This window comes from Actinomycetospora succinea, assembly GCF_004363095.1.
Taxonomy (GTDB): domain Bacteria; phylum Actinomycetota; class Actinomycetes; order Mycobacteriales; family Pseudonocardiaceae; genus Actinomycetospora; species Actinomycetospora succinea.
The window spans coordinates 620,305-676,513 of the sequence record NZ_SNYO01000002.1 but is presented as its reverse complement, the minus strand read 5'-3'; the positions used below and the strand labels follow the sequence as shown (position 1 = coordinate 676,513).

At 74.6% G+C, this 56,209-nt stretch carries 53 protein-coding genes (2 of these 53 running past the window's edge); 32 read left to right on the top strand and 21 right to left on the bottom strand.

Features of this window, described 5'->3' with window-relative positions; genetic code table 11:
- The 3 genes in view from pcaG to EV188_RS09585 are tightly spaced (at most 48 nt apart) and all read left to right on the top strand, a layout consistent with a single transcriptional unit that may run on beyond the window.
- Positions 1-438: the 3' portion of a protocatechuate 3,4-dioxygenase subunit alpha gene (pcaG, locus tag EV188_RS09595; protein WP_133825991.1), read on the top strand. 168 nt of this gene lie to the left of the window's left edge; the window shows 438 of its 606 coding nt (coding positions 169-606); its start codon lies beyond the left edge, outside the window; it ends in the stop codon at positions 436-438.
- Positions 435-1,634, top strand: coding sequence for a 4-hydroxybenzoate 3-monooxygenase (locus EV188_RS09590; RefSeq protein WP_133825990.1), 1,200 nt, complete (start codon positions 435-437; stop codon positions 1,632-1,634). The genes pcaG and EV188_RS09590 overlap by 4 nt, the downstream gene beginning before the upstream one ends.
- A 48-nt stretch (positions 1,635-1,682) precedes the next feature.
- Positions 1,683-3,062 carry a glycosyltransferase gene (locus tag EV188_RS09585; protein ID WP_133825989.1) on the top strand — a complete coding sequence of 460 codons (1,380 nt, stop codon included), beginning with the start codon at positions 1,683-1,685 and terminating at the stop codon, positions 3,060-3,062.
- Between the two features lie 57 nt (positions 3,063-3,119).
- On the opposite strand, the gene EV188_RS09580 is transcribed toward EV188_RS09585, so the two are convergent.
- On the bottom strand, positions 3,120-3,608 hold the full coding sequence (locus EV188_RS09580; RefSeq protein ID WP_133825988.1) for an Lrp/AsnC family transcriptional regulator: 489 nt from the start codon (positions 3,606-3,608) through the stop codon (positions 3,120-3,122).
- Between the two features lie 80 nt (positions 3,609-3,688).
- On the opposite strand from EV188_RS09580, the gene EV188_RS09575 reads away from it, so the two are divergent.
- Complete coding sequence (locus EV188_RS09575; protein ID WP_133825987.1) at positions 3,689-4,729, top strand: EamA family transporter; 1,041 nt, start codon at positions 3,689-3,691, stop codon at positions 4,727-4,729.
- A 303-nt stretch (positions 4,730-5,032) separates the two neighbouring features.
- Here the strand turns inward: EV188_RS09575 and EV188_RS09570 are convergent, their stop codons facing one another.
- Both EV188_RS09570 and EV188_RS09560 read right to left on the bottom strand, forming a co-directional pair.
- Positions 5,033-6,391 (bottom strand): sensor histidine kinase, encoded by a 1,359-nt coding sequence (locus tag EV188_RS09570; RefSeq protein ID WP_166659801.1) that lies wholly within the window; start codon positions 6,389-6,391, stop codon positions 5,033-5,035.
- The gene (locus EV188_RS09560) at positions 6,388-7,050 is read right to left on the bottom strand and encodes a response regulator transcription factor (protein ID WP_133826343.1); all 663 of its coding nucleotides are present in this window, start codon (positions 7,048-7,050) and stop codon (positions 6,388-6,390) included. Before EV188_RS09560 ends, EV188_RS09570 begins: the two co-directional genes overlap by 4 nt.
- A 534-nt stretch (positions 7,051-7,584) precedes the next feature.
- Between EV188_RS09560 and EV188_RS09555 the strand changes: the two genes are divergently transcribed.
- The 3 genes from EV188_RS09555 to EV188_RS09545 are packed head-to-tail and all read left to right on the top strand — an operon-like array spanning position 7,585 to position 10,441.
- Positions 7,585-8,631, top strand: a complete 1,047-nt coding sequence (locus tag EV188_RS09555; RefSeq protein ID WP_133825986.1) for a LolA family protein — start codon at positions 7,585-7,587, stop codon at positions 8,629-8,631.
- Entirely contained in the window at positions 8,628-9,590 is a 963-nt protein-coding gene (locus EV188_RS09550; protein ID WP_133825985.1) for an ABC transporter ATP-binding protein, read from the top strand. The genes EV188_RS09555 and EV188_RS09550 overlap by 4 nt, the downstream gene beginning before the upstream one ends.
- A complete protein-coding gene (locus EV188_RS09545; protein ID WP_133825984.1) occupies positions 9,587-10,441 on the top strand; it encodes an ABC transporter permease subunit in 855 nt (284 codons plus the stop codon). Before EV188_RS09550 ends, EV188_RS09545 begins: the two co-directional genes overlap by 4 nt.
- Position 10,442: 1 nt before the next feature.
- Here EV188_RS09545 and EV188_RS09540 read toward each other — a convergent pair whose 3' ends face one another.
- Positions 10,443-11,273 carry an NAD(P)H-binding protein gene (locus tag EV188_RS09540; protein ID WP_133825983.1) on the bottom strand — a complete coding sequence of 277 codons (831 nt, stop codon included), beginning with the start codon at positions 11,271-11,273 and terminating at the stop codon, positions 10,443-10,445.
- Positions 11,274-11,351: 78 nt separating this feature from the next.
- Here EV188_RS09540 and EV188_RS09535 point away from each other — a divergent pair, with 78 nt between their 5' ends.
- Positions 11,352-12,044, top strand: a complete 693-nt coding sequence (locus tag EV188_RS09535) for a TetR/AcrR family transcriptional regulator (protein ID WP_133825982.1) — start codon at positions 11,352-11,354, stop codon at positions 12,042-12,044.
- Between the two features lie 38 nt (positions 12,045-12,082).
- Positions 12,083-13,510 carry an acyl-CoA synthetase gene (locus tag EV188_RS09530; protein WP_133825981.1) on the top strand — a complete coding sequence of 476 codons (1,428 nt, stop codon included), beginning with the start codon at positions 12,083-12,085 and terminating at the stop codon, positions 13,508-13,510.
- 40 nt (positions 13,511-13,550) lie between these two features.
- Here EV188_RS09530 and EV188_RS09525 read toward each other — a convergent pair whose 3' ends face one another.
- Entirely contained in the window at positions 13,551-14,186 is a 636-nt protein-coding gene (locus tag EV188_RS09525; protein ID WP_133825980.1) for an SAM-dependent methyltransferase, read from the bottom strand.
- Positions 14,183-15,148: an NAD(P)/FAD-dependent oxidoreductase gene (locus EV188_RS09520; protein WP_133825979.1), complete on the bottom strand. Its 966-nt coding sequence runs from the start codon at positions 15,146-15,148 to the stop codon at positions 14,183-14,185. The genes EV188_RS09525 and EV188_RS09520 overlap by 4 nt, the downstream gene beginning before the upstream one ends.
- Before the next feature lie 49 nt (positions 15,149-15,197).
- Between EV188_RS09520 and EV188_RS09515 the strand changes: the two genes are divergently transcribed.
- The 3 genes from EV188_RS09515 (at position 15,198) to scpA (ending at position 19,985) form a co-directional block, all read left to right on the top strand.
- A complete protein-coding gene (locus EV188_RS09515; protein ID WP_133825978.1) occupies positions 15,198-15,773 on the top strand; it encodes a helix-turn-helix domain-containing protein in 576 nt (191 codons plus the stop codon).
- A gap of 133 nt (positions 15,774-15,906) precedes the next feature.
- Positions 15,907-17,781 carry a methylmalonyl-CoA mutase family protein gene (locus tag EV188_RS09510; protein WP_133825977.1) on the top strand — a complete coding sequence of 625 codons (1,875 nt, stop codon included), beginning with the start codon at positions 15,907-15,909 and terminating at the stop codon, positions 17,779-17,781.
- On the top strand, positions 17,778-19,985 hold the full coding sequence (scpA, locus tag EV188_RS09505) for a methylmalonyl-CoA mutase (RefSeq protein ID WP_133825976.1): 2,208 nt from the start codon (positions 17,778-17,780) through the stop codon (positions 19,983-19,985). The genes EV188_RS09510 and scpA overlap by 4 nt, the downstream gene beginning before the upstream one ends.
- 11 nt (positions 19,986-19,996) lie before the next feature.
- Here the strand turns inward: scpA and EV188_RS09500 are convergent, their stop codons facing one another.
- Positions 19,997-21,304, bottom strand: a complete 1,308-nt coding sequence (locus EV188_RS09500; RefSeq protein ID WP_133825975.1) for a Fic family protein — start codon at positions 21,302-21,304, stop codon at positions 19,997-19,999.
- A gap of 161 nt (positions 21,305-21,465) precedes the next feature.
- Between EV188_RS09500 and EV188_RS09495 the strand changes: the two genes are divergently transcribed.
- The 5 genes from EV188_RS09495 to EV188_RS09475 all read left to right on the top strand — a co-directional run bounded on the left by EV188_RS09495 (position 21,466) and on the right by EV188_RS09475 (position 24,281).
- Positions 21,466-21,621, top strand: coding sequence for a type II toxin-antitoxin system Phd/YefM family antitoxin (locus EV188_RS09495; RefSeq protein ID WP_208114085.1), 156 nt, complete (start codon positions 21,466-21,468; stop codon positions 21,619-21,621).
- A 142-nt stretch (positions 21,622-21,763) separates the two neighbouring features.
- Positions 21,764-22,747, top strand: coding sequence for a methylmalonyl Co-A mutase-associated GTPase MeaB (meaB, locus tag EV188_RS09490; RefSeq protein ID WP_133825973.1), 984 nt, complete (start codon positions 21,764-21,766; stop codon positions 22,745-22,747).
- A 25-nt stretch (positions 22,748-22,772) separates the two neighbouring features.
- Positions 22,773-23,402: an SRPBCC family protein gene (locus EV188_RS09485; protein WP_133825972.1), complete on the top strand. Its 630-nt coding sequence runs from the start codon at positions 22,773-22,775 to the stop codon at positions 23,400-23,402.
- A gap of 17 nt (positions 23,403-23,419) precedes the next feature.
- The gene (locus EV188_RS09480; protein WP_133825971.1) at positions 23,420-23,791 is read left to right on the top strand and encodes a hypothetical protein; all 372 of its coding nucleotides are present in this window, start codon (positions 23,420-23,422) and stop codon (positions 23,789-23,791) included.
- Between the two features lie 124 nt (positions 23,792-23,915).
- Complete coding sequence (locus tag EV188_RS09475; RefSeq protein ID WP_133825970.1) at positions 23,916-24,281, top strand: hypothetical protein; 366 nt, start codon at positions 23,916-23,918, stop codon at positions 24,279-24,281.
- A gap of 4 nt (positions 24,282-24,285) precedes the next feature.
- Here the strand turns inward: EV188_RS09475 and EV188_RS09470 are convergent, their stop codons facing one another.
- From EV188_RS09470 to EV188_RS09445, 6 genes are all read right to left on the bottom strand, one after another.
- Complete coding sequence (locus EV188_RS09470; RefSeq protein WP_133825969.1) at positions 24,286-24,924, bottom strand: NAD(P)-dependent oxidoreductase; 639 nt, start codon at positions 24,922-24,924, stop codon at positions 24,286-24,288.
- A gap of 65 nt (positions 24,925-24,989) precedes the next feature.
- Positions 24,990-25,775: an enoyl-CoA hydratase/isomerase family protein gene (locus EV188_RS09465; protein WP_133825968.1), complete on the bottom strand. Its 786-nt coding sequence runs from the start codon at positions 25,773-25,775 to the stop codon at positions 24,990-24,992.
- A 1-nt stretch (position 25,776) separates the two neighbouring features.
- Entirely contained in the window at positions 25,777-26,832 is a 1,056-nt protein-coding gene (locus tag EV188_RS09460) for an acyl-CoA dehydrogenase family protein (protein WP_133825967.1), read from the bottom strand.
- On the bottom strand, positions 26,829-27,974 hold the full coding sequence (locus EV188_RS09455; protein WP_133825966.1) for an acyl-CoA dehydrogenase family protein: 1,146 nt from the start codon (positions 27,972-27,974) through the stop codon (positions 26,829-26,831). The genes EV188_RS09460 and EV188_RS09455 overlap by 4 nt, the downstream gene beginning before the upstream one ends.
- A complete protein-coding gene (locus EV188_RS09450; RefSeq protein WP_133825965.1) occupies positions 27,971-28,708 on the bottom strand; it encodes an enoyl-CoA hydratase-related protein in 738 nt (245 codons plus the stop codon). Before EV188_RS09450 ends, EV188_RS09455 begins: the two co-directional genes overlap by 4 nt.
- Positions 28,709-30,793 carry an acetate--CoA ligase family protein gene (locus EV188_RS09445; RefSeq protein ID WP_133825964.1) on the bottom strand — a complete coding sequence of 695 codons (2,085 nt, stop codon included), beginning with the start codon at positions 30,791-30,793 and terminating at the stop codon, positions 28,709-28,711.
- A 111-nt stretch (positions 30,794-30,904) separates the two neighbouring features.
- Between EV188_RS09445 and EV188_RS09440 the strand changes: the two genes are divergently transcribed.
- The 8 genes from EV188_RS09440 (at position 30,905) to EV188_RS09400 (ending at position 38,031) form a co-directional block, all read left to right on the top strand.
- The gene (locus EV188_RS09440; RefSeq protein WP_208114084.1) at positions 30,905-31,579 is read left to right on the top strand and encodes a GntR family transcriptional regulator; all 675 of its coding nucleotides are present in this window, start codon (positions 30,905-30,907) and stop codon (positions 31,577-31,579) included.
- A gap of 104 nt (positions 31,580-31,683) precedes the next feature.
- Positions 31,684-33,000 (top strand): MFS transporter, encoded by a 1,317-nt coding sequence (locus EV188_RS09435; RefSeq protein WP_133825963.1) that lies wholly within the window; start codon positions 31,684-31,686, stop codon positions 32,998-33,000.
- Positions 33,001-33,008: 8 nt separating this feature from the next.
- Entirely contained in the window at positions 33,009-33,326 is a 318-nt protein-coding gene (locus tag EV188_RS09430; RefSeq protein WP_133825962.1) for a UGSC family (seleno)protein, read from the top strand.
- Between the two features lie 9 nt (positions 33,327-33,335).
- The gene (locus EV188_RS09425; RefSeq protein WP_166659800.1) at positions 33,336-34,718 is read left to right on the top strand and encodes a hypothetical protein; all 1,383 of its coding nucleotides are present in this window, start codon (positions 33,336-33,338) and stop codon (positions 34,716-34,718) included.
- Between the two features lie 28 nt (positions 34,719-34,746).
- On the top strand, positions 34,747-35,574 hold the full coding sequence (locus EV188_RS09420; protein WP_133825960.1) for an NAD(P)/FAD-dependent oxidoreductase: 828 nt from the start codon (positions 34,747-34,749) through the stop codon (positions 35,572-35,574).
- Positions 35,574-36,104: a UGSC family (seleno)protein gene (locus tag EV188_RS33195; protein ID WP_424922918.1), complete on the top strand. Its 531-nt coding sequence runs from the start codon at positions 35,574-35,576 to the stop codon at positions 36,102-36,104. The genes EV188_RS09420 and EV188_RS33195 overlap by 1 nt, the downstream gene beginning before the upstream one ends.
- Positions 36,101-37,114 carry a hypothetical protein gene (locus tag EV188_RS09405; protein ID WP_208114083.1) on the top strand — a complete coding sequence of 338 codons (1,014 nt, stop codon included), beginning with the start codon at positions 36,101-36,103 and terminating at the stop codon, positions 37,112-37,114. Before EV188_RS33195 ends, EV188_RS09405 begins: the two co-directional genes overlap by 4 nt.
- Positions 37,111-38,031 (top strand): hypothetical protein, encoded by a 921-nt coding sequence (locus EV188_RS09400; protein ID WP_133825957.1) that lies wholly within the window; start codon positions 37,111-37,113, stop codon positions 38,029-38,031. Before EV188_RS09405 ends, EV188_RS09400 begins: the two co-directional genes overlap by 4 nt.
- A gap of 98 nt (positions 38,032-38,129) precedes the next feature.
- Here EV188_RS09400 and EV188_RS09395 read toward each other — a convergent pair whose 3' ends face one another.
- Entirely contained in the window at positions 38,130-39,677 is a 1,548-nt protein-coding gene (locus EV188_RS09395; RefSeq protein WP_133825956.1) for an alkaline phosphatase D family protein, read from the bottom strand.
- Between the two features lie 196 nt (positions 39,678-39,873).
- Between EV188_RS09395 and EV188_RS09390 the strand changes: the two genes are divergently transcribed.
- Genes EV188_RS09390 through EV188_RS09380 form a run of 3 tightly spaced genes read left to right on the top strand, consistent with a single transcriptional unit; the run spans position 39,874 to position 42,820 of the window.
- Positions 39,874-40,608 carry a response regulator transcription factor gene (locus tag EV188_RS09390; RefSeq protein WP_279536711.1) on the top strand — a complete coding sequence of 245 codons (735 nt, stop codon included), beginning with the start codon at positions 39,874-39,876 and terminating at the stop codon, positions 40,606-40,608.
- Complete coding sequence (locus tag EV188_RS09385) at positions 40,605-42,086, top strand: sensor histidine kinase (protein WP_133825955.1); 1,482 nt, start codon at positions 40,605-40,607, stop codon at positions 42,084-42,086. Before EV188_RS09390 ends, EV188_RS09385 begins: the two co-directional genes overlap by 4 nt.
- Complete coding sequence (locus EV188_RS09380; RefSeq protein ID WP_243741575.1) at positions 42,083-42,820, top strand: DUF1707 SHOCT-like domain-containing protein; 738 nt, start codon at positions 42,083-42,085, stop codon at positions 42,818-42,820. The genes EV188_RS09385 and EV188_RS09380 overlap by 4 nt, the downstream gene beginning before the upstream one ends.
- 3 nt (positions 42,821-42,823) lie before the next feature.
- On the opposite strand, the gene EV188_RS09375 is transcribed toward EV188_RS09380, so the two are convergent.
- Positions 42,824-43,288, bottom strand: coding sequence for a hypothetical protein (locus EV188_RS09375; protein ID WP_133825954.1), 465 nt, complete (start codon positions 43,286-43,288; stop codon positions 42,824-42,826).
- Between the two features lie 211 nt (positions 43,289-43,499).
- Between EV188_RS09375 and EV188_RS09370 the strand changes: the two genes are divergently transcribed.
- A complete protein-coding gene (locus EV188_RS09370) occupies positions 43,500-44,735 on the top strand; it encodes a hypothetical protein (RefSeq protein WP_133825953.1) in 1,236 nt (411 codons plus the stop codon).
- A gap of 147 nt (positions 44,736-44,882) precedes the next feature.
- On the opposite strand, the gene EV188_RS09365 is transcribed toward EV188_RS09370, so the two are convergent.
- Both EV188_RS09365 and EV188_RS09360 read right to left on the bottom strand, forming a co-directional pair.
- Positions 44,883-45,218, bottom strand: a complete 336-nt coding sequence (locus EV188_RS09365) for a DUF1918 domain-containing protein (RefSeq protein ID WP_133825952.1) — start codon at positions 45,216-45,218, stop codon at positions 44,883-44,885.
- Positions 45,219-45,391: 173 nt separating this feature from the next.
- Positions 45,392-47,944 carry an ATP-dependent Clp protease ATP-binding subunit gene (locus EV188_RS09360; RefSeq protein WP_133825951.1) on the bottom strand — a complete coding sequence of 851 codons (2,553 nt, stop codon included), beginning with the start codon at positions 47,942-47,944 and terminating at the stop codon, positions 45,392-45,394.
- Between the two features lie 199 nt (positions 47,945-48,143).
- On the opposite strand from EV188_RS09360, the gene EV188_RS09355 reads away from it, so the two are divergent.
- Positions 48,144-49,160 carry an NADP-dependent oxidoreductase gene (locus tag EV188_RS09355; RefSeq protein WP_133826338.1) on the top strand — a complete coding sequence of 339 codons (1,017 nt, stop codon included), beginning with the start codon at positions 48,144-48,146 and terminating at the stop codon, positions 49,158-49,160.
- Positions 49,161-49,206: 46 nt separating this feature from the next.
- On the opposite strand, the gene EV188_RS09350 is transcribed toward EV188_RS09355, so the two are convergent.
- Positions 49,207-51,219: a PhoX family protein gene (locus EV188_RS09350; RefSeq protein WP_133825950.1), complete on the bottom strand. Its 2,013-nt coding sequence runs from the start codon at positions 51,217-51,219 to the stop codon at positions 49,207-49,209.
- Positions 51,220-51,381: 162 nt separating this feature from the next.
- Here EV188_RS09350 and EV188_RS09345 point away from each other — a divergent pair, with 162 nt between their 5' ends.
- Complete coding sequence (locus EV188_RS09345; protein WP_133825949.1) at positions 51,382-52,563, top strand: zinc-dependent alcohol dehydrogenase; 1,182 nt, start codon at positions 51,382-51,384, stop codon at positions 52,561-52,563.
- A 28-nt stretch (positions 52,564-52,591) separates the two neighbouring features.
- Positions 52,592-53,395: an MBL fold metallo-hydrolase gene (locus tag EV188_RS09340; protein ID WP_133825948.1), complete on the top strand. Its 804-nt coding sequence runs from the start codon at positions 52,592-52,594 to the stop codon at positions 53,393-53,395.
- Positions 53,396-53,527: 132 nt separating this feature from the next.
- Here EV188_RS09340 and EV188_RS09335 read toward each other — a convergent pair whose 3' ends face one another.
- The 3 genes in view from EV188_RS09335 to EV188_RS09325 are tightly spaced (at most 5 nt apart) and all read right to left on the bottom strand, a layout consistent with a single transcriptional unit that may run on beyond the window.
- Positions 53,528-54,418, bottom strand: coding sequence for a MaoC/PaaZ C-terminal domain-containing protein (locus EV188_RS09335; RefSeq protein WP_133825947.1), 891 nt, complete (start codon positions 54,416-54,418; stop codon positions 53,528-53,530).
- Positions 54,418-55,791 carry a 3-oxoacyl-ACP reductase gene (locus tag EV188_RS09330; RefSeq protein ID WP_133825946.1) on the bottom strand — a complete coding sequence of 458 codons (1,374 nt, stop codon included), beginning with the start codon at positions 55,789-55,791 and terminating at the stop codon, positions 54,418-54,420. The genes EV188_RS09335 and EV188_RS09330 overlap by 1 nt, the downstream gene beginning before the upstream one ends.
- Positions 55,792-55,796: 5 nt before the next feature.
- On the bottom strand, positions 55,797-56,209 hold the end of the coding sequence (locus EV188_RS09325) for an acetyl-CoA C-acetyltransferase (RefSeq protein ID WP_133825945.1). It continues 904 nt past the right edge of the window; 413 of the gene's 1,317 nt are visible here — the last part of the coding sequence; its start codon lies off the right edge, out of view — the gene reads right to left on this strand; its stop codon occupies positions 55,797-55,799.

The following is a 56,209-nucleotide window of genomic DNA, read 5'->3' as shown; positions in this document are numbered from 1 at the left end:
TGGCAGGCCGGTCCGGACGGGCGTCTGCCGACCCGGCCCGGGTCGTTGCACCGCGACGGGCGCAGCTTCACCGGGTTCGCCCGCGTCCCGACCGACCGGGCCGGCGACTACCACCTGCGCACGCTGCGTCCGGCCGCGCCGACCGGCTCGCCGCACGCCCCGCACCTCGCGGTCACCGTGTTCGCCCGCGGCCTGCTGCACCACCTGTTCACCCGCGTCTACTTCCCGAACCACGTCGACGCGAACGCCGCCGACCCGCTGCTGGCGTCGCTGGACGAGGACCGCCGGGCCACGCTGATCGCGGTGCCCGACGGCGGCCCGACCGGCCCCGGCTACCGCTTCGACGTGCGCATGCAGGGCGCCGGCGAGACGGTCTTCCTCGACCTGTCGACGTACGCCACCGGCGAGCCGCCGGCCACCACCGAGACGCCGGCATGAGCGCTCCGGCGCCCGAGCGCACCCAGGTCGCGATCGTCGGGGGCGGGCCGGCCGGGCTGATGCTGGCGCACCTGCTGCGCCTGCGCGGGGTCGACTCCGTGGTGCTCGAGTCCCGGCCCCGCGACCGCGTCGAGACCCGCCAGCGCGCCGGCATCCTCGAGCACGGCACCGTCGAGGCCCTGCGCGAGGTCGGCGCCGACGCGCGGATGGACGAGCTCGGCATGCCCCACGACGGCTTCGAGCTGCGCTTCGCCGGCCGCGGCGTCCGCGTCGACATGCAGGAGCTCACCGGCGAGCGCGTCATGATCTGGGCGCAGACCGAGGTCACGAAGGACCTCATCGCGCTCCGGTTGGAGCAGGGCGAGCCGCTGGTGTTCGACGCCGAGGTGCTGACGGTCTCCGACGTCGAGACGGACAGCCCGTCGGTGCGCTACCGCCACGGCGGCGCCGAGCACGTGCTGCACGCCGACGTCGTCGTCGGCGCCGACGGGTCGTACGGGCCGTCGCGTCGCGCGATCCCCGAGCACCTGCTGCGCCGCTTCGAGCGCGTCTACCCCTACTCGTGGCTGGGGATCCTCGCCGACGTCGCGCCCTCGTCCCACGAGCTGATCTACGCGCGCGGCCGCACCGGGTTCGCGCTGGCCTCGATGCGCTCGCCGTCGGTGACCCGCGCCTACATCCAGGTGCCGAACGGGACCGACCCGCAGAGCTGGGCCGACGAGGCGATCTGGGACGAGCTCTCGGACCGTTTCGCGCTCGACGACCGGTCGTTCAGGCTGGCGCGCGGGCCGATCACCGACAAGTCCGTGACGCCGATGCGCAGCATGGTCACCGAGCCGATGCGCCACGGGCGGCTCTTCCTCGCCGGCGACGCCGCGCACATCGTGCCGCCGACCGGCGCGAAGGGCCTCAACCTCGCCGTCGCCGACGTGCGCGTGCTGGCCGAGGCGCTGGCCGAGTGGTTCGCGACCAAGGACGAGCGCCTCATCGACGCCTACTCGCCGTCGGTGCTGCGCCGCGTCTGGAGGGCCTCGCACTTCTCCTGGACGATGACCACGATGCTGCACGTCGACCCCGACGGCGACCCGTTCGACGAGCAGCTCGCCCTGTCCCACCTGCACCACATCGAGACCTCGGAGTCGGCGCGCCGCGCGCTGGCGGAGAACTACCGGGGCCTCGCGCTCGGCGCCGTGTAGCGGCCCTAGGCTGCGGCTCCCGACGATCTCCAGACCCGGGGGTACCGCATGGGCGACCGGCTGATCTTCCAGCTGGGCACCAACAACTGGCAGCGCGACGGGGAGTTCGCCCCCGGCTCGGGGATCCTCCACGAGGCGCACCACCGCGCCTACAACGAGCTGCCCGGCGTGCGCTGCTACTCGATGTATCCCTCGCGGGTCCAGCGCACCCGCCCGGGCGAGGACGACGTGCGTGTGTTCGCCCTCGACCACGACATCCCGATCTGCGAGTCGATCTCCCCGGTCAGCAGCTACCGGTGGCACGCGATGCCTCCCGAGGAGGTCGCCGCCTACCGGGCGCGCCTGACCGCCGAGGTCACCGCGTTCATCGACGACGTCGAGGCCGCGACGGGCGACGAGTTCGGCCTCGCCATCGCCCACCACGCCTTCATGAACGCGGTGGTGATGCGCGACGTCATCCGCGCGCGCGTCCAGGCCGGCCGGCCGCGCATCCCGCTCGTGGACTTCGCGCACGGCACCGAGCTCAAGATGTACGTCCACGAGCAGCGCGGGGAGAACCCGGCCGAGTTCCCGTGGCGGTTCCTGCCGTTCATGCAGGAAGAGAAGATCTTCGACTGGTCGGCGGGCCCGGAGCACGGCGTCGACGTCGTCGCCTCGATCTCGTCCGAGCAGATCGACGCGTTCGCCTCGGTCTTCCCGGAGTTCCCGCGCGAGCGGATCGTGCTCTCGCACAACGGCTACAACCAGGACGTCTTCCACCCGGCGCCCGAGACGTACGCCGACCGCGAGCGCGTGCTCGCCGGCTTCACGACGCAGCCGCCGCCGGGTGCCGCGCGCGGACCGGAGGCCGTGGCGCCCGAGGGCGGGTTCGACGCCGTCGTCGCCTTCGTCGGCAAGTTCGCCGACTGGAAGCGCCTCGACGCGCTGCTGCGGGCGGCCGCGTCGTACGAGCGAGGGGACCAGCGAGTCCTGACCCTCGTCGCCGGCTCCGGTCCGGTCGAGGAGCAGGTCAAGATGCACGAGCTCGCCGCCGAGCTGGGCCTCGAGCGGACCTACTTCCTCGGGCCGCGCCCGCAGGACGAGCTCGCCACGATCTTCGCCTGCGCCGACGTCGGCGTGTTCCCGTCCTACCGCGAGCCGTTCGGCCTGGTGTTCCTCGAGTGCATGGCGTGCGGGACGCCGGTGATCGGCGCCGACTCGGGCGGACCGCGCGACTTCGTCACCGACGCGGTCGGCACGCTCGTGCCCGAGACCGACGACCGGCAGGCGCTCGCCGACTCCCTGGCCGCCGCCGTGCAGCGCTCGTTCGACGAGGGCTGGAAGCAGGCCAAGGGCGGCGAGGCCGCCCGCTACGCGCGCGACGGGTTCAGCGTCGTCAAGCAGGTGTCGGACCTGCTCACCGAGGTGGACCGGCTGACGGCGGGCTGAGGGTGAGCGAGGGACTCCCTGGCTGCGTGGGCGCAGCGAGGGCGTCCCTCGCTCCCTTCAGACCTGCGTGACCCGGTCGACGACTGCCGAGGTCGCGACCATCGTCGTCAGCCGCGCGACGCCCGGGAGGCGCGCGAGGGTGCGGCGCAGCAGCACGTCGAGGGCCTCGACGTCGGCGACGTCGACGCGCATCAGGTAGTCGACGTCCCCGGTGACGTGGTGGCAGCTCACGAGGCCCGCCAGGTCGAGGACGTGGCGCTCGAAGCGGCCGACGGTGTTCGTCGTGTGGTCGACGAGCGTCACCGCCAGGTGCACGACGAGGCCCCGGTCGACCGCGATCGGGTCGAGCACGGCCCGGTAGCCGCGCACGACCTCCTCGCTCTCGAGGCGTCGCAGCCGCCGTTGCGCCGACGACGCGGAGATCGACACCGCCTCCGCGAGGTCGGCGATGCTCGACCGTCCGTGGTCGGCGAGGTGGTCGAGGATGCGGCGATCGACGCGGTCGAGGGCCGGTTGGGCGGATCGTGCACGCTGCGGCGCGGTCATGGGTCGATGATGCGCTTCGGCGGCCCTCGGGGTCGAAGATCGCCCGACATCGCCCACCCTCGCGCGCGCATCGTGGAGGCATGACGGGAGGCATGTCGCGCCGCACGGCGCTCGCAGCGATGACGTTCGCCTGCGCGGGGTGGGCCGCGGTGTTCGTGGCCCCGGAGCTGGCGCCGCTCGCGCCCGCCCTGCTGCTGGCCATGGGGCGGTTCGTGGCGTTCGGGGTGGTGTCGCTGCCCCAGCTCCCCGCCGTCCTGCGCGCGGACATCCCGTGGGGCCGCGTCGCCGGGCACGCCGTCACCGGCTCGCTGCTGTACTTCGCCCTCGTCGCGCTCTCGGTCCGGCTCGCGGGCCCGACCATCGCCGTCGCGACGATCGGGCTCGTGCCCGTGGTGATGGCGCTGCTCTCCAACAAGCGGGGGCTGGTCGGCGTGCGGGCGCTGCTGCCGGCGCTGGTGCTCGTCGGCGTCGGGCAGGTGCTCGTGCACCTCAGCCCCGTGCCCGGGCCGGGCGGGACGTCCGCGGTGATCGGCACGGTGCTCGCGCTCGTCGCCGTCGCCTCCTGGAGCTGGTACGGCCTCGACTCGCACCGCCTGCTCGCCGCGCGCCCCGACCTCGGCCCGGTGCTCGCCGGCGCCCAGGGACTCGCGGCGGGCGTGCTGGCCCTGCCGGCGGCGATCTGGCTGCTCGCGACCGAGGGCGTGCCCGCCCAGCCGGTGCGCGCGCTGCTCGTCGTGCTCTTCCTCGGGCTGGTGTCGTCGTGGCTCGCGGTGCGGGCGTGGCACGCCGCCGCCGCGCGGCTCTCGCCGGTACTGGTCAGCCAGCTCATGGCGCTCGAGACCGCGTGGGGCTTCGTGTTCGCGGCCCTGCTCGCGGGCGCCCTGCCCGGTCCGGTGGCCCTGATCGGCGAGGTGGCCCTGGTGGCCGGCGTCGCCCTCGCGGTGGTCGCCGACGGGCGCCGGGAGCGGGCTCTCGCGGCCGATCACGGCGCGCCCGGCTCGTCGGCGAGCACCGCCCGTGCCACCCGCAGCGCCGCGTCGCGGATGCGCGACGAGCGCGCGTCCTCTGCCGAGGAGTGCGCGACGGCCTCGAGCAGCGCGCACACCTCGAACCCGGCGTAGTCGCCGGCGAGGCCGGCGTAGCGACCGATCGCCACCCGCCGCCGGAGCACGGCGGCGGCGCGGTCGATGGTCTCGGCGTCGAGACGCGCGCGGGCGCGTCGGTGGTCGACGGAGGACATGGGGCTCCCCTCGGGCAGGACCGGCACACGGCTGATCAGCAGCGCCGCGGGGGAAGCGCGACACCACCGATTCTGCCCGCGACCCCCGACAGCGCCGACCCCTCGCGCGCTCCGCGCGGAGCGAGGGAGCCCCTGGGTGCGTGGCACGCAGCGAGCGAGTCCCTCGCTCCCGCCACGCGCGCCGTCAGCCCACCGGCCAGCGCACCACCAGGCGCGTGCCGCCGTCCGGTGACGTCGTGGCGCGGGTCGTGCCGTGGCGGCCGGCGACGAGGCGTCCGACCAGCGCGAGGCCCAGCCCGCTCCCCTCGCCCGCGTCGGGCTGCAGGCGGGTGAAGCGGTCGAAGACCCGCTCCCGCTCGTCGGGCGGGATGCCGGGGCCGTCGTCGTCGACGAGCAGGCGCACCCACCGCCCGGCGGGCACGACCGACACGTGCACCACGGTCGCGGCGTGCCGCCGGGCGTTGGCGAGGACGTTGTCGAGCACGATCGCCACCTCGGCCGGCGTCGCGGCGACCGTCACGGGCATCGGCGCCCACAGGGTCATCGCGACCGCCGGCTCCTCGGGCAGGCGGGTGAACGCGTCGCCCACGGCGTCGACGAGGCCCACCGGCCGGGCGGGCATCCGCTCGCCGGCGTCGGCGCGCGCGAGCGCCAGCAGGTCGCCGACCAGGCCGGACAGCCGCTCGGCCTCCCGCGCCACCGACGTCCAGGTCTCGTCGGGCGGAGCCTTCTCCGGGTGGGCGACGGCGACGTCGGCCTGGGCGCGCAGGGCGGCGATGGGGGAGCGCAGCTCGTGGGCGGCCTCGCTGGTGAACCGCTCGAGGCGGGCCACGGCGTCGTCCCGGCGGGCCAGGAGCCCGTTGATCTCGACGGCGAGGGCGGCGAGCTCGTCGCGCGCGGGCGGCACGGGCAGGCGCTCGCCGGGCGGCAGCGCCGCCGCCGCGGTCCGCATCCGGCCGACCGGCCGCAGGGCCAGGCGCGCGGCGGTCCACGTCGCGGCGACGACGGCGAGCGCCCCGAGCAGGGCGGTGACCACCAGCCCGCGGGCACCGTCGGCGAACAGGGCGGCCGCGCCGACGAGGTCGCGCGAGGCGAGGACGAGCCGCGGGGACCCGTCGGGCGCCGGCACCGGCACGGCGACCCAGCGCTGCGGCCCGTCCGGCCCGCCCGGCGTCGTCACCGGCTCCCCGGCACCGAGCCGGCGCACGGCGTCGGCGTCCACCGGGCGCGGACCGCGGCCGTCGACCGGCGCGCCCGCGACGTCGGTCACCCGCACCCCCGGCGGCACCGCCGTGCCCGCCGCGACGGCCGACGCCGCCCCGAGGGCCCGCTCGGTCAGCGCGGCGTCGCCGCTGGTCAGCGCCGCCGAGAACAGCAGCTCGCCCGCCACCCGGCCGAGCGCGAGCAGCGCGGCGACGGTCACGATCCCCACGACGAGGGTGATCCGCGTCTGCAGCGAGCGCCGCGCCCACCAGCCGGACCGCGCCCACGAGCCGGACCGCGCCCACGAGCCGGACCGCGCCCACCAGCCGGACCGCCTCACCCGGCCCCCAGGCGGTAGCCGCGCCCGCGCTCGGTCAGGACGAGATCGCCCGCGCCGACCGCGGCGAGCTTGCGGCGCAGGTAGCCGACGTAGACCTCGACGACGTTGCGGCTGACCGACCCGCCGCCGCCCCACACGGCCGTGAGCAGCTCGTCCTTCGTCACCACCCCGGCCGGGTGCAGCGCGATCGCGTAGAGCAGCGCGAACTCGCGCTCCGAGAGCTCGACCTCGCGGCCCGCCCACGTCGTCGACCGCGACGTCGGGTCGAGACGCAGCGCGCCGCGCTCGACCCGCGCCGTCGCGGGCCCCGAGCGGCGCAGCATCGCCCGCAGCTGGGCGACGAGCACGACGAACGAGAACGGCTTGACGAGGTAGCCGTCGGCGCCGAGGTCGAGCCCGTCGGCCTGGTCGACCTCGCCGTCCTTCGCCGAGAGCAGCAGCACCGGCGTCGCGACGCCCTCGCTGCGCAGCGCCTCGAGCACCCGGTAGCCCGACATCCCCGGCAGCATGATGTCGAGGACCACGGCGTCGTACGCGCCGGTCGCCGCCTCGCGCAGGCCGGCGGGACCGTCGGCGACGGCGTGCACCTCCATGCCCTCGGCGCCCAGCCCGCGGGTCAGGGCGTCGCGCACCCCGAGCTCGTCGTCGACCACCAGCACCCTCGGCACGCCACGACCGTAGGCCGCCGGGACGACGGGTGCGGCGACACGCACCTCGGCGCGCGCTCGGGGTGCACCACGACGCTCCTGATCACGGGCCTCGGGGCGTGGGCCCGAGGTCCGCGGTGATCAGCAGGCGGAAGGGCACCTCGCGGGCGGGCTTCGCGGTGCCCATCGGCCTGCTGACCATGGGGCGTGCGCCGGGGTGGTGATCAGGGGGCGACCACAGGCACCTCCGCGGGCGCGCAGGGTGCACCACGACGCCCCTGATCACCGGCTCAATGGGTGTCAGGGATGTGTCCGGTACGCCTCGGTCCCGAGATCGCCGCAGGTGCTCCGGGAACCACGTCAGATGGGGTCGGAGGAGCACCCGGAGCGATCTTGGGGCGCCCGGCGGGCGCGGACGATGGGCGCGGAGACCACGGGCGTTCCCACGCACCTCCCCGTGCGCTCGGCGCACCACGACGCTCCTGATCACCACGCCGAGCCGCCGACGCTGAGACCGTCTCAGCAACCGGCGACCACGATGGGGTCATGGGACGCAGGAAGTGGGTCGGGGCAGGGCTCGGGGCCGGGCTGGTGGCCGCCGTCGGGGTGGGGCTCGTGGTGGCGCCGGCTGGGGCCGCCGCGGCGCCGGTGCTGCCGCCGATCAGCCCGGAGGACCTCGTGTCCTCGGTGATGACCGCGCAGCGCGGCCCGCTGGCCGGCGAGGTCGAGGTCGACAACGCCCTCGGGCTGCCCGCCGTCCCCGGCGCGCCCCAGCTCGCGAACGGCACGTCGACGATCCGCGTGTGGTCCGGTGGCGAGGGCCGCGGCCGGGTCGCGATCCCGTCGCCGGACGGCGAGCGCACGCTCGTCTCCGACGGGACGACGCGCTGGGCGTACGACTCGCAGGACCGCACGGCGACGCGCTCGCCGGCCGGCGACCACCAGGGTCCGCCCGAGGGTGCCCCGGGCCAGGACCAGGACCCGACCACCGCGGCCACCCAGGCCATCGCCACCCTGCGCCAGACCAGCACCGTCGCGGTCGACGGCACGGCCGAGGTCGCCGGGCGCGCCGCGTACCAGCTGGTGCTGACGCCGCAGCCCACCGAGCGCACGCTGCTGCGCGAGGTGCGGGTCGCCGTCGACGCCGAGACGCGCCTGCCGCTGCAGCTCACCGTGCTCGCGCAGGGATCGGCCGAGCCGGCGCTGCAGGTCGGCTTCTCCGAGATCACCTACGGTCCGCAGGACCCGTCGCTGTTCACCTTCACCCCGCCGCCCGGGACGACCGTGCGCGACGGCCAGGACGGGGGTCGACCCGACGGGCAGCAGGGCCGCCCCGAGGGCGAGCGCCGCACCGTCGGCGACGGCTGGGACACGGTGATCGTCGGCCGCGCGCCCGCCCGTGAGGGCGGGGAGCAGCAGCAGCGTCCCGAGGGCGCGCCGGACCTCTCCGCGCTCGGCACCCCGGTCAGCGGCCCGTGGGGCAGCGGGCGCGCGATCACCACGGCGGTCGCCACCGTGATCGTCACCGACGACGGCCGGATCGCGGCGGGCGCGGTGCCGCAGCAGGTGCTCACCGAGGCCCTCGCGCAGTGACGGCGGCGACCTCCCGCCCGTCGACGTCGCAGGCGCCCGCGCCGCCGGACGCCACGGTCGCCGCCCGGGTCCGTGGCCTGCGCAAGACGTTCGGGTCCACCGTCGCGATCGACGACGTCGACCTCGACGTCCCCGCCGGCGCCGTGCTCGGGATGCTCGGGCCGAACGGGTCGGGCAAGACCACGCTGATCCGGATGCTGCTCGGGCTCACGCGCCCGACCGCCGGGACGGTGGAGCTCCTCGGGCACGGCGGCGACGACCTCGCGGCGGCGCTGCCCGACGTCGGGGCGCTCGTCGAGGGCCCCGGCTTCCACCCGTTCCTCTCCGGGCGCGACAACCTGCTGCGCTGCGCCGCCACCGAGCCCCGCCTCGACGGCGACCTGCGCGGCCCCGTCGACGCGGCTCTCGAGCGCGTCGGGCTCGCCGACGCCGCCCGCCGGCGCTACCGCGGCTACTCGCTCGGCATGAAGCAGCGCCTCGGGCTCGCGGCGGCGCTGCTCGTGCCGCGCCGGCTGGTCGTGCTCGACGAGCCCACCAACGGGCTCGACCCCGCCGGGACGCGCGACGTGCGCCGGGTGGTCGCCGACCTGCGCGACGCCGGCGCGACGGTGCTGCTCTCGTCGCACCTGCTCGCCGAGGTCGAGGCCGTGTGCACCCACGTGGCCGTGCTGCAGACCGGCACGCTGCTGGTGTCCGGCGAGCTGCGCGCGCTGCTCGACGCGGACACCGGCGGGCTGGTCGTCAGCACGCCGGACGTCGACGACGCCATCCTGGCGCTGCGCGAGGCCGGGGCGCCGTCGTACCGCGCCGACGGCGGCGTGGCCGTCCCGCCGGGCTCGCTCGAGGCGCCCGAGATCGTGGCGGCGCTCGTCGGGGCCGGGGTCGCCGTGTGGGAGGTCCACCGCCGGCGCGCCCACCTCGAGGAGCTCTTCGCCCGCCTGACCGAGGAGGACGCGTGACCACGGCCGTGCCGACCCGCACCAGCGCGCCGCTCGGACGGCTCGCCGCCGCCGAGGTCCGCTGGGTCCTGCGCCGCCCGCGCACGCTCGTGCTGCTCGCCCTGCTGGGGCTGATCCCGGTCGCGCTCGGCATCGGGATCGCGCTCACCGGCGGGCCGGGTGCCGGCGAGGACGGCGACGGGCCCGGCCTCGTCGCGGCGGTGGCCGGCAACGGGCTGGTCCTGCCGATCGCCGCCCTCGGGCTCGCGCTGGCGCTGCTGCTGCCGCTCACGGTGGCCACCGCGTCCGCCGACGCCCTCGCCGGCGAGGCCTCCCACGGCACGCTGCGGGGCCTCCTGCTGGCGCCCGTCGGCCGGGGCCGGCTGGTCGTCATGAAGGCCGCCGGCGTGCTCGCGGTCGCCGTGCTGGCCGTTGTCGTCGTCGCGGTCGTCGGCGTGATCACCGGGATGGTCGTGGTCGGCGGCCCGAGCGGCACCCTGATCACCCTGTCCGGCACCACGCTCGGGCTCGGCGAGGCGCTCGGGCGGGTCGCGCTCGTCGCCGGCTGGACGATCGGCCAGCTCCTCGCGGTCGCCGCCGTGGCGCTCGCGATCTCGTCGTTCACCGAGCACCCGCTCGTCGTGCTCGCGGCCGTGCTCGGCGGGCTGATCGTCTTCGGGGTGCTGGCCGCGATCCCGTCGCTCGAGTGGCTCCAGCCCCTGCTGCTGACGACGGGCTGGGGCGCGGGCACCGACGCCCTGCGCGACCCGCTGCCGCTCGACGGCCTGGCCTCGAGCTCGCTGCGGGCGCTGGTCTACCTCGTCCTCGGCGTCGCCGTGACCGTCGTCCGGATGCGGCGCCGCGACGGGTAGGTCAGACGAACGCGGCCCGGTGCTCGTGCGCCCACTGCGCGAAGGTGCGCCCCGGCTTCCCGAGCAGCGGCTCGACGTCGTGCACCGGCTGGGGCACGCCGTCGGAGGCCGACCACAGGTGCAGCAGCGAGTCGGCGATCCACGGCGGGGCCCAGCGGCCCATCCGGTCGCGGTACTCCTGGTCGGTGAGCGCCCGGAGCTCGACCTCGCGGCCCACCTCCGCGCCGATGATCGCGACCTGCTCGCGGAAGGACAGCGACTCCGGGCCGCTGAGCGGACGGGCGCTGCCGCGCGCGTCCCCGCCGGTCAGGGCGCTGACGGCCACGTCGGCGATGTCGTCCTCGTGGATCGGGGTCACGTGGCTGTCGGGCCGTGGCAGCTCGACGACCCCGGCGCGCACGCCGTCGGTCCAGTCGAGCGTGTTGGTCGCGAACGCCCCGGGGCGCAGGAACGTCACCTCCACGCCGACGTCGTGCCAGGGCGCCTCGGCCGCGCGGTGCATCGCGCCGATCCGGTCGTCCGGGTCCGCCTCGAGGGACGAGAGCGAGGACAGCAGCACGACGTGGTCCACGCCGGCGGTGCGCGCGGCGTCGGCGACCGTGGGGGCGTCGCCGGAGGCGTAGAGGAACACCTGGTCGGCGCCCGCGAACGCGGCGGCGAGCGACGCGGGCTCGGCGAGGTCGAGCGTGACGCCGGTGACGCCCTCGGGCAGGTCGAGCAGTGACGGGTCGCGTCCCGACGCGCGCAGCTCGGCGGCGGGGACGCCGGCGGCGAGCAGGCCGTCGAGGACGGCGCGGCCGACACGGCCGCGGGCTCCGGTCACGAGGATCATGCGGGCACCTCTCCCACGAACGTTGTTCGTAACGAACACCGTACGCGACGAACGTCGTTCGTCAACTAGACTCCGGTGATGCCCGTCAGCCCGCGCACCCGCCCCGCGAAGGCCGCGCTGAGCCGCGAGGCCGTCGTGGCCGCGGCGCTGGACGTCGTGGACGAGGTCGGGTTCGAGGCGGCGAGCATGCGCCGGGTCGCCACGGCGCTCGAGACGGGGCCGGCGTCGCTCTACGTCTACGTCGCCGACCGTCGCGAGCTCATGGCGGCCGCCCACGACCTCGCGCTGGCCGACGTCGAGGTGCCGACCGCGGGCGACTGGCGTGCCCGCCTCGAGCTCCTGGTCACCCGCACCGTCGCCGCGCTCGCCGCGCACAACGACCTCGCGACGGCCGCGATCGCGGCGGTCCCGCTCGGCCCGCACTTCCTGCGCCTCAACGAGGAGATGCTGCGCCTGCTGCGCGAGGGCGGGGTCGACGACGCGGCGTGCGCCTGGGCGATCGACCTGCTCGTCCAGTACATCGCCTCCGCGGCGCTCGAACAGGCGGCGTGGAACCGGGCGCAGCGGGAGACACGGGCCACCGAGGAGGCGATGGGCGCGGACTTCGTCGGGCGCCTCGACGCGGTCTACGCCGGGCTCGACCCCGCCGCGTTCCCGACGATCACCGCCCTGCGCGGTCTGCTGACCGCCGGCGGGGGCGACGAGCGCGACGCGTGGAAGCTGCGGGTGATCGTCGACGGGCTGCTCGCGCAGAGCCGGACCCCGGGGTAGGCGCGCGCCGCCGGTCCGAGGTGCCCATGATGGGCGCCATGACGACCCTGCTGGCGGCGCTGCTCGACGGGGCGCTCGACGACCCCGAGGCGATCCGGGTCGGCGACGTCGCGATGACCGGTCCCGAACTGCTCGGCGCGGCGGCCGTCGTCGCCGACCAGATCGTCGAGCGTCCCGACGAGGGCCCGGTCGCGGTGCTCGCCGAGCCGACCGCGCAGACCGTCGTCGCGATGGTCGGCGCCCTGCTCGCCGGCGTGCCCGTCGTCCCGGTGCCGCCCGACACCGGGCCCGGCGAGCGCGGCCACGTGCTCACCGACTCCGGCGCGTCGCTCTGGATCGGCGAGCGGCCGCCCGAGGTCACGCTGCCCGTGCGCAAGGTCGACCTCCGGCAGCGCAGCGGCGACCAGACCCGCGAGGCCCCGAACGACGGGCCCGCGCTGATCCTCTACACGTCGGGGACCACCGGCGCGCCCAAGGGCGTGCTGCTCTCCCGGGCCGCGATGGCCGCCGGGCTCGACGGGCTCGCCGACGCCTGGGACTGGACCGCGGACGACACGCTCGCCCACGGCCTGCCCCTGTTCCACGTGCACGGGCTCGGTCTCGGGGTGTTCGGCGCGCTGCGGATCGGGTCGCGGCTGGTCCACGTCGGGCGCCCGAAGCCCGAGCTCTACGCGGCCGCCGTCCGCGACCACGGCGCCACCCTGCTGTTCGGGGTGCCGACGATCTGGTCGCGCATCGCCGCCGACCCGGACTCCGCCGGGGCCCTGCGCCCGGCGCGCCTGCTCGTCTCCGGGAGCGCCCCGCTGCCCGTGCCCGTGTTCGAGCGCGTGCGGGAGCTCACCGGCCAGGCGCCGGTCGAGCGGTACGGGATGAGCGAGACCATGATCACCCTGTCGGTCCGGGCGGACGGTGAGCGCCGCCCGGGCTGGGTCGGGCAGCCCGTCGCCGGCGTCTCGACGCGCATCGTGTCGACCGACGAGGAGAACGAGGGCGAGCTGCTCCCGCACGACGGCGAGACGATCGGCGAGCTCCAGCTCCAGGGCCCCGGCCTCTTCACCGGCTACCTCGGCCGGCCCGAGGCGACCGCCGCGACCTGGACCGACGACGGGTGGTTCCGCACCGGCGACGCCGCGGTGATCGACGCCGGCGGCTACCACCGGATCGTCGGGCGGCGCAGTGTGGACCTGATCAAGACCGGCGGCTACCGCGTCGGCGCCGGCGAGATCGAGACCGCGCTGCTCGAGCACGTGGGCATCAGCGAGGCGGCGGTGGTCGGCGAGCCCGACGACGACCTGGGCCAGCGGATCGTCGCCCACGTCGTGGTCAGCGGCGACCCGATCGACCCCGACGAGGTCATCGCCTTCGTCGCCGACCGCCTCTCCGCCCACAAGCGCCCCCGCGAGGTCCGCGTCGTCGACGCCCTGCCCCGCAACGCGATGGGCAAGGTCCAGAAGGCCCGGCTCTAGGTATGTGAGCGGTTTCTGCCCCTATAGGGCCGGAAACCGCTCACATGGGACGGCGAGCGCGCAGGACGGCGTCGTACGGGAAGCCCGGGCGCCCGTCGGGCTGGACGCCGGTGCGTGCGCGGCGCTCGGCGACCTCGATCGTCCAGCCGGCCAGGGCGTCCCCGAGCTCGGCGACGAGCTGGTCGGCGGTCGCGAAGAACTCCGGCGGGTGGTGGTGCGCGAACTCCTCGGGCATGCCCTCCGGGTCGTGCCCGACGAGCAGCAGCCGCCCGCCCGGGGCCACGGCGCCGGCGAGCCCCGCGAAGATCGGCGCGCGCACGTCGGTCCACAGCTGCATGAAGTGCGCGGTGACGAGGTCGTACGTCCCGGGGACCGGGTCGTGGAGGACGTCGACCCGCGCCGTCGTCACCCGCTCGGCGAGGCCCTCGGCGGCGGCGCGCGCCGCGACCCGGTCGAGGCCGACCTGCGAGACGTCGATCGCCGTGACCCGCCACCCGCGCGCGGCGAGCCACACGGCGTCGCCGCCCTCGCCGCTGCCGACGTCGAGCGCCGTGCCGGGCGCGAGGTCGGCGATCTCCTGGACCAGCACGGCGTTGGGCTCGCCGCTCCAGATCTTCTCGGAGCTCCGGTAGCGCTCGTCCCAGAACGCGGCGGTGAACTGGTCGTGCGTGCTCATGCGGCTCCCTCGTCCTGACCGGCCCGGTGACGCGCGACGGCTCGCGCGATGTCCTCCTCGACGAGGTCGGCGTTGATGCGCGCGCCCGCGAGGGTGCCCTCCGCGGCCGCGGCGACGACCTGCGCGGACAGGTTGCTGACATTGCCCGCGACCCAGACGCCCGGCGCCTCGGTCAGCCCGGTGGCGTCGACGGTGGCGACGTAGCGCCCACCGATGGGGTGGTCGAGGACCTGGACACCGAGGTCCTCGAGCACCGCGCTGCGGGCGACGAAGCGCGGTCCGACGACGAGCGCCTGGCGGGCGACGACCCGGCCGTCGGCGAGGCGCGCGCCGACCAGGCGACCGTCGGCGATCTCGAGGCCGGTCACCTCCTCGTCGATCACGGCGACGTCCAGCGCCGCGAGCTGCTCCGCCTCCTCGGCGGTGAGCGGGGGAGCCTGGTGGCGCAGGTAGACGAGATCGTCGGTGAGCTGGGAGAAGAGCTTCACCTGGTGGAGGGCGTTCGGTCCGGTGCCGAGCACCGCGACGGCCCGGTCGCGCACCTCCCAGCCGTGGCAGTACGGGCAGTGCAGCACGTCGTGGCCCCACAGCTCGCGGACGCCGGGCAGGTCGGGCAGCTCGTCGACGAGCCCGGTGGCGACGAGCAGCCGGCGCGCGTGCAGCGTGTCGCCGGCGGCGGTGTCGACGGCGAACAGGTCGCCGGCACGACGGGCGGCCACGGCGCGCCCGGACCGGATGTGGCCGCCGTACGACTCGACCTCGGCGCGCCCGAGGCGCACCAGCTCGGCGGGCGGCAGGCCGTCGCGGGTGAGGAACGCGTGCACGCCGTCGGCGGGGGCGTTGCGGGGCTCGCCGGCGTCGAGGACGAGCACCGAGCGGCGGGATCGGGCGAGGGTCAGGGCGCCGGACAGGCCGGCCGCGCCGCCCCCGATGACGAGGGTGTCGAGGGGTTCGTCGGTCATGTCCCCACCGTGCTCCGCGGCCCGGCGCGCGGCGAGGATTCTTGCCAGGATGGCAAGCGTGACCGACGTGCTCGACGACCTGGGCGCCCGCCTCGCGACCCGCCGCCGCCGCGAGGGGCTCGGCCTCGCCGAGCTCTCCGAGCGCACCGGGATCTCCACCAGCACCCTCTCGCGCCTCGAGCACGGCGGGCGGCGCGCCACCCTCGAGCTGCTCCTGCCGCTGGCGACGGTCTACGGCACCGGCATCGACGAGCTGATCGGGATCCGCGAGGCGACACCGGCCCGCGACGAACCGGTCTCGCGCACCGAGGACACGGTCATGTACCGGCTGTCGCGCAGCCCCGGCCAGCCCGCGGCGTACAAGTTCGTGTTCTCCCCGGCGCGGAGAACCCCGCCCGCCGAGCTGCCCACCCACCTGGGCTGGGAGTGGGTCTACGTCCTCGCCGGGCGGCTGCGCGTGATCAACGGCGACGACGACCTCGTCCTGCGCCCGGGCGAGGCCACCGAGATCGACACCCGCCGTCCGCACTGGCTCGGCAGCACGGGCGACGGTCCCGTCGAGGTGCTGGCGCTGTTCGGACGCCAGGGCGAGCGCGTGCACATGCGAGGGGCTCCGCCCAGGTGAGTGGAATGGGCGGCCCTGGCGACCCATACCACTCACGTGGGCGCAGCCCATCTCGAACGATTCCGCTCGCTCACACCGGTGGCCTGTCGCACGGTGGAGAAACGGTGCGTGCTGACCGTTCTACGATCCGCGCATGACATCGGCGGAGCTGGACGACGAGGCGCCGGAGGAGCTCACCCTGGCGGGGGAGTTCGACGCCCCGACGCGCGAGCAGTGGCGCGAGCTGGTCGCCGGGGTGCTGGCGAAGTCGGGCCGCGAGGTCTCCCCGGAGGAGGCCGAGGCGGCGATCGCGACGATCACCGACGACGACATCACGATCGCCGGGCTCTACGCCGCGGAGGACGCGCCGGACGTGGACACCGGCGTGCCCGGGCTGCCGCCGTTCGTGCGCGGCGCGCGGCCGGAGGGCCAGGTCGCCGACGGGTGGCTGGTGCGCCAGCGCCACGCCTTCGCGCGCGACGCGAACCTCGAGGACGCCCACGACGTCCTCATGGCCGAGCTGGAGAACGGCGTCTCGTCGCTCTGGCTCGTGCTCGGTGACGCCGGCGGCCCGCCCGTCGACGCGCTGCCGACCCTGCTCGACGGCGTGTTCGTCGACCTCGCGCCGATCGCCCTCGAGGCCGGTCGCGACACCCCGGACGCCGCCGCCGCGCTGCTGCGGTTCGCCGAGCAGGCCGGGTCCGGGGCCATCGGCGGGTCGCTCGGCTACGACCCGCTGCTCGACCGCACGCAGGGCGGGCCGGCGCTGGACGAGGCGTACGAGAACGGCCTCCTCGAGCACGCCAAGGCCGCCGCCCAGAGCCACCCCGACCTGCGCACGGTCGTCGCCGACGCCCTGCCCTACCACCGCGCCGGCGGCAGCGACGCCCAGGAGCTCGGGGCCGCCCTGGCCGCCGGGGTGCACGCGCTGCGGGTCCTGACGCACGCAGGGCTCACCACCGACGAGGCCTTCGCGCGCATCGAGTTCCGCGTCGCCGCCACCGCCGACCAGTTCGCCACGCTCGCCAAGCTCCGCGCCGCGCGCCGCTGCTGGGAGCGCATCGGGAGCGTCAGCGGCGCCTCCGAGAGCGCCCGCGCCATGCACCAGCACGCCGTCACGAGCCCGGCGATGGTCACCCGCCGCGACCCGTGGGTGAACATGCTGCGCACCACCGTCGCGGCCGTCGGCGCCGGGCTCGGCGGGGCGGGCGCCGTCACCGTGCTGCCCTTCGACAGCGAGCTGGGCCGCCCCGACGAGGCCGCCCGGCGCCTGGCGCGCAACACCCAGGCACTGCTGCTCGAGGAGTCGCACCTCGCCCACGTCATCGATCCGGCAGGCGGCTCCTGGTACGTCGAGTCGCTCACCGACGCGCTGGCCCACGCCGCGTGGGAGGAGTTCACGCGCATCGAGCGCGACGGCGGGATCGAGGCCGTCCTCGACGACGGGAGCCTGCTCGCCCGCCTCGACGCGACGTGGGAGCAGCGCGCGACGCGCATCGCCCGGCGCAAGGACCCGATCACCGGCGTCAGCGAGTTCCCGAACCTCGCCGAGGTGCTCCCGACGCGCGACCCGTTCCCGGACGCCGACCACGAGGGCGGCCTGCCCCGCCGGCGCTACGCCCAGGTCTTCGAGGAGCTGCGCGACCGCGCCGACGCCGCCGAGGAGCGCCCGACCGTCTTCCTCGCCACCGTCGGCAAGCTCGCCGAGTACACCGCCCGCGTCTCGTTCACGACGAACCTGTTCGGCGCCGGCGGCGTCGCCACCGTCGAGGGCCCGGGCGGCACCGACGCGCAGGAGATCGCCGAGGCCTTCCGCGGCTCCGGGACGCCGGTCGCGGTGATCGCGTCGTCGGACAAGCTCTACGACCAGCACGCCGCCGACGTCGCGGCCGCCCTGCGCGAGGCCGGGGCGACGCGCATCCTGCTGGCGGGGAAGAAGGACGTCGAGGGCGTCGATGCCACGCTCTACGCCGGGTGCGACGCCGCGGGCGTCCTCCGCGACACCCTCGAGGCTCTGGAGGTCCGATGAGCATCCCGAACTTCGGCGACGTCGAGCTGGGCACGCCCGAGGCCACGTCCCGCGACTGGGAGGCCGCCCTCGAGGAGGCCACCGGCAAGGGCGCCGAGGACCTCGTCTGGGAGACCCCCGAGGGCATCGGGGTCAAGCCGCTCTACACGCAGGCCGACCTCGAGGGCCTCGACTTCCTGCGCACCTACCCGGGCGTCACGCCCTACCTGCGCGGGCCGTACCCGACGATGTACGTGACGCAGCCGTGGACCGTGCGCCAGTACGCCGGGTTCTCCACGGCCGCGGAGTCGAACGCGTTCTATCGGCGCAACCTCGCCGCCGGGCAGAAGGGCCTGTCTGTCGCGTTCGACCTGCCCACGCACCGCGGCTACGACTCCGACAACCCCCGGGTGTCCGGCGACGTCGGCATGGCCGGGGTGTCGATCGACTCGATCCTCGACATGCGCCAGCTGTTCGACGGCATCCCGCTGGACCGCATGTCGGTGTCGATGACCATGAACGGGGCCGTGCTCCCGGTGATGGCGCTCTACGTCGCCGCCGCCGAGGAGCAGGGGGTGTCGCCGGAGCAGCTGGCCGGGACCATCCAGAACGACATCCTCAAGGAGTTCATGGTCCGCAACACCTACATCTACCCGCCGAAGCCGTCGATGCAGATCATCTCGGACATCTTCAGCTACACCAGCGAGAAGATGCCGAAGTTCAACTCGATCTCCATCTCCGGCTACCACATCCAGGAGGCCGGAGCCTCGGCCGACCTGGAGCTGGCCTACACGCTGGCCGACGGGGTGGAGTACCTGCGAGCCGGGAGCAACGCCGGCCTCGACGTCGACAAGTTCGCGCCGCGCCTCTCGTTCTTCTGGGGCATCGGCATGAACTACTTCATGGAGATCGCCAAGCTACGCGCGGCGCGCCTGCTGTGGGCCAAGCTCGTCCACGCGTTCGGCGCGAAGAACCCGAAGTCCTTGAGCCTGCGCACGCACTCGCAGACCTCCGGCTGGTCGCTGACCGCGCAGGACGTCTACAACAACGTCGTCCGCACCTGCGTCGAGGCGATGGCCGCCACCCAGGGCCACACCCAGTCGCTGCACACCAACGCCCTCGACGAGGCGCTGGCGCTGCCGACCGACTTCTCCGCGCGCATCGCCCGCAACACCCAGCTGCTGCTGCAGCAGGAGTCGGGCACGACGCGCACCGTCGACCCGTGGGGCGGCTCGGCGTACGTCGAGCGCCTGACCCGCCAGCTCGCCGAGCGCGCCTGGGCCCACATCCAGGAGGTCGAGTCCACCGGCGGCATGGCGCAGGCGATCGATGAGGGCCTGCCGAAGATGCGCATCGAGGAGGCGGCCGCGCGCACCCAGGCGCGCATCGACTCCGGGCGCCAGCCGCTGATCGGCGTCAACAAGTACCCGCTGACCTCCGGCGAGGAGGTCGACGTCCTCAAGGTCGACAACAAGGACGTGCTGCGCCAGCAGGTCGAGCGCCTGCAGCAGCTGCGCGACGACCGCGACGGCGACGCGGTCCGGTCCTCGCTCGAGGCCCTGACCAACGCCGCGCGCGCCGCGTCCGAGGGGACGCGCGAGAGCGGGCTGGACGGCAACCTGCTCAAGCTCGCCATCGACGCCGCGCGGGCCAAGGCGAGCGTCGGCGAGATCTCCGACGCGCTCGAGGAGGTCTACGGCCGGCACCGCTCGGACGTCCGGACGATCTCCGGGGTCTACCGTGACGAGGTGGGCGAGAACTCCGCCGTCGAGCAGGCGCGCGCCGCGGCCCAGCGCTTCGAGGAGGCCGAGGGCCGCCGGCCCCGCATCCTCGTCGCGAAGATGGGCCAGGACGGCCACGACCGCGGGCAGAAGGTCATCGCCACCGCGTTCGCCGACCTCGGCTTCGACGTCGACGTGGGCCCGCTGTTCCAGACGCCGGCCGAGGTCGCCCGCCAGGCCGTCGAGGCCGACGTGCACGTCGTCGGCGTCTCGTCGCTCGCGGCCGGGCACCTGTCGCTGGTCCCGTCGTTGCGGGACGAGCTGAAGGAGACCGGCGCGGAGGAGATCCTCATCGTCGCCGGCGGCGTCATCCCGCCCGGCGACCACCAGGAGCTCCTGGACAACGGCGCCAGCGCGATCTTCGGGCCGGGCACGGTGATCGCGGAGGCGGCGACGCAGCTGCTGGAGACGCTGACCGAGCGCCTGGGGCACGGGGCGTCCTGACGGCGCTGCGGTCAGCTCCGCCCGCGCTGAGGGCGGGCCGGGACCGGGCGAGCCGGCGCTGACTCTCGGGTGTCCCATCGGGTGCTGGCGAGCCGTCGTTCGGCAATCGTCAGCAGGTCGAAGACCTCGGTCGCGAGGTAGCCGGTTGTGCGCCCGTCGAGCTGCTGGCGGACGACGATCCCTGCCTCGGCCAGCTCCTCCAAGGCGGCACGAGCCGGTGGGAACGAGATGTCCCCGAGGAGACGCTGCACGGTCTTCGTCGTCATGATCGGCGTCCCGGGCAGGAGCTCCAGGAGACGGGCGACCCCCGATCCACTGCGCGGCTTCTCGCGCACTCCGCGTTCGACTCGCGCGGTGCTCAACCGTTCTTCCCACTCAGAGGTCAGGGAGCGGAGCTGATCCGCGAACGTCCGAGCCTGGTCGACCGCGGTCGAGGCGGCTTCGACGAACAGCTCCACCCATGCGGCGAGTCCGTCGTTGGCGGCTCGACTCGTCGGCGAACCGGTGTGGCGAAAGGCGGCCAATCCGCGGATGTAGTCCTCGGACCGGGTGAGGAGGACGAGACTGACCGGGAGGACCGAGCCCTGCGTCAAGCCCCGTCGAGTGAGGACCGTGTGGATGAGGGCTCGACCGACCCGACCGTTGCCGTCGACGAACGGATGGATGGTCTCGAACTGGGCGTGGACGAGCGCTGCGTGGACGAGCGGCCCGGCCGTCGCGTTGTCCACGTAGTCCGTGAGGTCCTCCATGAGCCCTTGGACCAAGCGGGCAGGGGGAGGCACGAAGTCGGCTTCGAGTGGATTCCAGGCGCTCCCTCCGATCCAGTTCTGGGCACTCCGCACTCCGTGCAGTTGCTCGTCCGGAAGGAGCGCGCGATGGAGATCCTCGATGCCGTCCACGCTGACGACGTCCGCCTCGACCAGGCTCGACGCCGCGGCGCGGAGGACTGTCACGTTGTTCGCGACGAGCTGCGCGGTGCTGGTGAAGCCACCTCGACCTAGCCCCTCTCCTTCGGCGAGCTCGGCGAGGGCGACCTGCCGCGCCGAGACCTGGAGGCCCTCGATCCGGGACGAGGCGATCGCTTCCGAGCGCAGGAGGAAGCGGGCCAACCCCTCCAACGCGCCGATCTCGGGACCGGCGACGAGATCGGCGATGGCCCGCTCGACCTGGTTCGCCCGTCGCCCGAGGGGTGGGGGCAGTGAGATCGGTCGGTCGGCGAGCTCGTCCGGGCGGTAGGCGTGGAAGATTCCGCCCCGGCGATCACGGCTCCCCGGCGCGCCGAGGGCCGGTTCCCACCGCTGGTCCAGCCATGTAGCCATAGGTCTCAACCCTTGCTCACACACACGCCGACTCAGGTTTGGCAACTAAAGTTTAACGGACGGCGCCGACGTCAAGGCTTGCCGGATACCGTCCTGTTCAGGCTGCTCGGGGCAGGCCTGAGATGGTCCCGACCATCAGGCTCAGTCGCTAGATTGACGTCGTGACCGAGCGGATCGGCGTGGACGAGGCGCAGGAGCGACTCGACGAGCTGCTCGACCGTGTCGCGACAGGCGAGGAGTTCGTCATCGCCCGCGACGGCAGGCCGGTTGCTCGTCTCGTGTTGCCTCGTGGTTCGTCGGAGCCTCCCTCCGCCTGATGAGCTGATCCGTGTCGTCCAGGGGCCGAAGGCGTCGGATGCGATCGATCAGAGCAGCGGCGTCGAGCACGACGACTCCGGGTGGCGCTCCCGTGACCGTAGAATCACCGATCATGTCCTACGCGGATACCGGACAGACGACGTGAGCGACATCGACATCGAGAAGTACGTCGACGGCGTCCGGTCCGGCTCGCGGCTCTGGATCGGGCGCGCGATCACGCTGGTCGAGTCGTCGCGTCCCGACCACCGCGAGGCCGCCCAGGAGCTGCTCGTCGAGCTGCTCCCGCACGCCGGCGGGGCGCGGCGGATCGGCATCTCCGGGGTGCCCGGGGTCGGGAAGTCGACGTTCATCGGCGCGCTGGGCTCGACGCTCACGGCGGCCGGGTCGAAGGTCGCGGTGCTCGCGGTCGACCCGAGCTCGACGAAGTCCGGCGGCTCGATCCTCGGCGACAAGACGCGCATGAACGAGCTGGCGACCGACGACGACGCGTTCATCCGGCCCTCGCCGACCGCCGGGACGCTCGGCGGCGTCGCCAAGGCCACCCGCGAGACGATGGTCGTGATGGAGGCGGCGGGTTACGACGTCGTCATCGTCGAGACCGTCGGCGTCGGGCAGTCCGAGACGACCGTCGCGCAGATGGTCGACTCGTTCCTCTTCCTGACCCTCGCGCGCACCGGCGACTCGCTGCAGGGCATCAAGCGCGGCATCCTCGAGATCGCCGACGTCATCGCCGTGAACAAGGCGGACGGGCCGCACGCGCGCGAGGCCAAGCGCGCCGCGCGCGAGCTCGAGCAGGCGCTCGCGATGCTCCGCGGTGAGCGCGAGACGTGGAAGGTGCCGGTGCTGACCTGCAGCGCCGCCGAGAAGACCGGCCTCGACGACGTGTGGTCGGCGCTCGTGCGCCACCAGGAGCACCTCGAGTCCGAGGGCGGGCTGGCCGCGAAGCGGGCGCGCCAGCAGGTCGACTGGACCTGGCAGATGGTGCGCGACCGGCTGCTGGGCCGGCTCAAGGACCACCCGGAGGTCAAGGGGATGCGCGGCGAGCTGGAGCGCGAGGTCGAGGCGGGCGAGCTGACCCCGGCCCTGGCGGCCGACAGGATTCTCGACTCCTTTCTTGAGTCTTGACTTATATCAGTCAATACTCATAGGCATGGACGTCCACCACGAGATCGCGGCGACCCGCCGCACCGTCGGCTCCCGCACCCTCGAGGCCGGGGAGGCCGCGGTCGTCACCCTGAGCCGCGCGTTCCCCACCGACGTCGCCGACCTCTGGTCCGCGTGCACCGAGGCCGACCGCATCGGCCGCTGGTTCCTGCCGGTCAGCGGCGAGCTGCGCCTCGGCGGGCAGTACCAGCTCGAGGGCAACGCCGGCGGCACCGTCACCGCCTGCGACCCGCCGAGCGGCTTCGACGCGACGTGGGAGTTCGGGGGCGGGGTCAGCTGGATCGAGGTGCGGCTGACCCCCGACGGCGACGGCGCGCGCTTCACACTGACCCACATCGCGCACGTCGACGACGACCACTGGCGCATCTACGGCCCGGGCGCCGCGGGGATCGGGTGGGACCTCGGGCTGCTGGGGCTGGGCCTGCACCTCGGGACCGGCGCCGGCGTCACGCCCGAGCAGGCGGAGGAGTGGTCGGCGTCCGACGAGGGGCGGCTGTTCGTCCTCGGCAGCGGACGCGCGTGGGCCGAGGCGAGCGTCGCGTCCGGCATGGAGCGCGGGGAGGCCGAGGCCCGCGCCGACCGCACGGTCGCGTTCTACACGGGCGCGGAGGTCTGAACGGGTATCCACCGGGCATGAGCGAGGAGCCGTCGGGCGGGCAGAACCCGCTGTGGGGTGTCATCAGCGGCCTGCGCGGCATGGCCGAGAACGTGGTCCGCGCGGCCGGTGCGCCGCTCAGCGAGCTGCCGGCGCTGCCCGAGGTCGCGACGCACCCGGGCGCGATGTCGGCGGCGCAGCTCGGGGCGATGCGCACGGCGATCCAGGCGCAGCGCGACGCCGTCGCCGCCATGCAGAGCCAGCTCGCGGCCTTCGACGAGCAGCTCCAGGTGTTGCAGCGCCTGCTCGTGCCGCTGGCGGAGTGGAGCGCGACCTGGGCGCGCCTGGAGTCGCAGGTCGTGCCGGGGTCGCGGTCGTCCTCGTCGGACGGGGACGAGAAGCGCGGCTAGCGACCGAGCGGCCCCGGGTTGGTGGCGGACCGGGTCCGGGTAGCCCGATCGGTACGCCGCGCGCTCTGAGGCCCCACGTCGCTGCCGGACCCATCGCGCACCGGACCAACGAGGGCGGTCACCGATGGGGGTCTCGACGGCGAGCTTCGTGACGACGGTGGTCGTCGGCATCGTCATCACGGTGGTGGTGGGCGTGCTCCTGCGCCGGATCGCCCGCGACTTCCTCGCGGAGGTCTACGGGGACCGGTCGCTCTCGGCCTCGCTGAACTACCTGCTGGTCACCCTCTACTACCTGTTCGCCCTGGGCCTGCTGACCCTGGTGGCGAGCGCGGACCTCGGCCTCGCCGGGGTCCAGCTGGTCGTCGTCCGGATCGGGATCTTCCTGCTGGTCCTCGGCGGGGTGTACGGGCTGACGGCGCTGGCGCTGGAGCGCGCACGCAGGCGTCAGCGGGAACAGACCCTCGAGGAGGACTTCCGGGGGCGCGGGTGAGCGACTAGTTGCTGATGGCCGGCGCCGCGCCGATGAAGCGCTCGTCGGTGAGCTGATCGACGAGGAACGCCGCGACGTCGACGCGCGCCATCGGGGTCCCGACGTCGTCGCGGCCGAGGAACCCGGCGCGCTGCGTGCCGTTCGAGGGGATGTCGACCGGGGCCGTCATCCGGGCCAGCGTCCAGTCCAGGCCCGAGGTCGCGACGACCTCGCTGATCCCCTGGACCTCCTTCAGCGCGCCCGGGATCAGCAGCCCGATCCCGACCGGGACGAGGCGCTCGATCACGCTCGGGCGGTCGCGGGGGTCGGGGACGCTGACGGTCCCGAGGGCGATCAGTCGCCGCACGCCGGACTCGTGCATGGCGTCGACGATCGTCCGCGTCGCGTCGGTCAGGGGACCGGCGCGCAGGAACGGGTCGATCGCGGGACCGAGGGCGCTGATCACGGCGTCGGCGCCGTCGACGACCTTCCGGATCGCCGGCGCGTCGTCCAGCTCGGCGACGACGACGTCGAGATGCGGGTCCTCGATGGTCAGCTTCTCGGGCGAGCGCACCAGCGCGGTGACCTCGTGACCCTCGTCGAGCAGGCGTTCCACGACGAGGCGGCCGATCTTGCCGGTGCCGCCGAACACGGTGACGTCCACACGGCCGAGTACCCGCTGTGCGCGTCCCCGCGCGTCGTCCAGATCACACGGCTGGATCACACGGGTCAGCGCGCGCGCCAGACCGGGTCCCGCTTCTCGACGAACGCCGCGACGCCCTCGACGCGGTCCTCGCTGGTGTACGGGTCCGGGCCGACGTCGAGGCGCAGCGCCGCCGACAGGGGCAGCGAGGCGCCCTTGCCCAGCGCGGCCTTGTAGCGACGCACGGTCAGCGGGGCGTTGGCGGCGATGCGCGACGCCAGCGATGCCGCATCGCCGGCGAGCTCGGCGCCCGGGACGACGCGGTTGACCAGGCCCCAGCGGGCGGCGTCGTCGGGGGCGATGTCGTCGCCGGTGTAGAGGATCTCGTAGGCGATGCCGGGCGGGAGCATGCGGCTCACGAGGTGGGCGCCGAAGTTCGCGCCCATGCCCCGCTTGGCCTCGGGGAGACCGACGCGGGCGTGGTCGGCGACCAGCCGGATGTCGCACGCCAGGGCGAGCTCGAAGCCGCCGCCGAGGGCCCAGCCGTTGATCGCGGCGATCGTCGGCCGCGGGCACTCGAGGACGGTCTCGAAGACGTTGCGAGACACGCCGCCCATCGGTCGCAGACCTCTGTCCGAGGCGGTGTCGTTCTCGCGGATCTCCCGCAGGTCGACCCCCGCGCAGAACGCCCGCTCCCCGGCGCCGGTGAGGACGACGACCCAGACGTCGGGGTCGTCGGCGAACCCGTCGAACGCGGCGACGAGGTCGCGCTGGAGACCGGTCGAGAGCGCGTTGAGACGCTCGGGCCGGTCCAGGGTCACCGTCGCGACCCGGTCGGCGACCTCGACGACGAGGCCGTTCTCCGTGCGCACGTCAGACCCTCACTCCGCGGGAGATCGTCGGCCACAGCGCCTCCGGGCCGCCCGCGGCGAGGGTGTGGCCGAGCCGCGTCGACCACGCCCGTTCACCGCCCCACTCGTCGCGCCAGGACCAGAGCCGCCGGGTCAGGACGCCGAGCGAGAACTCGCGGGTCACGCCCATCGCCCCGGTCGCCTGGTGCGCAGCCGCGGCGACGAGGCCGGCCGCCTCGGAGGCGACGGCGGACGCGGCAGCGACGTCGAGCTCCGCCGGCTCGCCGTCCGGGCCGGCGCCGACCGCCGCGGACCGCGCGGCCATCGCCGCCATCTCGGCCTGCTCGGCGAGGCGGACGAGGTGGTCGGCGACGGCCGGGAACTTCGAGACCGGGCGCCCGAACTGCACGCGCTCGCCGGTGTAGGTGACGGTGACCTCGAGGACCCGGCGGGCGGCGCCGGCGATCTGCGCGGCGCGCGCGAGGGAGCCGCGGCGGGCCAGGAGGTCGCGGGCGTCGGCGGGCGCCGGGGCGGTGGTCTCGGGGACGACGCCGTCGAGGTCGACGCTCTCGCGGGGCTCGCCGGCGAGGTTGTGACCAGCGGAGATGCGGGCGGCGGCCGGGTCGACGACCGCGACCACCACGCCGTCGGGACCGTCGGCGAGCACCGCGATCCGGGACGAGGCCGACGCCCACGGGACCCGCGCGAGCCGGCCCGCCAGGGACCCGTCGCGCAACCGGACGTCACCGGTGCCGGTCGTCAGCGCCCCGTCCGGCAGCGCGAGACCGGCGGAGGCGAGCAGGCGCCCGGCCAGCAGCCCGGTCTCGGCGACGGGCACCGGCGCGGCCGCGGCACCGGCGGCCTCGAGCACCGCGCACGCCTCGGCCACCGAGCCGCCCGCGCCTCCCGCGGACTCGGGGACGCCGACCGTCGTGAACCCGCCCGCGTGCAGCGGCTCCCACACCCCGGCGGCCCAGCCGTCGCGCTCGGCGGCCTCGAGGACCTCCGGGGAGACGCGGTCGGCGAGCAGGTCGGCGACGGCGTCGCGGACCTCGCGCAGATCGGCCCCGGCGCTCATCGCGCACCCCGCGTCAGCGCCTTGGCGGCGATCCCGCGCAGCACCTCGGTGGTGCCGCCGCGCAGCGTCCACGTCGGGGCGTTGAGCACGCACTCGGCGAGCAGCACGTCGAACATCGTCGGGCCTCCCGGGTCGATCTCGCCGCCCGCGGCGTCGCGCAGCGTCTCGACGACCTGCTGCTCGAACGTGGTGCCGATGTCCTTGACCAGCGACGCCTCCACCGCGGGGGCCTCGCCCTCGTCGAGGGCGCGCGCGACGGCCAGGGAGAGCTGGCGGATCGTCCACATCTGCGCGCCGATCCGTCCGATCGCGGCGGCGCGGACGTCGTCGGGGACGCGCCCGTGGACGTCGAGGAACGCGCGGTAGAGGCCGAGGACCGAGAGGTAGCGGTCGGGGCCCGAGCGCTCGTGGGCGAGCTCGGCGGTGACCTGCGCCCAGCCCTGCCCGACCTCGCCGAGCACCCGCTCGTCGGGGACGAACACGCCGTCGAGCACGACCTCGTTGACGTGCTCCTCGCCGTCGATCAGCGGGATCGGCGAGACGTGCACGTCCTCGTCGGACAGGTCGACGATGAGCTGCGAGAGCCCGGCGTGACGATCGCCCTCGCCCTGCGGGGTCGTGCGGCAGAGCATCGCGGCGAAGTGGTTGAGGTGGGCGTTGGTGGTCCACACCTTGGTGCCGGTGACGCGCCAGCCACCGTCGACGCGGGTGGCCGCGGTGCGCACCGACGCGAGGTCGGAGCCGGCGTCGGGCTCGCTCATGCCGAGCGAGAACCAGCACTCGCCGGCCGCGATCCGGGGCAGGAACCACTCGCGCTGCTCCTCGGTGCCGAAGCGCAGGAAGGCGGGCGCGGACTGGCGCTCGGCGATCCAGTGCGCGGCGATCGGGGCGCCCGCGGCGAGCAGCTCCTCGATGACGACGAATCGGCGCACCGTGCTGGCGCCCGCGCCGCCGTACCGGGTGGGGATCGACATGCCCACCCAGCCGCGCTTCGCGAGCGTGCGCGTGAACTCCGGGTCGTGGCGCCCGCCGAGGCCCAGTCCGGGCCGGAAGCCGTCGGGGAGGGTGTCGGCGAGGAACGCGCGGACCTCCTCGCGCAGCTTCTCCTCGTCGGCGGACAGCGGGGTCGGGTCGAAGATCACTGGGTTCCCCTCCGGCGCTGGCTCCACATCTGCGTGGCGCGCTCGAACTCGACGGCCGCGTCCCACGGCAGGCCCGGCGGGCCGGTCTCGGTGCGGAACGAGCGCGCGGCCTCGCGGGCCAGGTCCGGATCCTTCGCCGGCACGGCCGCGAGCGCGAGGGCGGTGTCGTCGACGTCCTCGTCGGCGACCGCGCGCCAGGCCAGCCCGATCTCGGCCGCCCGGGTGCCGTCGATCTCCTCGCCGAACAGGCCCATCGCGGCGGTCGCCTCGCGGCCGGCGGTGCGGTTCGCGATCGTGAAGAAGCCGCCGCCGGGGTGCAGGCCGATGCGCAGGAAGCCCGCGAGGAGGCGGGCGTCGCGGGCGACGACGCGCAGGTCGGTGGCGAGCATGAGGTTGATCCCGGCACCGACCGCGGCGCCGCGGACGGCGGCGATCGTCGGGACGGCGAGGGTGCCGACGCGCCGGAACGCGCCGTAGACCGCGCCGGTGTCGCGGAAGGCGCCGTCCTCGGCCTGGTCGGCGCCGGGGTTCCAGGTGCGGCGGTCGGCGCCCGAGCAGAACGTGCCGTTCGCGCCGCGGACGACGGCGGCGCCGACGGAACGGTCGGCGTCGACGGTGTCGCACGCGTCGGCCAGCTCGCGGCCCATCACCGGGGTCAGCGCGTTGCGGACGTCGGGGGCGTCGACGGTCAGGACCGCGACGCCGTCGGTGATCTCGAGACCGATGGAGCCCATCTACTTCTCCGTCCTGAGCACGTCGACCGCCACGGCGTGTCGCGGATCCGAGCGTGTGGCGATCCTGGCTTCTGACGCCAGCGAAGCCGCATCGCTGGTACGACTCGCCGGCCGGAGGACCAGCGGGTTGACCTCCAGCTCGCCGAGCCCGGGGACGTCGCACGCGCGGGAGAGGCGGACGATCGCGTCGACGGCGGCGTCGAGGTCCACGCCCGGGGCGCCGCGGTGACCTTCCAGCAGCGGCCAGCAGCGCAGCTCGCCCAGCATGGTCCGCGCCGTCTCGGGCGTGACCGGCGCGAGGGCGTGGACGACGTCGCGGTGCACCTCGGTGGCCGTGCCGCCGTGCCCGACCGTGAGCACCGGCGGCCAGCCGTCCCGCCCGCCGTCCACCGACACCAGCAGCTCCACCCCGGCCGGCACCTGCTCCTGCACGAGCACGCCGGTGACGCCCGGCAGCGCGGCCAGCTCGGCGTGCACCGCGGCCGCCTCGCTCGTCCGGACGCCGAGCCGGACCGCCCCGGACTCCGTCTTGTGCTCGAGCCCCTCGGCCTTGAGGACGGCGGTGCCGCCGAGCTCGGCGACGTCGCCGGCCGGGTCGGAGGACCGCAGCGACCGCGCCCGCCGCACGCCCAGCGCGTCGAGCAGGTCCCAGCCGTCGCCGGGGACCGGGTCGAGGGGAGCGGTCGGTGCCGGGACCGCTCCGGGCGGCGCTGCGACGGCGTCGAGCACCCGCACCGCGAGCGCGATCGACGAGAACACCGGGATGCCGGCCTCGCGCAGCAGCGCCCGGGCGGGCGCGGTGCCGTCCTCGCCGGCCATCCAGACGACGGCGACGGGCGGGGCGTCGGGGCCCTGCTCGGCGACGGTGGCGGCGAGGTCGCGGGCGAGCGCCACCGCGGTCTCGCCGACGAGCATCGTCAGCAGCACGAGCACCGCGTCCACCGACGCGTCGGCGCGCACGATGCCGCAGACCTCGCCGAACTCGCCGCCGTCGTTGAACAGCTGCGCGGTGACGTCGACGGGGTTGGCCACCGCGCCGAAGGCGGGCACGAGGCGGGCGAGCTTCTCCTGGGTCTCGGCGGTCAGCTCGGGGACCGCGAGTCCGGCGTCGCTGGCCCGGTCGGCGGCGAGGATGCCGGCGCCGCCCGAGCTCGTGACCAGCCCGACCGAGCGCCCGGCGGGCCCGTGCCGGCCCCGCAGCATGGTGGCGGCCGCGAGCAGCTCCTCGACGTCGTCGACGAGCACCACGCCGTGGCGGCGCGAGACCAGGCGGAAGGCCGTGTCGTCGCCGAGCATCGCGCCGGTGTGCGAGACCGCGGCGCGCCGCCCGGGCTCGGAGCGCCCGGAGCGCAGGACGACCAGGGCCGTGGCGTGCGCCCGGGCCTCGGCCGCGAGCGCGGCGTAGTCGTCGGGGTCGGGCAGCGACTCGGCGTAGACGGTGAGCACCGTGATCTCGGGGTTGGCGACGAGGTGGCGCCCGATCTCGGTGAGCGACACGTCGGCCTCGTTGCCGGTGCTGACCCAGGCCGACAGGTCGAGCCCGCGCTCGGCGGCGACGTCGAGCACCGAGCCCCCGATCGCCCCGCTCTGCCCGACGTAGGCGATGCCGCTGGAGCCGGTCAGCGGGCGCTCGCCGGCGCCGGTGAACGTCGCGAACAGGCGGCTGCGCGCGTCGTAGAGGCCCTGGCAGTTGGGCCCGAGGACGCGGGTGCCGGCCGCGCGCGCGGCGGCGACCAGCTCGTCCTGCAGCGCCCGGCCCTCGTCGCCGACCTCGGCGAACCCGGACGCGAACACGACCACCGCGGCCGCGCCGGCCGCCCCGGCCTCGGTGACGGCGGCGGCGGCCCGCTCGGCGGGGACGAGGGCGAGCGCGAGGTCGACGCCGCCCGGGACCTCGGCGAGCGAGGCGACGCACGGCACCCCGCCCAGCTCGGCGTACTTCGGGTTGACCGGGTGCACCCGTCCGGCGAAGCCCCGCTCGGTGAGCCAGCGCAGCGGGCGCGCCATGGGGTTGTCCGCACGGCCGGTGGCGCCGATGAGGGCGACCGAGCGCGGCGCGAGGACCCGGTCCCAGTCGGTGCTCACGAGCCCGAACCTAGGTCGGCGGACCGGGACGGCACAACCGATGGAACATCATTTCGTATCCAATCCTGTGCAGACGCGCACCCGTTACGCTCCTGCGGGGGAGGTGGAGCGGTGGTCAGCACGGAGACGGAGCCCGCGCGACGGGCGACGAGCGTGCAGCGCGCGGTGGCGGAGATCCGCCGGATGCTGCGCTCGCGCGAGCTGGTCCCCGGCCAGCAGGTGCGCCAGGAGACGCTCGCGGCGCGCCTCGGCGTCAGCCGCATCCCGGTGCGCGAGGCCCTCAAGACGCTCGAGGCCGAGGGCGTCCTGCGCCACGAGCCGCACGTCGGCTACGCCGTGGCGCGGCTCAACGCCGACGAGCTCGCGCAGGTCTACCTCATGCGCCGGGCCCTGGAGACCGAGGTCATCCGCGCCTTCCCGCGGCTCTCCGCCGACCAGCTCCGCGAGCTCACGGCGCTCAACGAGGCGATCACCGAGCAGGTCGACAAGGTCGACGTGGCCGGCATCGTCGCCGCCAACCAGGCGTTCCACTTCGCGATGTTCCGGCTCTCGGGGCTCGACCTCGTCGTCGACGAGATCGACCGCCTGTGGCGGCGCAGCGAGCCCTACCGGACGGTGCACCTCTACGACTCCGGCGGCCGCGCCCGGGTGGTGCGCGAGCACCGCAAGATGATCACCGCGCTGCGCCGCGGGGACACCGAGGCGGTGGTCGCGCTGATGGACGCGCACCGCGACCACACCGTCGCCGACCTGAGCGCCGCCCTGGGGCTGCCCCCGAGGGCGTAGCCAAAATCGTATCCAATCCGCTCTGGACGCGGTCGCTGTGACCCACCTAACCTCCGTCACACGAACGGCGCGCGCAGCGACGCGCGGTGACCGCGGAGGAACCCATGACCGCCGAGCAGGACCGCCCGGACACCGGCGCGGGCACGACGCGGACCGCCGCGCCGGCCGGGACGGAGCCGCCGGAGTACACCCCCGGCGAGCGGCGCCGCATCCTCGGCGCGGCGTGCCTGGGCTGGGGCATGGAGTACTTCGACTTCATGCTCCCGACGCTGCTCGCGGCGGCGATCATGGCCGACTTCGACGTCTCGGCCGGCCTCTTCGGCGTCGCCGTGGCGGGCCAGCTGGTCGGCTCGGCGATCGGCGGCGTGCTCTTCGGCTGGCTCGGTGACCGGTACGGGCGCCGGCGCACGCTGATCTGGTCGATCCTCATCTACTCGATCGCCACCGGTCTGGTCTTCTTCGCGCCGAACTTCGCGGTGTTCCTCGTGCTGCGGATCCTCACCGGCATCGGCACCGGCGGCGAGTGGGCCGTCGGCTTCGCCTGGCTCAACGAGGCCTGGGCACCGAAGCGCCGCGGGCTCGGCGGCGGCGTCGTGCAGGCGTCGCTGTGGCCCGCCTACGCGCTCGCCGTGCTCGTCGCCCAGCTCGTCTCGGACAACTGGCGGCTCGCCTTCCTCATCGGCGTCCTGCCCGCGCTCGCCTGCATCTGGATCCGCTTCGGGTGCCGCGAGTCGCGCCAGTGGGAGGAGCTGCAGCGGCGCAAGGCCGCGGGCCTGCTCACCGGCACGACGGCGGAGAAGGCGTCGCGCTCGCCGTGGCGGCAGCTCGTCGCGCGGGACTCGCTGCCGATCGTGCTCGTCGGCCTGGTCGTCGCGTTCGGTGCGCAGTGGGTGCCCTACACGGCGACGGCGTGGATGCCCTCGATGCTCAAGTCCGACCTCGGCTTCGACGCGGGCACCGCGAGCCTCGTGCTCTACGTCGCCTCGGCGATCTCGTTCGTCGGCTTCATCCTCGCCGGCTGGATGTCCGACCGCTGGGGACGCCGGCGCGTGTTCGTCACGTTCGCCGCGCTCCAGACCGTCACGTTCGCGGTGATGCTGGTGCTCGCGCTCGGCGGGACGGGGCTGAACAACTTCGTCTGGCTCTACCTGGCGTCCAGCCTGTTCCTCGGCTACTTCGGCATCTTCGGGGTGTGGTTCGGCGAGCTGTTCCCGACCCGCATCCGCTCGCTGGGCTCGGCCGCCGCCTACAACATCGGCCGGGGCCTGTCGGGCATCGGGACGATCATCGGCGGCGTGGTCGCCACGAGCGCCGGCTACGGGATCGCGGTCGGCATCGCCGTCGTCGGCGCCGCGATCGTCACCGTCGCCGCCCTGTTCCTGCGCGACCGCGCCGGTCGCGTCATCACCGCGGACGAGTAGGGAGCCCCGTGAGCGAGCCGCACTACGAGGTCCTGGGCCCGCTGGGCCCCCGCGAGGTCGGCGACGTCGCCGAGCACGAGCGTCCGTCGTCGCTGGCGGGCCGGCGGGTGGCCTACCTCTGGGACGAGCTCTTCCGCGGCCCGGAGATGTTCGTCGTGATCTCCGAGGTGGCGCGCGAGCGGCACGGCGACGTCGGGTTCGTCGGGTGGGAGGAGTTCGGCAACTTCCACGCGTCGGCCGCCGAGGAGCGCCGCGTCCTCGAGGCCCTGCCGGAGCTGCTGCGCGCCCACCGCGTCGACCTCGTGGTCGCCGCGGTCGGTGCTTGAGGCTCCTGCATGCCTGCCGTGATGCGGGCAGCGGCCACCGCCGAGCGCGCCGGGGTCCCGGCGGTCGCGATCGGCGGCGCGGGGTTCGAGGGCATGGGGCGGGCCGTCGGGAAGTCGCTCGGCGTCGGGCACGTCCCGATCGTCAGCTACCCCGGCGTCATCCTCACCGACCCCACCGAGGTGTTCCGGCAGAAGATGCGCGAGCAGGTGGCGCCGGCGGTGGTGGACGCGCTGGTGGCGGGCTCGGCGACGGTGGTGCCGGAGGAGCCGGAGCAGGACGACCACGGCCCCACCGAGATCGTCGCCCGCGGTGACCTGGACGCGGTGCACGACCTGTTCGACGCCCGCGGCTGGACCGACGGCCTGCCGATCGTGCCGCCCACGCCGGAGCGGGTCGCGGCGTTCCTCGACCACACCCGCCGCGACCCCGACGAGGTCCTCGGCGTGCTCGCGCCTGAGCTGCGGCAGGCGACGGTGCGCAGCGTCGCGGTCAACGGCGTCATGGCCGGCTGCCGGCCGCAGGACCTCCCGGTGCTGCTGGCGATCGTGGAGTGCGTCGCCGACCCGGTGTTCCGCGTCCAGGACGCGGGATCGACGCCGGGGTGGGAGCCCCTGGTCGTCCTGTCCGGGCCGGTCGTGGAGCGACTCGGCTTCCACAGCGGCACCGGTGCGCTGCGGGTCGGGCGGCGCGCGAACACCGCCGTCGGGCGCTTCCTGCGCCTGTACCTGCGCAACATCGCGGGCCTGCGCATCCTGCCCGGGCAGACCGACCAGGGCGCGATCGCCTCGACGTGGCACGTCGCGCTGGCCGAGGACGACGCCGCCGTGCGGTCGCTGGGCTGGCCGTCGTTCCGCGTCGACCGGGGCTTCGACGACGGCGACAGCGTCGTCACCGTGCAGAGCGTCGTCGCCGTGAGCGCACCGATCTACTCCGGCGGCGAGACGGCCGCCGACCACCTCGAGGCGCTGACGACGATCTTCGGCAACGCGATCGGACCCTGGGCCTACACGGGGCTGGAGTTCGGCGCGTTCCACCCGCTGCTCGTCCTCGGGCCGGCGGTGGCGACGGCGCTCGCGGGCTTCGGTGTCGACAAGGACGCGCTGCGGAGCCACCTCGCCGAGCACATGCGGGTGCCGGTGCGCCAGCTCCAGGCCTGCGCCTGGAACGTCGGGTCGACGAGCTTCGACCTCGACGCCTCGGTGGCGGCCGGCGAGCTCGACGAGCGCTACGCGGGCGCCGACCCCGACCGGCTCGTCCCGATGGTGCCGCGGGCGGAGGACATCGGGATCGTGCTGGCGGGCAACGCGAGCCGCAACCAGTCCCGCGGCTTCGTGCAGAACCACGTGCAGGGTGTGCCGGTGAGCCGGCGGATCGAGGAGGGCTCGGAGTGACGGAGACGCAGCGCAGCGGAGCTCGACCATGAGCACCGACTGGGACGTCGTGGTCGTGGGGGCCGGCATCGCCGGCCTGACCGCGGCTCGGGCCTGCGCCGAGCGCGACCTGCGCGTCGTCGCCCACGACGCGCTCGCGCCCGGCGGGCAGCTGATCAACCTCGGCGCGCTCGCCGACTGGCCCGGGCCGCCGACCACCGGTCCCGACCTCATGGGCGCGCTGCTCACCGACGTCATGGACCGCGGCGTCGAGATCGCGTACGGCGAGGTCACGGGCCTGCGCGCCGACCCGCTGACCGTCGAGGCCGCCGAGGGCCCGGTCACGACGCGCGCGGTCGTCGTCGCCACCGGCCGGCGGCCGGGACGTCTCGACGTCCCCGGCGCCGACGCCTGGGAGGGCCGCGGGCTCTCGCACTGCGCGACGTGCGACGGGCCGCTCCACGCCGGGCGCGAGGTCGTGGTCGTCGGCGACGACGAGTGGACCGCGCGCGAGGCGCTCGAGCTCGCCGGGATCGCGAAGAGGGTCACGCTGGTCGGTGCGGCGCCGGGGTGGTCCGCCTCCTCGACGCGTCGCCTCGCCGAGGCCGTGGAGGTGCGGACCGGCACGGTGACCGCGCTCGAGGGCGACGGGACGCTCGGCGCGGTCCGGCTCGCCGACGGTGAGGTGCTCGACGCGTCGGGCGTCTTCGTCTACACCCACGCCGACCCGCGGAGCGAGCTGCTCGACGGGCTGCCCGCCGACGCCGCGGTGTGGTCCGCCGGCGACGTCACCGGCGCCGACCGGACCCTGCTCACGGCCGCCGCGGACGGGCTGCGCGCCGGGCTCGCCGTCGTCGCCCGTCTCGAGGAGTCCTGATGCACATCGTCGACCCGACGTCCGGGATCGCGTCGTCGGAGACGGTGGCCGTGGCCGTCTCCGAGGGGAGCCGGGCGGGCGCCCTCTGCGGCCTCTCCAACTCCAAGCCCGGCGCCCACGACCTCCTCGAGGCCGTCGGGCGGCGCCTCGCCGACGACCACGGGATCGGGCCGAACGGGCTGGAGGCGAAGCCGAGCGCGGCCGTCGGCGCGGACCCGGAGCTGCTCGACCACCTCGCCGCGCAGTACCGCCTCGCCGTCGTCGCGATCGGTGATTGAGGCTCGTGCTCGTCGTGGAGTCTCCACGACTCGCTCGAGCTCGAGCGCCGCGGCATGCGCTCGATCCTCGTCGTCACCTCGTCGTTCCTGCCGCTCGTGCAGGCGCAGGCCAAGGCACGCCGCGCCGAACCCCGGCTCGTCGTCGTCGACCACCCCATCGGCGGGCTGTCGCCGGAGGAGTTCGCCGGGCGCGAGGAGGCGGCGTACGCCGGGGTGGTCGCGGAGCTGCGCGGGATGGGGGAACTGTCGTGAGCGACGTGCTGGACCTACCGGACGTCGACGACGCCTGGGCGTGGATGGCCGCGTGCGAGGAGCGTGGCTGGGGCGACGGGCTGCCGACGATCCCGCCGACCGAGGAGCGGGTGGCGGCGATGCTGGCGGGGGCACCGGCGGTCGAGCTCGGCCCGCTCCCGCCGCGCGGGGTCACGCCGACGCTGCGCTCGATCGCGGCGAACGCGGTGATGGCGGGGTGCCGGCCGGCGGACCTGCCGGTGGTGCTCGCGGCGGTCGGCGCGGTGCAGGACGAGGCCTACAACCTGCACGGATCGCTCGCGACGACGCACCCGTGCGCGCCGATGGTGATGGTCTCGGGCCCGGTGCGCGCAGCGCTCGGGCTCAACGGCGGCGGCAACTGCCTCGGCCAGGGCGCGCGGGCCAACGCCGTGATCGGGCGGGCGCTCTCGCTCGTCCTGCTGCACGTCGGCGGCGCGCGACCGGGCGTGCTCGACCGCTCCACGCAGGGCTCGCCGGCCAAGTACACGTTCTGCTTCGCCGAGTCCGACGAGACGCCGTGGGACCCGCTGGCGGTGCAGCGGGGGTTCGCGGCGGGCGACAGCGTCGTGTCCGTCATGGCCGCCGAACCGCCGCACAACGTCAACGACCACGGCAGCACCACCGGCGCGGAGATCCTCCTGACCGTCGCCGGGACGATGGCGCAGCCGGGCTCGAACAACGTCTACGTCCGCGGGCCGCACCTGCTGCTGCTCGGGCCCGAGCACGCCGCGACGCTGGCCCGCGACGGGTGGACGCCCGCGTCGATCCGCGCGCACCTCTGGGAGCACGCGCGCATCCCGGTCGCGCACGTCTCGGAGGGCAACAGGCGGCAGTTCGTCGAGTGGGGCGTCGAGCCCGACGGGGACGCGTACACGGTCAGCGACGACCCGGAGAACCTGCACATCGCCGTGGCCGGCGGGGCCGGCAAGCACTCGGCGTGGATCCCGTCCTTCGGCGGGACGGCGCTGGTGTCGCGCGTGGTGCCGTGATCGTCCCCGAGGGCACCGACGTCGTCGAGGCCACGGCGTCCTTGCTCGCGGAGGGCATCGGGGACGGGCTCCCGGTGGTGCCGCCGACGCCGTCGCGGGTGGCGGCGGTGCTCGGGGACACCGATGACCCGGACGCCGAGCTCGGGGCGGTGCCGCCGCTGTTCGGGTCGCTGACGGCGCGGCTGACGGCGACCTGCTGCGTGCTGGCGGGGGCGCCGGCGGGCGCGCTGCCCGTCGTGCTCACGGCCGCCACGGCGTGCCTGGCGCCGGAGCTCAACCTGCTCGGCGTCGCGACGACGACCGGGACGGCGGCCGTGGCGATGATCGTCGCCGGGCCGGTCGCCGCGCGGATCGGGCTGACCCACGGCACCGGGATGCTCGGCCCCGGACCGCACACGAACGGCGCGGTCGGCCGGGCGCTGGCGCTGACCCTGGCGACCGCCGGCGGCGTGCAGCCCGGCACCACGACGATGGCGACCACCGCCCAGCCCGCCCGCTACACGTGCTGCCTCGCCGCGGACCCGTCCGGACCGTGGGGCACGGCGCCGGACTCGGTCACCGTGCTCCCGATCGGCGGCACCGCCGAGGTCCTGCCGCGCGACGACCGCCCCGACCCGGACGCCGTGCTCGACCCCCTCGCCGAGGCGCTCGCCGGCGCCGTCCGCGCCGCCGGTGACCTCACCCTCGGGCGCGACCTGACCCAGGCGGTCGTCCTCCCGCCCGAGGTCGCGGCGCGCCTCGCGCCGACCTTCCCCGACGTCGCCGATCTCGTGGCGGAGCTGCGACGACGAGGCGATGCGGCGCTGGGCCACCGGGTCGGCGACGTCCTCCCGATCGTCGCCGGCGGCCCGGGCGTCAAGATGCTCCACCTGCCCGGCTGGATGGGCGGCTCCCGCCCCGTCACCGTCCGTATGTGAGCGAACTTCGGTGCTATAGCACCGAAGTTCGCTCACATACTCCGTCCGGCCTACGTGAGCGGAATTCCCGGCTATCGCCGTGAATTCCGCTCACGTGGTCAGGTGCGGGCCCCGCCGGCGCCGTCCGGGACCACGACGGTCGCCGCCGTGCGCGCCGCCGAGCCGCGGACCGAGACCCGGTCGACGACCTGGAAGTCCGCCCGCCACTCGCGCGGCGTCACCGTGCTGCGGACGTAGCCGCGCCGGCGGTCGAGGACGCGGATGTGCGGGTTCTCCGCCAGCAACGCCGCATCGCCCGCGAACCGCGGCGCGCCGTCGCCCCCCGAGCTGATCGAGGACGTCACGAGCTCGGTCGCCACGGGCCGCGAGCCGGGGTCGCTGAAGTCGGCGAGCACGTCGACCGCGTGGTGGGCGTGCACGTCGCCGGTGAGGATCACGGGGTTGGGCGTGCGGGCGGCGACGAGGTGGTCGCGCAGGGCGTCGCGCTCCACGGCGCAGTCGTCCCACGAGTCCTCGTCGAGCGCCACGGACGGGCCGGCCGCCAGGTCGCGCGGCGCGAAGAACACCTGCTGGGCGAGCACGTTCCAGCGCCCCGTCGGCCGCGCGAGCCCGTCCCACAGCCACGCCCGCTGGTCGGCGCCGAGCAGGGTCCGCGCCGGGTCGCGGGGGTGGGCGGGGTCCTGGTCGCTGCGGAAGCGGCGGGTGTCGAGCAGGTGCATGTCGACGAGGTCGCCGAACGCGAGCCTGCGGTGCAGGAGCATCTCGGGGCCCACGGGCCGCTGGGCGCGGCGCAGCGGCAGGTGCTCCCAGAACGCGCGGTAGGCGTCGGCGCGCCGCAGGCGGAAGACGGCCGGGTCGTCGTCGGGCTCCCCGTCGCGCTGCGAGACGTCGCCGGCCCAGTTGTTCTCGACGTCGTGGTCGTCGACGGTGACCGCCCACGGGAACGCGGCGTGCGCGGCCTGCAGGTCCGGGTCGGTCCGGTACTGGGCGTGGCGCACGCGGTAGTCGGCGAGCGAGGACGCCTCGGTGGCGGGGAGGTGGGCGCGCCCGAGCGCGCTCGCGGCGGGGCTCTCGTAGATGTAGTCGCCGAGCCAGACGACGAGGTCGAGGTCGTCGCCCAGCATCGCGGCCCAGGCGTTGTAGAAGCCGTCCTGGCGGCACTGGCAGCTCGCCGCCGCGAACGCGAGCCGGTCGACGCGCGCGCCCGGCGCCGGGGCCGTGCGCGTGCGGCCGACCGGGCTCGTCTCGGTCCCGGCGCGGAAGCGGTAGCAGTAGTCGGCGCGCGGGCGCAGGCCCGCGACCTCGACGTGCACGGCGTGCGCGTCCTCGGGCCTCGCCACGGCGCTCCCGCGCGCGACCACCCGCCCGAACGCCTCGTCCTCGGCGATCTCCCACCCGACGAGCACCGGCCGGTCGGCCATCCCCCCGCGCCCGTCCGCGGCCAGCGGGTCGGGGGCGAGGCGGGTCCAGAGCACGATCCCGTCGGGCGTCGGGTCGCCGGACGCGACGCCGAGCGTGAACGGGTAGGGCATCGCGGCCGGCGGGTCGGCGACCGACACCCACGGCACCCCGAGCGTCACCGCCGCCCCGGTGAGCGCCACCGCGCCGCCGAGCAGCGTCCGGCGGGACACCCGGACTCCGCCCATGCGCCTCCTCCGTCCGGCCGGACCGGGGAGCGCCGATGAGCCGGTGTCGTTCCCCCGCCCTCACCAACGGATGACCCCTCCCCGGCGGTTCGGACGTTCCGTGACCGATCTGGATCCGGTGCGTGACCGACCCCGCACAGCCGACACACAGGAAGCACCCAGCGGAGGCCGACGGAGGACTGCGAGGCTGACGCCCATGAACGCCGCGACCCGCGCCGACCTGCGCCGACCCGACGGGACACCGGTGCGCGCGCTCGTCGTCGACGACGAGCCGACGCTGGCCGAGCTGCTGTCCATGGCCCTGCGCTACGAGGGCTGGGACGTGCGCAGCGCCGGCGACGGGCTGGGCGCCGTCAAGCAGGGCCGCGAGTTCCGCCCCGACGTCGTCGTGCTCGACGTGATGCTCCCCGACATCGACGGCTTCGAGGTGCTGCGCCGGCTGCGCGCCGACAGCCCCGACGTGCCCGTCCTCTTCCTCACCGCGCGCGACGCCGTCGAGGACCGGGTCGCCGGCATCACCGCGGGCGGCGACGACTACGTGACGAAGCCGTTCAGCCTCGAGGAGGTCGTCGCCCGGCTGCGGGGCCTGCTGCGGCGCGCGGCGGTGGCGACGGCGGTCCGCGGCGACGCGACGCTGACCGTCGGCGACCTGACCCTCGACGAGGACAGCCACGAGGTCGCCCGCGCCGGGGCGCCGGTCGAGCTCACGGCGACCGAGTTCGAGCTGCTGCGCTTCCTCATGCGCAACCCGCGTCGCGTGCTGTCGAAGGCCCAGATCCTCGACCGGGTCTGGAACTACGACTTCGGGGGCCAGTCGAACATCGTCGAGCTCTACATCTCCTACCTGCGCAAGAAGATCGACGCCGGCCGCGCGCCGATGATCCACACCGTCCGCGGCGCCGGGTACGTGCTCAAGCCGGCGGCGGGATGAGGCGCCTGCGGTCCCTGCAGAACCGCCTCGTGGTGTCGACGGTCCTGCTCCTGACCGTGGTTTTCCTCGTCGTCGGGGTCGGCGCGGCGCTGTCGCTGCGCGGCTACCTCTACCGGCAGCTCGACGACCAGGTCAGCGAGATCGCCCGCTTCCGCAGCAACCCGCCCCAGGGCGACCCCGACCGCCGTCCCCCGCCGCCCGACGCCGGCGGCGGCTTCGTCGGCGGTGGCCCCGACCGCCCGGCCAACACCCTCGAGGTCACCGTCGACGACGGCCGGATCGTGCGCGCGGTCCTGCTCGGGCGTCCCGGCACGAGCCGCCCGGTGCCGCCCGAGCAGGTGGCGCCCGCCATCGCGACCACGCCGGGCCAGCCGCCGCACACCCTCGACATCGCGGGGCTCGGGAGCTTCCGCTTCGCCGCCGCGACGGGTGACGACGGCACGGTCACCGTCGTCGGCCTGTCCACCGCCGCCCTCGAGGACACCGTCGGCGAGCTGGTGGTCCGCGAGGCGGTGATCTTCGGGATCGGCGTCGTCCTCGCCGCCGTCGCGGCGGCGTTCACCACGCGCCTGACGCTGCGCCCGCTGCACCGCGTCTCGGCCACGGCCCGGCGGGTCTCGGAGCTGCCGCTGTCGTCGGGCGAGGTCGAGCTCGCCGAACGGGTCCCCGACGTCGACGCCGACCCGCGCTCGGAGGTCGGCCAGGTCGGGGCCGCCCTGAACCGGATGCTCGGGCACGTCGGCGCCGCGCTCGCCGCCCGCCAGGACAGCGAGACGCGGCTGCGCCGGTTCGTCGCCGACGCCAGCCACGAACTGCGCACCCCGCTCGCGGCGATCCGCGGCTACAACGAGCTCGCCGCCCGGCGCGCCGACGAGCTGCCGCCCGAGGTCGCCGGCCTGCTCGACCGCATGGGCTCGCAGACGCAGCGCATGACCGCCCTGGTCGAGGACCTGCTGCTGCTCGCGCGCCTCGACGCCGGGCGCCCGCTGGCCCGCGAGCCCGTCGACCTCACCCGCCTCGTCGTCGACGCCGTCACCGACGCCCACGTCGCCGCGCCGGAGCACCGGTGGTCGCTGGACCTGCCCGGGGAGGAGCCCGTCGAGGTCGTCGGCGACCCCGAGCGGCTGCACCAGGTCGTCGCGAACCTGCTCGCCAACGCCCGCACCCACACCCCGCCCGGCACGCTCGTCACCGTCGGGCTGCGGACGGTCGACGGCGACGGTGTGGTCCGGCTCGACGTCGTCGACGACGGTCCCGGGATCCCGTCCGATCTGCTGCCGCACGTCGCCGAGCGCTTCGCCCGCGGCGACACCGGGCGCGCCCGCACCACCGGCAGCACCGGGCTCGGCCTGTCGATCGTCTCGGCGGTCGTCGCGGAGCACGGCGGGCGCCTGGCGATCGCGAGCGAGCGGGGGGAGACCCGCTTCACCGTCGACCTGCCCGCCGCTCCGGACGGCGTCCTATCCTCCGGGCCATGACCGAGCCCGCGCCTGGTGTGCCCGAGGAACCCGAGCGCAGCCCGGCGGCGACCCCGGCGCCGCCGCCGATGCGGGCGTCGGACACCGAGCGCGAGCAGGTGGCCGAGGTCGTCCGGCAGGCGGTCGCCGACGGGCGGCTCACGATCGTCGAGGGCGACGAGCGCCTGCGTGACGTCTACGCCGCCGTGTACCGGCGCGACCTCGTCCCCGTCACCGCCGACCTGCAGCCCGTGGGGGAGGCGGCGGGGTCGCCGGCGCACCGCCCGCTCGGGCACCTCGACCGCCCGGCGTCGACGACGTCGGTGGCCGTGCTGACCGGTGTGGACAAGCGCGGCGCGTGGACTCCCGGCCACACCCATCGCGTGATCGCGTTCTGGGGCGGCGCCGACCTCGCCTTCACGGACGCGCGCCTCGACGACGCCGGCCTCGTGATCGGCGCGATCGCGATCATGGGCGGCGTGAACATCGACCTGCGCGGCATCCCGGCCGGCGTCGAGGTCACGATCCAGGCGGTCGCGATCATGGGCGGGATCGACGTCACCGTCGACCCCGACACCACGGTCGTCGAGGACGGGTTCGGCTTCATGGGCGCGTTCGACGACGAGTCCGGGGTCCCGCAGTCCACGACCGGCCCGCGCGTCCGCGTCACGGGGCTCGCGCTGATGGGCGGGGTGTCGGTGCACCGCAAGCCGCCCGAGATCGCGCGCGGCGACCGGCGCGCGCTGGAGGAGTGAGCGCTACTCCTTCGCGAGCAGCCGGTCGAGCTTCTCCTCGATCCGGTCCATTCGCCCGCTGAGCTCGGTGAGTGTGCGGAACGCGGTCGCGTCGGTGTTGAGCAGCGCGTCGAGGCCCGACATCCGCACCGGCGAGCCGGGCACCCGTGACGGGTGGCGCTCGCCCTCGAGCACCGCGGCGTGGAGCTCGGTCACGCGGAAGTCGAGCCAGGCCAGCAGGTCGCCGACGTCGATCGTGCGCCCGAAGCGCGTCCGGACCCGCTGGTGCAGGACGTCGCCGCCCCCGGAGTGGCGGGGCCGGTGGCTGCTGCGCCGGTGGTGGTCGTCGCCGTCGAAGAGCTCCTCGAAGAACCCGTCCTCCTCCTCGTGGTGATGGTGGTGGACGTGCTGCTCGACGGGCGGGCCGGGAGGCGGGGGAGGAGGCGGCGGCGGGCCGGGCGGTGGCGGCTGTCCCCAGGGCTCGGTCACGGTCGTCGTCCCTCCGGTGTCTCGGGTCACGACTACCCTACGTGACTGCCACGAGGAAGCGACCGGCGCGAACGGGTGATCGAGTTCGCGAGAGGTAGGGACAGCCCCCACCGGTCGTAGGGAGCACGCGATCGTCGCGGTCCCGGCGAGACCGGAAGCTGATCGAGCCCGACCCGAACGGTCGGACCCCGATCCGGCCCAGGAGCTCACCGTGCAGACCGACATCGACCAGACCCGTCCCGTCGCCCCCGGCCAGGGGCAGCGACACGGGGCTGCTCCGGTCCGGGAGGCGCCACCGCCCCGGGTCACCCGGACGCGCGGGCGTCGCGTCGCCACGGTGGTCGTGGCCTCGGTCGTCGCCGTCACCACCGGGCTGGGCCTCGGGGCGCTCGTCGCCATGGCGACCAGCCCCGACGGCACCATCGCCGGCGCCTTCACGCCGGCGTCGTCGAGCGAGCCGACCGGCGGCGATACCCCCGGCGGTACGCCGGAGGCCGACGGCGCGGGTGCCGACGGGACCGACGTCCCGGGCGGCGGGTCGGCGGGTGCGCCCGCGATCGGCGGTCCGGTCGGCGGCCCGTCCGGCGAAGGGCCCGGTGCTCCCGCGGCCGGCAGCTCGTCGACGCCCGGTCACCCCGGCACGACGCCCGCGACCCCGCTGACCGGTCGCTTCACCTACGACGGCTCGGTCCTGCTCTCCGACGGCCGCGTCGTCGGCCCGGACGGCGTGGTGCGCTCGCCCGCGTTCCCGCTGCCGCACGGCGCCCACCGCCTCCCCGACGGCACGATCGCGCTGCACGACGGCACGCTGCTCAACGCCAACGGGTCGCCGCGCGCCGCGATCGTGATCCCGGCCGGCACCGCCAGCACCCCGGAGGGCGGGAGCATCCCGGTCCCCGGCTTCACGATCAACGCCGACGGCACGCTGACCCCCGCCAACACCGGCGCCCGCGTCGTGTGGAACTACGACGGCACCGCCACGGTCATCTCCGGCAACCACGTCGACGTGTGGAACAAGGACGGCAACTTCGCCTCCCGCTACGACGCGAAGCCCGGCGAGACCGTCAACCACGACGGGTCGATCACCCGCGCCGACGGCACCGTCGCCGACCCGAACGGCTCCACCACCCGCGCGCCCGTCCGCATCCCGGGCGGCACCACCGTCGACCCGCACCACACGACCCCGGACGAGCCCGAGACGCCCGCCGACCCGGTGCCGGACACGCACCACGAGGGCACGCCGGCCGACGCGAACGCCCAGACGCCCGCCGACGGCACCGTCCCCGCGGAGACCCCGACCGGGACCGGCACCGAGACGGGTACGGACACGCACACCCCGTCCGGCTCGACCTCGGGCTCCAGCTCGGGCAACTCGAGCTCAGGCTCCTCGAACTCCTCGAGCGGTTCGGGTTCGAGCGGCTCCGGGACGTCGCACAGCAGCAATTGACCGATCCCGGGGTGTACCAGCGATGCGGCATCGCTGGCGTCCATCGCCAGGATCGCCACATGCTCGCCGACGCGACACGCCGCCACAGGAACGACCGCCGACCGACTCCTCAGGGCCGGTCGGCGGTCGTCTGTCGTGCAGGGACGCTCAGCGCTCGAAGCGCTTGGCCACGTCGTCGGCGATCCCGGAGACGACGCGCGCCGCGGCGCCCGCCGCGCCCTCGGCCTGCTCCTTCGCCGCGCCGGCGACCTCGGAGGCCTTCTCGCCCGCGTGCTCGGCGGCCAGGCCCAGCTTGTCGCCGACCGAGCCCGCCTCGATCGTCGCGTCGGGCCCCGGGGTCACGATCGTCTCCTCGCCGCTGTCGAAGCGGACGCGGTAGGGCGGCCCGTCCTCGCCGATCACGGCCACCACGGTGCCGGTCCGGTCGGGGACGTCGGTGGTGTTGGAGTGCATGCGGATGCGGTCGCCCACGGACGCGCTCACGAGGGTCCTCCTTCTCGACGGTGTCGCCGGGCAGGTACCCGGAACGGCCGAAGGGCACCTTCGCTCGATCTACTCGATCGAAGGTGCCCTTCGCTCACAACGTGCCCGACCGGCGAAGGGCACCCCCCGGCGGATAGACCGCCCGAAGGTGCCCTTCGCTCAGAACAGCTCGGTCAGCCGGCGGCGACCGGCGCCTCGGTCGGCGTCTCCGCGACACCGAACGTCAGCTCGCCGTCCGCCACGTCGACCGTGACCGTCTGGCCACCGTGCAGCTCGCTCGCGAGCAGCATCGACGACAGCCGGTTGCCGACCTGGCGCTGGATGGTCCGGCGCAGCGGCCGGGCCCCGAACTCGGGCTGGAAGCCCAGCTCGGCCAGGCGGTCGACGGCCGCCTCCGTGATCGCGAACCCGATGTCCTGCGCGTCGAGGCGCTCGCGCGTCTCGTCGAGGATCAGGTCGGTGATGCGCCGCAGCTGCTCCGCGTCGAGCCGCTTGAAGACGATCACCTCGTCGATCCGGTTGAGGAACTCGGGCCGGAACGACTCGCGCAGCTTCGGCATCAGCCGCTCCTGCAGCGACCGGTCCGGGTCGGACGAGGCACCCGCGAACCCGAGGGCCTGGGTGTTCGTCGTGATCAGCTCCGAGCCGACGTTGCTGGTCATGATCAGCACCGTGTTGCGGAAGTCGACCGTGCGGCCCTGCGAGTCGGTCAGCCGCCCGTCGTCCAGCACCTGCAGCAGCGTGTTGAAGACGTCGGGGTGGGCCTTCTCCATCTCGTCGAGCAGGACCACCGAGTACGGCCGGCGGCGGATCTCCTCGGTGAGCTGACCGGCCTCGCCGTACCCGACGTAGCCGGGGGGCGACCCGATGAGCCGCGAGACGGTGTGCCGCTCGGAGTACTCGCTCATGTCCACGCGGACCATGCGGTCCTCGTCGCCGAACATCGTCGCCGCGAGGGCCTTGGCCAGCTCGGTCTTGCCGACGCCGGTCGGGCCGAGGAACAGGAAGCTGCCGATCGGGCGGTTCGGGTCGTCGAGCCCGGCCCGCGAGCGGCGGACGGCCTCGGCGATCGCGGTGACGGCGTCGTCCTGGCCGACGACCCGCTCGTGCAGCTGCTCCTCGAGCTTGAGCAGGCGGTCCCGCTCGGTCTCGGTGAGCTGGCTGACGGGGATGCCGGTCGAACGGGCGACGATCTCGGCGATGTCCTCGACGGACACCTCGAGCACGCCCGCCTGCCCCGACTGCCGGTCGGAGCGCGCCGCCTCGAGCGACGACTGCGTCTGCGCGATCTCGTCACGCAGCGCGCCGGCCCGCTCGTAGTCCTCGTCGGCGACGGCCTGGTCCTTGTCACGGGTCAGCGACTCGAGCTTGCGCTCGAGCTCGCGCGAGTCGGTGTGCGGGCCCTTGGCCTGCAGCCGCTTGCGCGCGCCGGCCTGGTCGACGAGGTCGATGGCCTTGTCGGGCAGGAACCGGTCGGTGACGTAGCGCTCGGAGAGCTCGGCGGCCGCCGTCAGCGCCTCGTCGGTGAACCGCACCTGGTGGTGCGCCTCGTACCGGTCGCGCAGCCCGTGCAGGATCGCGACCGTGTCCTCGACCGAGGGCTCCGGCACCATCACCGGCTGGAACCGGCGCTCGAGCGCGGCGTCCTTCTCGATCGACTGTCGGTACTCGTCCAGCGTGGTCGCGCCGACGATGTGCAGCTCGCCGCGGGCCAGGGCCGGCTTGAGGATGTTGCCGGCGTCCATGCCGCCCTCGGACGACCCGCCGGCACCGACCATGGTGTGCAGCTCGTCGATGAAGACGATCAGCTCGTCCGAGTGCTCGCGGACCTCCGCGACCAGCTTGGTCATCCGCTCCTCGAAGTCACCGCGGTAGCGGGTGCCCGCGACCATGCCCGACAGGTCGAGCTGGACGATGCGCTTGCCCTCGAGCTGCTCGGGGACGTCGCCGGACACGATGCGCTGGGCGATGCCCTCGACGACCGCGGTCTTGCCGACGCCCGCCTCGCCGATGAGGACGGGGTTGTTCTTGGTGCGGCGCGAGAGGACCTCGATGGTCTGGTCGACCTCGTCCTCACGCCCGACGACCGGGTCCAGCTCGCCGGCCCGCGCCTTGGCGGTCAGGTCGACGCCGAACTGGTCGACGGTCGGGGTGCTGGAGTCGGCGTTGTCGCCGCCACCGGACCCCCCGCCGCTCGGGCGCTGCCCGCCGGACGCGGCGGAGCGCTGCAGCGACTGCGGGGTGACGCCCTGCTGGCCGAGCGCGCGGCCGACGGGGCTGTCGTTGTTCGCGGCCAGCGCGAGCACGATGTGCTCGGGGCCGATGTAGCTCGAGCCGAGGGCTCGGGAGATCTGGTGCGCGTCGAGCAGGGTGCGCTTGGCCGTCGGGGTCAGCGACGGGGGCTCCGTGCGGGCCTCGCCGCGGGGCAGCTGCTCGTCGGCGGTCCGCGCCAGCGCGTCGACGTCGGCGCCCGCTCCGGACAGGAGCTGGCGCAGCGGCGGCACCTGGGTCACGACGAGCAGCAGGTGCCACGCGTCGAGGTCGGTGTTGCCGCGCTCGGCGGCCTGCTGGGCCGCGGCACCGACGAGCTGGCGGGCCGGCTCGGTCATGAGCTGGGTGATGTCGATGCGCTGGACACCTCGCGGGGACGCTCCGCCGAGGAAGCTCGCGAGGAAGTCGTCGAACGGGCCGGACCCGGGACCACCGGGCCCGAAGGCGCTGGTCATGAAGCTCCTCAGTGGGTCCAGCAAGAGTTCGAGCCGGCTGGTCTCGCCGGCACTGAACTGGTCAGCAACGCGGGGGGATCATTCATTCCTGAGTGGTGGCGACTCAAGTCGTGACGTGGACCATGAGTCGATGACGCTCACGTCGGAGGGCTACCCGCATCACGGCATGGGCACGCGCCCGCGCGGGCACGCGGGAGGCATGAGCACCGTGACCGCCCGCGAGGTCCACCTCGTCCGCCGCCCGCAGGGCATGCCCGAGCCCGACGACTTCGCCCTCGTCGACCGCGACCTCGACGAGCCCGGCGACGGCGAGGTGCTCGTCGCGAACCAGTACTTCTCGGTCGACCCCTACATGCGCGGGCGTATGAACGACGTGCCGTCCTACGTCCCGCCGTTCGCGCTGAACGAGGCGATGGACGGGCGCGCGGTCGGCGAGGTCGTCGCGAGCAACAGCGGCGACGTGGCCGTCGGCGACGTCGTCACCACCAACCTCGCGTGGCGCACGCACGGCGTCGTGCCCGCCAAGCAGGTCCAGAAGGTCGCCGCGCCGCAGGGCGTCAGCCCGTCGGCCTACCTCGGCGTGCTCGGCATGCCGGGTCTGACCGCCTGGGTCGGGCTGCTCGACAAGGCGGCGTTCCGCGAGGGCGACGCCGTGTTCGTGTCCGGCGCCGCCGGCGCGGTCGGCAGCCTCGTGGGGCAGCTCGCGAAGCTCAAGGGCGCCTCGCGCGTCGTCGGCAGCGCCGGGAGCGCCGACAAGGTGCAGTGGCTGACCGGCGAGCTCGGCTACGACGCGGCGTTCAACTACAAGGACGGGCCCGTCGTCGACCAGCTTCGCAAGGCCATGCCCGACGGCGTCGACGTCTACTTCGACAACGTCGGCGCAGATCACCTCGAGGCCGCGATCGCGTGTGCCAACGACTTCGCCCGCGTCGCCGCGTGCGGGGCGATCGCGCACTACAACGACACGGCGGACGACCCGACGCCCGGACCGTCGAACCTCTTCCAGATCGTCAAGAAACGCCTGTCGCTGCAGGGCTTCATCGTCACCGACTCGTGGCAGCGGATGGGCGCGTTCCTCGAGGAGGTCACGCCGTGGGTGGCCGAGGGCAAGGTGAAGTTCTCGGAGACCACCGCGGAGGGCATCGACGACGCCGTGGAGGCCTTCCGCGGCATGCTCCGCGGCGAGAACACCGGGAAGATGATCGTCAAGCTGTGATGGCCTGCGGCCACGTGCGTGATATGGGTCGCCGGAGGGACCCATATCACGCACGTGGCGTGAGCCATCCCCCGTCGGCGCGCCAGACCGACACCACGGCGGGGCGGGCGACGCTCGTCCCGCCGTCGGGCCAGTGCGAGATCGGGTTCGCGAGGCTCGCGTCGTCCGACTCGCCCGGGTGCTGCACCGCCACCAGCGCCAGGCGCTCCTCGACCACCGGCCCGCACGTCTCCGCCCCGCGCGGCACCGTGAGGAACTGCTGGACACGGCCGCGCTGCGGGCCCTCGAGCGGCACCGCGAACAGGCCGTCGTTGGAGCCCAGCGCGTTGCCGTCGGTCGCGATCCAGAGGTTCCCGACGGCGTCGAACGCGACGTTGTCGGGGCACGAGATCGGCGAGACCTGGTCCTTCGGGAAGCCGCCGAAGTAGGTGTCCGCGGCGGCGGGGTCGCCGCACACCAGCAGCAGGGACCACGCGAACGTCCGCGCGCCCGGGTCGTTGCCGCCCTCGACGAGCTCGAGGACCTGGCCGTTCGTGTTCTCGCCGCGCGGGTTGACGCCGTCGGGACCCGGCTTGCCCGGGGTGCCGCGCTCGTCGTTGTTGGTCAGCGCGGCGTAGACGCGTCCCGTGGTCGGGTGGGGCTGGACGTCCTCGGGGCGGTCCATCGGCGTCGGGGCGACGGTGTCGGCGGCGATCCGGGTGTGCACGAGCACCTGCGCCGCGCTCATCCCGGGGACGAACGAGCGCCCGGTGCCGTCGGCGAGCGACTCCACCAGCGGCAGCCACTCGCCGCTGCCGTCGGGCCCGCCCCCCGGGGCGTCCGGTGAGAAGCGGGCGACGAACAGCGTGCCCTCGTCGAGCAGGCGGGCGTTCGACTCGCGGTCGGCGGGGGTGTCGCCCGCGCGGTGGGTGCGCGAGGAGACGAACTTGTAGAGGTACTCGAACCGCTCGTCGTCGCCCATGTACGCCGCGACGGTGCCGGTCGGGCCGACGCGGACGTTGGCGCCCTCGTGCTTGAAGCGGCCGAGCGCGGTGTGCTTGCGCGGGGTCGAGGACGGGTCGAACGGGTCGACCTCGACGACCCAGCCGAAGCGGTTGGCCTCGTTCGGCTCGCGGATGAGGTCGAAGCGCGGGTCGACGCCCTCCCACCTCCGCTCGGTGGCGCCGCCGTCCATGCCGTAGCGGGCGAGCGCCAGGTCGGCGACCGTCTCCCCGTTCGCGAAGTACTGGTCGATGTTCTCCTCGCCGGTGAGCACCGTGCGCCACGGCGTGACCCCGCCCGCGCAGTTGTTGAGGGTGCCCAGCACCGTGCGGCCCTCGGGGTCGGCGCTCGTGCGCACGAGCGCGTCGCCGGCGACGGGGCCGGTCAGCGTCATCGGGGTGCTCGCGGTGATCCGCCGGTTGACCCCGTCCATCACCGGCGTCAGGCGTCCCGAGGCGGGGTCGCGCTGCACCATGACGACCGACATCCCGTGCGCCGCCATGCCGATCGCGACCTGCTCGGGGGTCGGCGCGTCGGGGTTGTATCCCGGGATCATGAACGGCTCGGTCGTGTACTCGTGGTTCGCGACGAGCAGCGCCCGGCCCGGGCTGCCCGGCACGTCGAGCAGCGCGAGGAAGTCGTTGTTGAACCCGAACTGCTGGGCCTGCGCGGCGGCGGTCTGCGCGTTCGGGTCGAAGGCGGGCGCGCCGGGCAGCACGGGGTCGCCCCAGCGGATGACGACCTGCTGGTCGAACCCCTCGGGGACCCGCACGGCGTCCTCGGTGTTCGGGGCGACCGCGGTGAAGCCGAACGGGGAGGGCATCGGGGCGGTCGGGGGCGCCGCGGCACCCGCACTGCCGCTCGTCCCGCACGCCGCGGCGAGGGTGCCGGAGAGCCCCGCGACCAGGCCCGCCTGCAGCACGCGCCGCCGGCTCAGCGCCGCGGCCGCGACCTCGCGGAACGGCGTGTGGTCGGTCGGGTTGGGCGCCTCCCGGGAGCACGCGTCGGCGCACCGGTAGCGGCACGAGATGGCCGGGCGTCCGTGGGGGCGGCGGACGGCGAGCGGCAGCAGGCGCACGGAATCTCCCGTGTGTCCGAAGTGGTGGTCGCAGCGACGCTAGGTCCGCCGGGCGTCGCGGCGGCGTGAGGCGGATGAACACCAGCCGAACACGCCCAGCTCCGGGGCGTGACCGACCCGACGGTTCGTTTCGGGCGGCGCGGGCGTCGGGCAGCCGAGACGATGCGAGCACTCACGTGGCAGGGACAGGGTGACGTTCGCGTCGAGACCGTCCCGGACCCCACGATCCAGGAGCCGACCGACGCGATCATCAAGGTGACGAGCACCGCGATCTGCGGCTCCGACCTGCACCTCTACGAGGTCCTCGGGCCGTTCCTCGACCAGGGCGACATCCTCGGCCACGAGCCGATGGGCATCGTCGAGGAGGTCGGCTCCGAGACCGGTGACCTGAAGGTCGGCGACCGGGTCGTCGTCCCCTTCAACATCTCCTGCGGGCACTGCTGGATGTGCGAGCGGCAGTGGTTCGCGGCCTGCGAGACCACCCAGAACCGCAACCAGGGCATGGGCGCGTCGCTGTTCGGCTTCACGAAGCTCTACGGGCCGGTCCCGGGCGGCCAGGCCGAGTACCTGCGCGTGCCGCAGGCGCAGTTCGGCCCGATCAAGGTCCCCGACGGCCCCGCCGACGAGCGCTTCCTCTACCTCTCCGACGTGCTGCCCACCGCGTGGCAGTCCGTCGAGTACGCGCGCATCCCCGACGGCGGCAGCGTCGCGGTGTTCGGTCTCGGCCCGATCGGGCAGATGGCCGCACGGATCGCCCGTCACCGGGGCTACCGGGTCATCGCCGTCGACAGCGTCCCCGAGCGCAACGCGATGGCGCGCCGGCACGGCGTCGAGGTCGTCGACGCGAGCACGGTCGACGACGTCACCGCCGCGATCCGCGACCTCACCGACGGCCGCGGCACCGACTCCGCGATCGACGCGGTCGGCATGGAGGCCCACGGCGGCTCGGCGATCCCGGAGCTCGCGCAGAAGATCGTCAACAAGCTGCCGGACGCGATCTCGGCGCCGCTGATGCAGGTGGCGGGCGTCGACCGCACCGCCGCGCTGGTCGGGGCCGTCGACGCGGTGCGGCGCGCGGGCGTCGTCTCGCTGTCCGGTGTCTACGGCGGCACCGCCGACCCGATCAACATGCTGAAGATCTTCGACAAGGGCATCTCGCTGCAGATGGGCCAGGCCCACGTGAAGCGCTGGACCCCGGAGATCCTCCCGCTGCTCACCGACGAGGACCCGCTCGGCGTGCACGACCTGGAGACCCACCGCCTGCCGCTCGAGTCGGCGCCGCACGGGTACGACATCTTCCAGAAGAAGCAGGACGAGTGCATCAAGGTGGTCCTGTCGCCGTGACTGACGCGCAGCGCAGCGGAGCCGGACCGTGAACGAGGACGACCCTTCGCTGTTCTTCGTCGGGACGGCGACGACGCTGGTGCGGTGCGGGGGGTTCACGGTCCTCACCGACCCGAACTTCCTGCACCGCGGCCAGCGGGCCTACCTCGGCAAGGGGCTGGTCTCGAAGCGGCTCACCGAGCCCGCGCTCACCCCGGCGCAGCTGCCGGCCCTCGACGCCGTCGTGCTCTCGCACCTGCACGGCGACCACTGGGACCGGGTGGCGCGCCGGGGTCTCGACCGCTCCCTGCCCGTGATCACCACGCCTGCGGCCGCCCGGACCCTGCAGTCGCGGCAGCGCTTCCGGCGCGCCCTGGGCCTGGCGACCTGGGAGTCGCACACGCTCGTGCGCCCCGACGGCGCGACGCTGCGGGTCACCGCGCTGCCCGGCCGGCACGCGCCGCGCCCGGTCGGCGGGCTGCTGCCGCCGGTGATGGGCAGCCTGCTGGAGTTCGCCGACCCGTCCGGCGAGGTCCTGCGCCGGATCTACCTGTCGGGCGACACGCTGCCGTTCGAGGGCATCGCGCAGATTCGCGAGCACGTCGGCGAGGTCGACCGCGCCGTCCTGCACCTCGGCGGCACGACCCTGCCCGGCGGGATCGTCGTCACCATGGACGGGCGGATGGGCGCCGACGTCCTGGAGACCATCGCGCCGAAGCGCGCGACGCCGATCCACTACGACGACTACGGCGTCTTCCGGTCGCCGTTGTCGGAGTTCCTCGGCGAGGTGGAGCGCCGCGGCTGGTCGGACCGCGTCGACGTCGTGGACCGCGGCGGCACGATCGCCCTGTAGGCGGGCGCCTCCGGCCCGCCCACCCCGGGACGAACGAACGGCGCCTTCACTGCTTGCGAAGCAGCGAAAGCGCCGTTCGTTCGTCAGGGCGGGACGCACCCGGCGCAGTGCCGTGGTCCCGGCGGTCGAGCGTCAGGCCTCGCGCAGCGTCAGGAGCAGGTGGTCGCGGCCCTTCGGGCTCACGAGCTTCGCGTCCCAGCCGCGGTCGGCGCGGGCGGTGTGGAAGTACGCCTTCGACGGCGCGCGAACGGGCGCCTTGAACACGACGTCGACGGTGAACGCCGGGCCGTGCCGACCCGCGAGCGCGGCGAGCGCGCGGGCCTTGGTCCACATCCCGTGCGCGATGGTGCCCGGCATCCCGAACGCCTTGGCGGCGAGGCCGTTGACGTGGATCGGGTTCACGTCGCCGGACACCGCGGCGTAGCGCCGACCGATGTCGCCCGGCACCGTCCAGATCGCGTGCGGGAGCCGGCCGACGTGCGGCTCGGGTTCACGCGAGGCGGCGTCGTCGGCGCCCTCGGGGGCCGGGGCGCCGCGTACGAAGTAGGTGCTGCGCGAGCCCCAGATCTCCGCGCCGTCGACGTCGGTGACCGCGGTGACGAGGTCGACCTGCGCGCCCTTGGGGTGCGCGGCGAGCCGGTCGGCGTGCACGGCGACGCGCAGCGGCTCGCCGACCTCGGGCGGCCGCACCTGGGTGATGACGTTGCGCAGGTGCACCATGCCCGGCGCGGGCAGGGGGAACTCGCGGTCGGTCATCAGCCGCATCTGCAGCGGGAACGCCAGCATGTGCGGATAGGTCGGCGGGACGACGCCGCCGACGGAGAACCCGCACACGTGGTCGTAGTCGGCGACGGCGTCGGCGTCGATGCGCACCCCGGCGAGCTCGAGGCGGCGGTCGGGCAGCGTCGTGCCGCCCGACCGAGCCGTGAGCAGCGCGCGGCCGTAGAGGACGCCGAGGGTGGGCGCCGCATCGAGCGTCTCGACCCGGGCGAGCGGAGCGACGGGGGGAGGCTGCGCGGTCATCAGGCCCCCAGGTAGTTCTGGCCGTCGACGCGCAGCACCTGCCCGTTGACGGCGTAGGACGCGCCCTGGGCGAACCAGGCGATCGTCTCGGCGACGTCGATCGGCAGCCCGCCCTGGGTCATCGACGACAACCGCCGCCCGGCCTCGCGGGTGCCGACGGGCATGGCGGCGGTCATGTCGGTCTCGATGAAGCCCGGCGCGACCGCGTTGATCGTCGCGTCCTTCTCCACGAGCAGCGGGGCCGTGGCGTCGACCATCCCGATGACGCCGGCCTTCGAGGCGCCGTAGGCGGTCTGACCGCGGTTGCCCGCGATCCCCGCCATCGAGGACACGGTGACGATGCGCCCGCCGCGGTGGAAGACATCGGACGCCAGCAGCGCGTCGTTGATCGCGAGCTGGGCGTTGAGGTTGACGTCGATGACCGAGTTCCAGCGGTCGCGGTCCTGGTTGGCCAGGAGCTTGTCGCGAGTGATCCCGGCGTTGTGCACGACGACGTCGAGCCCGCCGTGGCGCTGCGCGTGGTCGAGCAGGGTCGCGGGCGCGTGGTCGGCGGTGATGTCGAGCTGCAGCGCGCTGCCGCCGACGTCGTTGGCTGTGCGCGCGAGCGCGTCGCCGGCAGCGGGCACGTCCACGCAGATCACCGTCGCGCCGTCGCGGCGCAGGGTCTTCGCCACGGTCGCGCCGATGCCGCGCGCGGCACCCGTGACGACGGCGGTGCGCCCGGCGAGCGGCTTGTCCCAGTCGACGCCCTGACTCGAGCCCGCGAAGCCTGGCACCGTGCCGACCTCGAGGCGCTGCCCGTCGACGAACGCCGAGCGCGACGAGAGGAAGAAGCGCAGCGTCGACTCGATGTCGTTCTCGGCCCCGTCGGCGACGTGGACGAGGTTCACCGTCGCGCCGTAGCGGGCCTCCTTGGCCGCGGAGCGCACGAGGCCCTCCAGCGCGCGGCGGGCGGCGCGCACCGACGGCGCTCCTGCCTCGCCGGGCACGTCGCCGATCACGAGGATGCGGCCCGACGGCCCGACCCGGCGCATCACCGGGGTGAGGAAGCCCTGGATCGCCGCGAGGTCGGCGGGCGACGAGAGGCCGGTCGCGTCGACGATCCCGGCGGCCACCTTCGACGTCGAACTGCCGCCGCCGACCGGGGCCTGCGGGTCCTCGTGGACCTCGACGCCCAGGTCGGTCAGCAGCGAGCGCACGACCTTCGCGACGCGCCCGCTCGCCGTCGCCGTCCCGAGCAGGGCCGGGCCCGACAGCAGCGGCTGGCCGGGCTCGTAGCGGCGCAGCCGGGGCACCGGGGGCAGCCCGACGGTGCCGGCGATCGACTTCCCGAAGCCGGAGTTGACGAAGTCGGAGTACCAGTCGTTGGACATGTCTCTCAGGCCTCCAGGATGGCGACGACGCCCTGACCACCGGCGGCGCAGATCGAGATCAGGCCCCGGCCGGCTGTGCCATCTCTTTGGCTCTTCTCGTGCAGCAGCTTCGCCAGGGTCGGGACGATGCGGGCGCCGGTGGCGGCGAACGGGTGGCCCGTGGCCAGCGACGACCCCGCGACGTTGAGCTTGGTCTTGTCGAACGTGCCCAGCGGCCCGTCGAGTCCGAGGCGCTCCTTGCAGAAGATCGGGTCCTCCCACGCCGCGAACGTGGCGAGGATCGTCGAGGCAAAGGCCTCGTGGAACTCGTAGAAGTCGAAGTCCTGCAGCGTGAGCCCGTTCCGCTCGAGCAGGCGCGGCACGGCGTAGGTGGGGGCCATGAGCAGGCCCTCGTCGCCGTGGACGTAGTCGACGGCGG

Coding starts and splice junctions, on each gene's coding strand:
- EV188_RS09435 (WP_133825963.1), top strand. CDS start 31,684: ATGACCGCCGAGCAGGACCGCCCGGACACCGGCGCGGGCACGACGCGG.
- EV188_RS09385 (WP_133825955.1), top strand. CDS start 40,605: ATGAGGCGCCTGCGGTCCCTGCAGAACCGCCTCGTGGTGTCGACGGTC.
- EV188_RS09515 (WP_133825978.1), top strand. CDS start 15,198: ATGGCAAGCGTGACCGACGTGCTCGACGACCTGGGCGCCCGCCTCGCG.
- EV188_RS09540 (WP_133825983.1), bottom strand. CDS start 11,273: ATGATCCTCGTGACCGGAGCCCGCGGCCGTGTCGGCCGCGCCGTCCTC.
- EV188_RS09360 (WP_133825951.1), bottom strand. CDS start 47,944: ATGACCAGCGCCTTCGGGCCCGGTGGTCCCGGGTCCGGCCCGTTCGAC.
- EV188_RS09525 (WP_133825980.1), bottom strand. CDS start 14,186: ATGAGCACGCACGACCAGTTCACCGCCGCGTTCTGGGACGAGCGCTAC.
- EV188_RS09475 (WP_133825970.1), top strand. CDS start 23,916: ATGGGGGTCTCGACGGCGAGCTTCGTGACGACGGTGGTCGTCGGCATC.
- scpA (WP_133825976.1), top strand. CDS start 17,778: ATGAGCATCCCGAACTTCGGCGACGTCGAGCTGGGCACGCCCGAGGCC.
- EV188_RS09485 (WP_133825972.1), top strand. CDS start 22,773: ATGGACGTCCACCACGAGATCGCGGCGACCCGCCGCACCGTCGGCTCC.
- EV188_RS09355 (WP_133826338.1), top strand. CDS start 48,144: ATGAGCACCGTGACCGCCCGCGAGGTCCACCTCGTCCGCCGCCCGCAG.
- EV188_RS09510 (WP_133825977.1), top strand. CDS start 15,907: ATGACATCGGCGGAGCTGGACGACGAGGCGCCGGAGGAGCTCACCCTG.
- EV188_RS09580 (WP_133825988.1), bottom strand. CDS start 3,608: ATGACCGCGCCGCAGCGTGCACGATCCGCCCAACCGGCCCTCGACCGC.
- EV188_RS09395 (WP_133825956.1), bottom strand. CDS start 39,677: ATGGGCGGAGTCCGGGTGTCCCGCCGGACGCTGCTCGGCGGCGCGGTG.
- EV188_RS09585 (WP_133825989.1), top strand. CDS start 1,683: ATGGGCGACCGGCTGATCTTCCAGCTGGGCACCAACAACTGGCAGCGC.
- EV188_RS09345 (WP_133825949.1), top strand. CDS start 51,382: ATGCGAGCACTCACGTGGCAGGGACAGGGTGACGTTCGCGTCGAGACC.
- EV188_RS09535 (WP_133825982.1), top strand. CDS start 11,352: ATGCCCGTCAGCCCGCGCACCCGCCCCGCGAAGGCCGCGCTGAGCCGC.
- EV188_RS09480 (WP_133825971.1), top strand. CDS start 23,420: ATGAGCGAGGAGCCGTCGGGCGGGCAGAACCCGCTGTGGGGTGTCATC.
- EV188_RS09555 (WP_133825986.1), top strand. CDS start 7,585: ATGGGACGCAGGAAGTGGGTCGGGGCAGGGCTCGGGGCCGGGCTGGTG.
- EV188_RS09450 (WP_133825965.1), bottom strand. CDS start 28,708: ATGGGCTCCATCGGTCTCGAGATCACCGACGGCGTCGCGGTCCTGACC.
- EV188_RS09575 (WP_133825987.1), top strand. CDS start 3,689: ATGACGGGAGGCATGTCGCGCCGCACGGCGCTCGCAGCGATGACGTTC.
- EV188_RS09380 (WP_243741575.1), top strand. CDS start 42,083: ATGACCGAGCCCGCGCCTGGTGTGCCCGAGGAACCCGAGCGCAGCCCG.
- EV188_RS09330 (WP_133825946.1), bottom strand. CDS start 55,791: ATGTCCAACGACTGGTACTCCGACTTCGTCAACTCCGGCTTCGGGAAG.
- EV188_RS09530 (WP_133825981.1), top strand. CDS start 12,083: ATGACGACCCTGCTGGCGGCGCTGCTCGACGGGGCGCTCGACGACCCC.
- EV188_RS09520 (WP_133825979.1), bottom strand. CDS start 15,148: ATGACCGACGAACCCCTCGACACCCTCGTCATCGGGGGCGGCGCGGCC.
- EV188_RS09590 (WP_133825990.1), top strand. CDS start 435: ATGAGCGCTCCGGCGCCCGAGCGCACCCAGGTCGCGATCGTCGGGGGC.
- EV188_RS09420 (WP_133825960.1), top strand. CDS start 34,747: ATGAGCACCGACTGGGACGTCGTGGTCGTGGGGGCCGGCATCGCCGGC.
- EV188_RS09425 (WP_166659800.1), top strand. CDS start 33,336: ATGCCTGCCGTGATGCGGGCAGCGGCCACCGCCGAGCGCGCCGGGGTC.
- EV188_RS09335 (WP_133825947.1), bottom strand. CDS start 54,418: ATGACCGCGCAGCCTCCCCCCGTCGCTCCGCTCGCCCGGGTCGAGACG.
- EV188_RS09500 (WP_133825975.1), bottom strand. CDS start 21,304: ATGGCTACATGGCTGGACCAGCGGTGGGAACCGGCCCTCGGCGCGCCG.
- EV188_RS09390 (WP_279536711.1), top strand. CDS start 39,874: ATGAACGCCGCGACCCGCGCCGACCTGCGCCGACCCGACGGGACACCG.
- EV188_RS09460 (WP_133825967.1), bottom strand. CDS start 26,832: ATGAGCGCCGGGGCCGATCTGCGCGAGGTCCGCGACGCCGTCGCCGAC.